Genomic DNA, 55,032 nt, shown 5'->3' on the forward strand with positions numbered 1-55,032 from the left:
GAATTTTGGTCAGCGTCACATCAAGACCGTTCTTCTTAAAAATTCCGGCCTGCTTTGCCAGCGTCAGCGGCGCGAAACCTGTCCATCCGGAAAGGCCGACGGAAACTGCTGTCTCTGCAAGTGCAGCGGTGGGAAAAAGTGCAAAAGCAACAGACGCGATTGCGATGTATTTTTTTAAACTCATCGTGACAGAACCCCTTTGTTTATTTTTTTGGCAAGCAGATATCTGACTATATGATAGGCAGGCCGGGTTTCTTTTGTCTACACATATTCGAAGAATTTATGTGAACCCAACTCACCCGAGCCGCGGCGCATAACTTGCAGGATCAATATTTTCTGGCCTGCCTGCAAGATCAAGCGCGCTCACCTTTGCCGGTGTTTTCGCGATCACTTTGCCGCCCTTTATAACAGCAAGGCGGGTTGCCTTCAGGCGTATGGCTTCTATCGTATCGGCGGCTTGCAGCAGCACCATGTCGGCCTTGCAGCCGACATCAAGCCCGTAGCCTTCAAGATTCAAAATCTTGGCCGGCTCTGTCGTCACCGCAGCAAAGCACTGGCGCATGGCGTCGCGGCTGGTCATCTGCGCCACATGCAGTCCCATGCTGGCAACGTCCAGCATATCGCCCTGCCCCAGCGAATACCAAGGATCCATCACGCAATCATGGCCGAAGGCGACAGTAACGCCATGAGCCAGAAGTTCCGGAACGCGTGTCATTCCGCGGCGCTTGGGATAAGTGTCATGGCGGCCCTGAATGCCAATATTGATCAGCGGATTGGCGATTGCGGCCACACCAGCTTCTGCAATCAGCGGCAAGAGCTTGCTGACATAATAATTATCCATCGAATGCATGGATGTCAGGTGCGAGCCTGTCGAGCGACCGCCAAGTCCGAGCCTTTGCGTTTCATAGGACAGAGTTTCGATATGGCGTGACAGCGGGTCGTCAGTCTCGTCGCAATGCAGATCGATCATCAGCCCGCGCTCGGCAGCGATTTCGCACAAGGCCCGAACGCTTGCTGCACCATCTGCCATGGTGCGCTCGAAATGAGGAATGCCGCCGACAACGTCGACACCCAAATCCAGTGCGCGCTTAAGCAGATCGACCGCACCGGGATAACGATAGTAACCGTCTTGCGGGAAAGCCACGAGTTGCAGATCAATATAGGGCGCAACGCGCTTTTTGACCTCAAGCAAGGCTTCGACGCCAAGCAGTCGCTCATCGCAAATATCGACATGGGTGCGGATAGCAAGCAGCCCTTGCGTGACCGCCAGATCGCAATAGCGCATTGCGCGCTCAATCACGGCTTCATGCGTCAGGAGCGGCTTCAACTCACCCCATATCTGAATTCCGTCCAGCAGCCTGCCGCTCTCGTTCAAACGCGGCTGACCCAGCGACAGCGTTGCATCCATGTGAAAATGGCAGTCGATGAAAGGCGGCGATACCAGGAGACCCGCCGCATCGATCACCTCACCCGCTTCGCCGGTCACATTGGCTTCAACCGCTGCAATACGCCCGGATATTACGCCGATATCCATGCCTGAGCGACCATCAGGCAGGGTTGCATTGGTTACTTTCAGATCGAACATGATGAAACCTTTATCTTTGACCCTTGAACCAGGGCACGAGCAATGAACGCGGATAGTCAGCCTTGCGGGCAACCAGAACCAGCGCCAGAATGGAAAGGAGATAGGGCATCATCAGGAAAACCTGTCCTGGAACGAATGCTCCCACTTCGGTTTGCAGCCTGATTTGAAACGCATCAAATGCGCCAAACAGCAAGGCTCCGAGCAGCGCTTTTCCCGGTTGCCATGACGCGAATACGACGAGCGCAATGCATATCCAGCCACGTCCGTTGACCATGCCGAAGAAGAAAGCATCAAAGGCTGACATTGTAAGGAATGCACCGCCAAGAGCCATAAGCGAAGATCCGGCAATTACCGCACCTATACGCAGGCCGCGCACCGAAAGGCCCTGCGCTTCCACTGAGGATGGATTGTCGCCAACAGCCCTCAATGCAAGGCCAAGCGGCGTGCGGTAAAGCAGCCACGCGACCACGCCGACCAGGACGAAAGCCAATAGGGTCAATGCTGTCTGTTGAAACAGTACCGGACCAATAAACGGGATATTGGAAAGAACCGGGATATCAAGCGGCTGAAACGGGACAATGCGCGGTGGCGTCGACACATTGGGCAGGGCCGTGCGATAGGTGAAATATCCCATGCTTGTTGCCAGCAGCGTTATGCCAATGCCGGAAACATGCTGCGACAGGCCCAGCACCACCGTCAGAATTGCATGCAGCAATCCGAAGATTGCTCCTGCCAGCGCCGCGACCAGCACGCCGGTCCATAGGCCGCAGCCCATCCAGACCGCCATCCACCCTGCCATCGCGCCTGCAGTAAAAATGCCTTCAATGCCGAGATTGAGCACGCCGGCACGCTCACAGAGCAATGCGCCGAGCACGCCAAAAATCAATGGCGTTGCGATGCGGATGGCTGCCGCCCAGAAATTTACTGTCAACAGGATTTCGAGAATTTCCATTCTACTCTCCTGCCTGCAGGGGCGAAATGCCACGTTCGAATTTCAAACGGTAGCGCAGGAAAAATCCACCCACGAGAACGCAAAGCAGCGACAGCGCGACCACGAGATCAGCGAGATAGTTGGACACACCCGTCGCGCGGCTCATGGAATCCGCGCCGACAAAGACTGCCGCCACAAACAGTGCCGCAAGGACGACGCCAAGGGGATGCAGACCAGCAAGCATCGCAACGACAATTCCGGAGTAACCGAAACCGGGAGACAGATCGGCTGAAAGATAACCTTTGACCCCAGCCACCTCGCTCACCCCTGCCAGACCCGCAAGCCCACCGGAGATCAAGGCCACTTTCAGCACAGTCGCATTTACAGGCACTCCGGCAAATCGCGCCGCTGGCTTGTTTTCACCCACAGCCCTGATTTCAAAACCGAGAACAGTTTTGGAAACGGTAATCCACAAAATGAGCGCTGCGACCAAGCCGATAATCAGCCCGCCATGGACACGCATGCGCGCAAAGAGCTTGGGAAAGGCGGCTGCATCGGCCAATGGAACCGATTGTGGCCAGCCCAACGCAAGCGGGTCCTTGATCGGCCCCTCTATCAGCATCTGAACGAAGAGTATGACGATGAAATTGAGCAGCAATGTCACCACGACTTCATCGGCACCAAAGCGTAGTTTCAGCAGCGCAGGAACGATCATCAGCAGACCACCGGCAATGATACCGGCAAGGATGATGGCGGGTATCAGCAAAGGTCCCGGCAAGGATAAAAGCCCGCTGCCCACACCAACTGCCGCGAGAGCTCCGGCATAAAGCTGGCCCTCCGCACCAATGTTCCAGAGCTTGGCACGGAATGCGATGGCAGCGGCGAGGCCGGTCAAAACGAGCGGTGTTGCCCGGGTAAGCGTCTCGGAAAAGGCAAATATGGAGCCGAACGAGCCCTTGAACATGAGCCAATAGGCCGTCAGCGGCGATACGCCCGCAAAACTCACCGGCACAGCCACCAAGGCAAAAGCGGCAAGCGCAGCTATAACGGAAATGATGATGCGCGCATTGAGCGAAACATCATTACGAGGCTGCAACGATATCCGCATCACGATGCCACCTGTAGGGTATGTCCCGCCATCATCATTCCCACTGATCCCCGGTCCAGTCCTTCTGCTGGTCCTGCATCCATCACTTCGCCCGTATGCACCACGAGCAGCCGGTCGGAAAGTGCAAACAACTCATCCAGATCTTCCGAGATCAGAAGCACGCCTGCACCACGATCCCGGGCAGCGAGAATACGCTGATGGACCTCCGATTGGGCGCCAATATCGAGGCCGCGCGTTGGTTGATTGGCGAGGATAAGTTTGGGAGAACGCTCCAATACACGCGCCAGAATGAGCTTTTGGATATTGCCGCCCGAAAGAAGCCGCGCCTGTGCATCTGGTCCCTGGCAACGTATGTCATAGGCCTTGATGGCATCACTCGCCCTTTTGCGCATGGCCTTGCGGTTGATGAATCCGGCGGTCTGAAACTCTTTGCCGTGCAGATCTTCTATTGCAATATTTTCGGCCACCGACATGGACCCGACCACACCATCATGCTGGCGATCTTCCGGCATGCGTGCAACGCCCGCCGCAACCAAAGCGCGCGGATCGCCAGTTTTCATGGGCTTGCCATAGAGCCGCACCGAACCTTTATCGACTGTCTCAAGGCCTGAAACCAAAGCCGCAATTGCCGATTGGCCATTGCCTGACACACCCGCCACGCCGACAATCTCCCCTGCCTTGATGACAAAGGAAACCTCGTTGAGCGATTGACGCACCGATCCGCGTTTCAACGACACTTGATCAAATTCCAGCACTGCCGCGCCAATCTGCGATGGCTTGCGCTGCAATGGCGGCACAGCGCGCCCGACCATCATATCAGCGATCGAACGTTTATCCGCAGAAGCCGTAGTCAATTCTCCGGCCTTCTTGCCGCCCCGCAACACCGCGATGCGGTGTGAAACCGCCAATACTTCACCCAGCTTGTGTGAGATGAAAATAACGCCCAATCCGCTTGCAGCAAGCCGGCGTAGAATAATAAAAAGCCCGTCCGCTTCCTGCGGCGTCAATACTGCGGTCGGTTCATCCAGAATCAACACCCGCACATCGCGGTAAAGCGCCTTGAGAATCTCGATACGTTGTTTTTCACCGACACTCAGTTGCGCGGTTTTCACGTCAAGATCGACCGTCAGCCCGCTTTCACGCATGATTGCGTCGATCCGTTTGCGCAAAGCGCGACGGCTGCGCCAGACCTGCCATAGCGATTCCGTGCCAAGCACAATATTATCGAAACCCGTCAGATTTTCGGCCAATGTAAAATGCTGATGCACCATGCCGACACCAGCATCCAGAGCTGCACTCGGCGAGCCTTTGGGCAATTCATGCAGAACACCTGAATCATCCGCGACACGTATCGCCCCCTCTTCCGGCACATAATGCCCGAAAAGAACGTTCATCAATGTCGTCTTCCCGGCGCCATTTTCGCCGAGAAGCGCGAGTATCTCACCCCGTTTGAGGGAAAGGCTCAAATCATCATTGGCAACGAGAGAACCGAAGCGCTTGGTGATGTTGTCGAGAGCCAGGACGACAGAGCCATTCTCCGCCTGTCCTTTTGTCTGTGTCATGTCTCTGCCTCACCAAAAGCGATCTTGTCCATTTCCCATATTATCCTTGGCATACACATCATGCGTGGTTCGACAAGCTCACCATGAGGAAGGTGGCGTTTGGCAAGAAGCGATGATTTGCACAGTCGCGATTATCCACGCAATCAACCCACCTCCCTCATGGCGAGCTTCCTGAGCTTGTCGAAGGGCGAACCACGCAGCGCAAACTGTGCAATTAATCCACCCTCTTCAATGCGTTATAGTCTGCCTTGATTGCCCTATTTCGTCGATTTGGGTTCCGCGTCATTGATCTCGATCTTCAGCGTCCCCGCCTTGATCTCGGCTTCCTTGGCTTTTGCGATCGTGATTGATTCCGGGGTTGCAAGCTTTTCATCGACGACGATGCTGCCGCCGCCGGCACCGAGGAATGAATAGATCCCGAAATCAGCCGCTTTGAAGCTGCCCGCCTTCACCTCCGCGATCGCCTTGTCGGCCGTCGGCTCAAAATGCCAAAGCGCGCTGGCAAGAACTGTTCCGGGATAATCCTTGGATGTATCGATCACATTGCCAATGGCCAGAACGCCGCGCTCCTTGGCAGCATCGGACACGCCGAAGCGTTCGGCATACATAATGTCCGCACCGGCATCGATCATCGCGAATGCCGCTTCCTTGGCCTTGGGCGGATCATACCAGGAATTGATAAAGGTCACGAGGAACTTGACGTCAGGATTGGTTTCCTTGGCGCCTTGAATAAAGGCATTCATCAGCCGGTTAACTTCCGGAATTGCATAGCCACCGACAAGCCCGATTATATTGCTTTTGGTCTTGGCGCCAGCAATGAGCCCGGTCAGATAGGCAGGCTCCTGAATGAAATTATCAAAGGTGGCAAAGTTCGGCTCTACCGGCGGTAGCGAAGAACCCATGAGGAATTTGATATCCGGATATTCGGCGGCAACAGCGCGCGAGGGCTTTTCAACGCCAAATGCCTCGCCAACAATCAGATTTGCTCCCTGTTCGGCATATTCGCGCATAACGCGCTCATAATCCGTATTGGAGACATTTTCCGAGTAGGAATAGTCAATATCGCCACGCTCCTTGGCGGCATTTAGCGCCAGATGAATCCGGCTAACCCATTGTTGCTCAATCGGAACCGTGTAGATGCCAACCACTTTGATTTTTTCCTGAGCTGCCGCCGGTCCAAAAGCGGCCATTGTCAAGGCAGCGCCAGCGACGAGCCCGATGAAAGCCCTGCGGCCTAATTGGAAAACAGTTTTCATATCATTCCCCTTATTGTTTATTTTTTGATCACAACCCCATCACCGCTACTTAATAGGCAATGGCAGTTTTTCGCAATGTGAAAGGGAAAATGACAAGAGGATTATCGAAATTCTGCACAGCTCAACTGCGCAAGAGCACCAAAAGAAATTGGCGCCGTGTCGGGCAGGACAGGCGCCATCTCATGCCGGAAGGTCCGGTATATCATGCGGCTCTATTTCGGGCAGCACATTGAACGCTCTGCCGCACCCGGACGATAAAGCCAATTGGGTGGCATTTTCAGAACGTGAAATGCGCGTTCCTGTCTTTGCGGTGCCTGGCTCAGCCTGCCGACGCGCGCCATTAATGTGCGAACCTCATCCGACTTCACGCCATCACTCGCCATCATTTGACGGATGATCGGTTCAGCCAGCAATTCGTTCAGTGTTGGTTCAATCGCTTCCAGCATGATTCTCTCCTCAAATGATGACAGTGCTGGCAATCTGACCGCGCTCAATGTCGCTTGCATGTCGTCATTATGGCGGTTGTAAGAATTGCTTCGGGCGATCTGGAAAATCTCGCCATAAAGTGGAAAACCCAAAAGCAATCAATGGACGCATGCGCATGCATCATTTGAATTTTGCTGCCAAGCGGCTTAGGGTCAGGGCTTGTCGCTATAACCAAAAGACGCCCGAAACGGCATATTTTCCCGCAGTTCGAATAATTCAAAGACCGTTCCATGCTCCGTAAGTTTACATTGCGTCGTCTCGGCGTCTTCTCCATTTTTCTCGCACCGAGCCGCTTGCGTGCCTTTGCACGAAGTCATGAAGCAGGCCTTGTTCTGGTTGCCGTACTCGTCGGCATTTTTTCAGGTTTCGTCGTGACCGCGATGAGCCGCATCGCCCAATATCTGCACTTGGTGATCTTCAACCTGCAACCCGGTGAACGTCTGTCATCATCAATGTCCGCAAGTCATACGGCGCTCTTTTTCGCTCCAATTGTGGGGGGTGCTATTCTTGGTGTCCTGCTCTTCCTTCTGGCGCTCTACCGTAAAAAGCCGATTGTCGATCCGATTGAGGCGAATGCCCTGCATGGTGGCCGTCTCTCACTCAATGACAGCATCATCGTCACCGTCCAGAATCTGATTTCCAATGGCTTTGGCGCTTCCGTGGGACTGGAGGCAGGTTATACCCAGCTCGCCTCCGGTTTGGCGTCGAAGTTTGGTCTGTCCTTGCGCTTGAGACGTTCGGATATGCGCATCCTCGTTGGTTGCGGCGCTGCCGGCGCTATCGCCGCCGCGTTCAACGCTCCGTTGACTGGCGCATTCTATGCCTTCGAGCTGATCATTGGTTCCTATACTATTTTAAGCCTGACACCCGTTGTTGCCGCCGCACTTGTATCCAATCTTGTCGCGCGGGCACTTGCCGGTGATAATTTCGTTATCGACATTGGCGAGTTCGGCACCGTTGTTCCCGCCGACTATGTCCCGGCGCTTCTCCTCGGCTTGCTTTGTGCCGGTGCTGGTATCGCGCTGATGAAGGGCGTCGCTTTCGTTGAAGAACTCGCCCGCAAAAGCTTCATCCCATTCTGGATGCGACCCGTCCTTGGCGGTGCGGTTGTCGGCGGACTGGCCTTGATTTCACCGCAGGTGCTGTCGGGAGGTCATGGCGCGCTGCATCTCAATCTGGATTACACAGGGCCTATTGCCGGCATTATCGGTATTATCCTGCTGAAAGCGCTTGCGTCCGCCATTTCCATCGGTTCGGGTTTTCGCGGGGGCCTGTTCTTCGGCTCACTTTTCCTAGGTGCACTCCTTGGCAAACTCTTTGCTTTTTCCGCACCCTATGTCTTTGCCCACGCAACCCTGACGCCCGTGACCTATGCGGTTGTCGGCATGAGCGCTCTGGCAGTCTCGGTGATCGGTGGCCCTTTGACGATGACCTTCCTCGCATTGGAAATCACAGGGGACTTTCCGATAACGGTTCTCGTGCTTGCCGCTGTCATTGCGGCATCCATTACAGTCCGGAATACATTCGGCTACTCCTTTGCCACATGGCGCTTTCACTTGCGGGGTGAAAGCATCCGTAGCGCCCACGATGTGGGTTGGATTCGCAATCTGACAGTGGCCAAGCTGATGCGTACAGATGTGCGCACGGCTTCCGACAAGATGAGGATCAGCGAATTCCGTCAGGAGTTTCCGCTCGGCTCAACGCAACGTGTCATCATTGTCAGCGATGAGAATAAGTATGTCGGCATCATAATCGTTGCGGAAGCGCATTCAGGCATCACGGAGACAACCGATGAAGCGCAACCTATTGGCCCATTGATCAAATATCAGGGTGAGTATCTACAACCGCAAATGAATGCGCGACAGGCCGTACGCCTGTTCGACAATGCCGAAGCCGAAGCTTTGGCCGTCGTTAACGACATTGTGGAACTGAAGGTCGTCGGACTTTTGAGCGAAAGCCACACGCTGCGGCGATACAGTGAAGAGCTTGACCGGCAGCGCCGACACGTGTCCGGCGAAATCTGATCACTCATCATATTCGCAAATTTTAACCCCATTTTAACCACGGTTTGTTGCAATGCGTAACATTGTGTTACTGTAATTGGAATCAAACCGGGGCAATCTCTTGCAATCAGGCACCAAGTCAGTTGGGAAATCATCTCCCGTCAACGGAAACTCCGCATTGGCATCAATGTGCAGCTTCTGGGGACTGCTTAGGGCGTACTGGACCTCCGAGCGCTGGGTTGAAGCCTGGACGCTGACAATCGCCATTGCGCTTTTGACCGCCGCAGCCAGCAAGGCCAGCGTCTGGATGGCGATGGCGTCGGGCGAGTTGATCAACTCGCTGGTCGACATACACGACCCTTTTGTCGTTAATCCGCTCAATGTGATCCTCGCAAATGCCGGTATTCTCGTTGCAATTGTTGCAGTCAAGGAAATTGGCTTCATCGGTGTCCGTCACCTCCTTTCGACAACCTTGCATCGTAAATGGCGCGGCTGGCTCAATGGCCACTTCGGTGAGGCGCTGCTTGATGAACAGCACACACATTATCATTTGCAGCAGGGAAGTTCGGCGGAGCAGACTCCCGACAATATCGACCAGCGCATTCAGGAATCCATCAAGGGAATGACCGGCGGCGCCATTGGGCTGGCCATGGGCGTGCTGGGCGTCACAATGTCCATTCTTTTCGTGGGCCAGAAACTCATTGAACTTTCAACGCCAATACCCGGCCTTGATTTTCTTGGAGATTATGGCAGTGCCACGCTGGCCTTTACGGCCATTGCGCTCTACGTGCCCGTCAGCACATGGATTGCCATGCGTATTGGCCGCGCTCTTGAAAAACTCACCCTCGCCATGCAGCAATCCGAAGGCAGTTACAGAAGTGAGCTGACCACATTGTTGCGCCGCAGCTTTCAGGTTGCCGCTGCCAATGGCGAGACTGTTCAAAAGTCGTTAAATGACAAGCTTTACAGAAGCGTCGACAATAATTGGGGGCGTTTCAATGTGTTCGATGCCTGCTATATGTCGTTCACCTCGATCTACAATTTCTTTTCCGCCCGTATTGTCGCCTATATACCCGGTCTTCTGCCCTATATGGGTAATACGATCAGCTTCAAGAACTATATTACCGGTTCCGAGCTTGTTGGTTCGATGATCAATGAATGCTCCTGGTTTATCCATGTCATGCCCGCAATTGCCAATTTGAAGGCAAATGCACGGCGCGTTACCGAATTGGCCCAAGCGGTCGAGCGTGTCAGCCAGCCCTCGGAATATTATCGGTCCACCGGTGTCAGTGAGTTCAAATTTGCAACACAGCATGAAGCCTTTGGCGTCTCGGTGCGGGGACTTGAATTGATGCATCGCGACAGCGAGGCCAAAGCTTTTCTCACACTTGGAAATATGCGGTTGCGCAAGGGCCAATGGGCTTACATCAAGGGCGATTCCGGTAGTGGAAAAACCTGTTTGCTCAAAGCAATGAACGGGCTTTGGGGCTATGGCCGTGGTGAAATCTTTTACCCGAAAGATGCGGCAACAATGTATGCGGCGCAGGAGGTCAAACTTCCCGGCGTGTCGCTGAAACAGCTCGTATGCCTTCCAATGGATGAAAGCCGTTTTGGCGATTCCTCCGTTGCGGCCGCCCTGCACCGCGCCGGCATGGGCGACTTTATTGAAAACCTTGGTGAAGAATGCCGCGATGGCACGTCTTGGGACCAGCTCCTGTCGGGTGGCCAGAAGCAGAAACTGGTGCTTGCGCGCATATTGCTGCACAAGCCTGCGGTTTTGTTTCTTGATGAAGCAACCGGCGCGCTGGACCCGGACTCCAAGATCGCCTTCCATCAGGCCATCAAGGATCATTGTGCCGGAACCACCGTTATCAGCGTGATGCATGAGATCGAAGCGCCACGCTCGGTTTCCGGCGAAAACTTCTATACGCATATTTTGGAGATCAATGGCGGCACAGCTATCCAACGGCCACTTCTGGAGACATTGGTCGAGCCAGATCCGCTACCAGCAACAAACTTCCCGCTGATTGCCGCCGAATAGCCCTTTTCGGACACCGCGCTTTTTGTCCGGTAGAAGCAGTTCTGTTTAAATGAGACTACCGGTCATTTGCGCAAGCCATCTCTAGCGCAAATTGGCTCATATAACGCCAATTCTGTTTCCCGGCCGAGACAGAAATTCGATAAAGAAAAACGCGCTTTAATCCTATCCGAAGGAATAGCCTGCACCGCGCACGGTCCGGATCGGATCAAGCGATCTGCCAATATTGATTGCCTTGCGCAAACGGCCAACATGCACGTCAACCGTGCGGTCATCGACGTAAATATCCGCGCCCCATACATTATCCAGGAGTTGTCCGCGCGAGAACACCCGGCCTGGAGACTGCATCAGGAATTCCAGCAGGCGGAATTCTGTCGGTCCGAGCTTGAGTTCACGCTCTTTGCGGAAAACCCTGTGCTGTTCGCGGTCAAGTTTCAGATCTCCAAAGCTCAACACATGCGACAAGAGACTTGGATTGACCCGGCGTAGCATGGACTTGATGCGTGCCAGCAATTCCGGTGTCGAGAACGGCTTGACCATGTAATCATCCGCACCGGTTGAAAGACCGCGAACACGCTCGCTTTCTTCACCGCGCGCGGTCAACATGATGATCGGCAGGATTTCTGTCTCGCGCCGAGCACGCAGGCGGCGGCAAAGTTCAATACCGGAAAGGCCTGGAAGCATCCAATCGAGGATCAGCAGATCCGGCACCTTTTCGCGCAAGGCGATTTCGGCTTCGTCACCACGGCTGATGGTTTCGACAATATAGCCTTCTGCCTCCAGATTATAACGCAGGAGAACACTGAGGGCATCTTCGTCTTCAACGACTGTGATTCTGGGAGCTATAGGCATGGTCTGCTTCCGGCAATTATGGCGTTACTGGCTCGTCAAGAATAACGGTATGCGACTGATCTTCCTTCGGGCGTTCCGCCGGAAGCTGTGTTCCCGTTACAATGTAATAGACCGTCTCGGCGATATTGGTGGCATGGTCACCGATGCGCTCAATATTCTTGGCGCAGAACAAAAGATGCGTGCAAGCAGATATATTGCGCGGATCTTCCATCATATAGGTCAGGAGTTCGCGGAACAGCGACGTGTAAAGCGCATCAATCTCATCATCGCGTTCACGGACGATATTGACCTGTGCCACCGAGCGTGTCGCATAAGCGTCGAGAACATCCTTAAGTTGTGTCAATGCCAGTTCTGCGATGGTCTGCAGGCCGCGATAGACAGAGAGCGTCTGGCGCGTATCGTTAACGGCTACGACACGCTTGGCAATGTTCTTGCCAAGATCGCCGATACGCTCAAGATCGGATGAAATGCGGATCGTGCCGATTACTTCACGCAAGTCGATCGCCATTGGCTGGCGCTTGCCGATGATGGTGATCGCCTTTTCGTCAATCTCGCGCTGACCGGCGTCGAGGATAAGGTCGTCAGAGATCACGCGCTGGGCAAGCGCATTGTCCGAATTGACCATGGCCGACACAGCCTGTTCGACCATGCGCTCCGCATGTCCGCCCATCTCTGCAATCTTGTGCGTCAGAAACTTCAGTTCATCGTCATAAGAGCGGACGGTGTGTTGTGCTGTGTCAGTCATTGTCTAACCCTCTTCCCGTGAGATCAACCGAAACGTCCGGTAATGTAGTCCTGCGTGCGCTTTTCGGTAGGGCTGGTAAACATCATTTCAGTGTCACCGACTTCAACAATATTTCCAAGATGGAACATTGCCGTGCGTTGCGACACGCGTGCCGCCTGCTGCATTGAGTGCGTGACGATGACGATCGTGTAGTTCTGGCGCAATTCGTCGATCAGTTCTTCAACCTTTGCCGTCGCGATAGGATCAAGCGCCGAGCAAGGCTCGTCCATCAAAATCACTTCCGGGCTGACCGCAATGGCGCGCGCGATGCAAAGACGCTGCTGCTGTCCGCCGGAAAGACCGGTGCCAGATTCATGCAGACGGTCTTTCACTTCCGCAAACAGGCCTGCGCGCTGCAGGCTTTTTTCCACGATTTCGTCGAGATGACTCTTGCTTTTGACAAGACCATGAATGCGCGGGCCATAGGCAACATTTTCGAAGATCGACTTCGGAAATGGATTTGGCTTCTGGAACACCATGCCGATACGGGCGCGCAACTGAACCACGTCGATCTTGGGATCATAGATATCGCGCTCATCAAGCGTGATATTGCCCGTGACCCTGCAGATCGAAATCGTATCATTCATGCGGTTCAGGCAACGCAGGAAAGTCGACTTGCCGCAACCCGATGGTCCGATAAGCGCGGTGACTTCCTTTTCCCTGATATCGAGACTGACTTCAAAGAGCGCCTGTTTGGCTCCATAAAATACGGAGACGTTTTCGCCCTTCATCTTTATCGCAGGCTGGTTCGAGGAGTTATGCAATTTCTTTTCCACATCAACTTCGGATAACATGTTCATGTCCTTGTACCTCATTACCAGCGACGTTCAAAACGTCGGCGCAGCATGATCGCCGCAGCATTCATCACGAATAGGAACACCAGCAACACCAGAATGGCTGCGGCAGTCTTTGCCTGGAAGGCGACTTCAGGAAGGTCGGACCACAGATAAATCTGCACCGGCAGCACCGTCGAAGCGTCGGTTATCCCACCAGGAATATCGACGATGAACGCGACCATGCCGATCATCAGCAGCGGAGCCGTTTCGCCCAGAGCATGCGCCATGCCGATAATCGTGCCGGTCATGATGCCGGGCATGGCCAGAGGCAGCACATGGTGGAAAATGGCCTGCTGATGCGATGCACCGACGCCCAGCGCCGCTTCCTTGATTGAAGGAGGTACGGAGCGAAGTGCAGCGCGCGATGCAATGATGATTGTCGGCATTACCAACAGTGCCAGCACCAGCCCGCCAACCAAAGGGGCGGAACGTGGAAGGTCAAAGAAATTCAGGAACATCGCCAGTCCGAGCAAGCCGAAGACAATTGATGGAACGGCTGCAAGATTGTTGATATTGATTTCAATGATCTCGGTCACGCGGTTTTTCGGCGCAAACTCTTCAAGATATATGGCAGCGCCGACCCCTAGTGGCAGGCAGAGCAGCAATGTTACGGCGAGCGTCCAGAGCGTTCCGGTCAATGCACCGCGAATACCTGCAAGTTCAGGCTCACGCGAGTCACCCGAGGTGAAGAAGCGGGTCGCAAAAGCACGTTCCACCAGGCCCTCGGACTTCATCTTTGTGAGCCAGATCGCAGCCTGATCCTGCACGCGGCGGTTTGATTCCGGCGTGACAAGCGTCAGCATGGACCAGCTGCCGGGAGCAGCAGCTTCGGCGCTTGCAGGTGTTATCAGCTTGACGCCATCAATACCCGAGGGGCTGATCTGGCTCGCCTTGATCGTCCCGCCATTGACGTTGACAAGCAGGCTTGGCAGCTTCTCATCCAACTCAATAGCGACATTAGCGTCGGTGATGCGGGCATTCAGCGTCTGCGCCTCTGCTTTGATCGCATCGATCTGGCTTTGCAACGAGCTTGCTGCATTTGCATCAAGGCCAGGGATCAGCTTTTCAAGGCGTGCGGATTCTGTCGTCAACTTTTCCAGACGCTCAAACAGAAAACCCTGCATTTCCTGAAAAGCCTTGGCGAAATCATCACCCGATGAACGCAGCGAATAGGTCTCGCCGTTAAGGGTCTGGGAAAGCGTTCCCGTGCCTTCCAGCACGATTTCCGATGTCTGATAACCCTTCAGGAACTGATCTGCATCATCTGAAAGCAGAACAGGGACGGTCACTTCCTGACCGATCAGCGAAGGATTACCCGAAATCATGCGGCGGAAATCGTCGGATGCACCTGAACTGAGCAGGCCATTCAACGCGCGACGTTCCGCACGGGTTGAAACATCAGGAAACTGAGCAGCCAATGCGTCACGAATGATCTTGTCGTAATTACCAGCAAGAAGCGTCACAGGATCGCGGGTATTTTGCGGGTCCAGTGCCGCCTGATCTGCGGTAACCTTCAGATCCACCCGATATTCTGAAAACGCGGGCAAGCCCTTGAACAGAACATCGAGCAGAACAACCGACAGAAACAGTGCCGTCAGAATAATTGCCGCGATCCCGTAGAACTTGAAGCGCCGCTCTGCGCGGTAGCGCTTCTTGACCAATGCATCGCGTGGGTAGTCGGTAACGGGAATGCCGTTGGATATGGTGATGTCAGTCATATTGTTCCCGATATCTCTTGACGATCTGGAGCGCGATGAAGTTGAGGACAAGCGTGAAGAAGAAAAGCACGAAGCCGAGAGCGAAAGCCGAGAGCGTTTTGGCACTGTCGAATTCCTGGTCTCCAACCAGAATGGTCTTGATCTGCACGGTAAAGGTCGTAACCGCTTCGAGCGGATTGAATGTGAGGTTGGCAGCAAGTCCGGCTGCCATGACCACGATCATCGTTTCGCCGACTGCACGGGAAATTGCCAGCATGAATGCCGACACGATGCCCGGCAAAGCCGCAGGAAGGATAACCTTCTTGATGGTTTCGGACTTTGTTGCGCCCATCGCATAGGAACCATCGCGCAGGCTTTGAGGCACGGCATTGATCACATCATCCGAAAGCGAGGACACGAAGGGGATAATCATCATGCCCATGACAAGCCCGGCAGCGAGTGCCGATTCCGACGAGACCGAGAGACCAAAGGTTTCGCCCCATCCGCGGATGAATGGCGCGACTGTCAAGGCAGCGAAGAAGCCGAGCACAACAGTAGGCACACCGGCCAGAATTTCGAGAATAGGCTTCACAATTGCACGCGTGCGCGGGCTGGCATATTCAGCCATGTAGATCGCTGCAAACAGGCCGAGCGGACCAGCAACTGCAATAGCGATCACAGTGATCAGCAATGTGCCGACCACCAGCGGCACGATGCCAAATGCGCCGGATGAACCGACCTGATCAGCCCGGATCGCCGTTTGCGGCGACCATTGCAGACCAAACAAAAAGTCGATCGGCGATACTTTGGTGAAGAACTGGATGGTTTCGAAAACCACGGAAAAAACAATGCCGATTGTCGTCAGGACAGCAATGGCCGAACAGGCCAGCAAGACATATTTGATCAGTCGCTCGACGCTGTTTCGCGCGCGAAACTGCGGCCCGATCAGACGAAAACCCATCATTGCGGCGGCCAATGCAAGGGCAACGCCGCCAATCAGCAATAACCAGCCAGTAAGGCTGACAGCGCTTGAATAGGCCGATGCGGCATTGGCCAGTTCGGGCGAGGCAGTGCCTGCATAAGTACCGGCAAGAATTGAATGAATGTCGCGAAACACCGCGCTGCGGCCAAGACCATCAGCAATCGTGGCCGGGTCAATACCCGCAAGTGCCTGCGCCTCGACATATCGATTGGCAAGCGGCGCTCCCAGAACATAGACCAGAAGCATGGACAGCGCGATCAAAGCCGCAAGAAACATGCCGTGATAGGACGGAAGCGAATGGAGAGACGAAGGCTCCGCGCCGGCAATGGATGACGCCCTTTGGCGACCCACCAGAAACAGCGAGACTGTCAATAGCGCGAGTATCAGGAAATATGTTGCGGTCATAGGCCTACCGATCCAGGTCCAAGGCATGGCTTCAATGTATTTGAATGGCAGCCGGTCAGATCACCGGCTGCCATTCTTGATATAAAGCTTATTTCAGCTTGTCGCCGTTGATGGTCTCCATGGCCAGAACAGCCTTGGCAGCTTCAGCATGGCGCTCAGCTGGCAGTGGCACGAGGCCCTTTTCGGAAAGGTAGCCTTCTTCGCCGCTTGCAGTGTCCGACACGTATTCAGCAGCAAACTTGTCCAGACCCGGGATAACGCCGACATGGGCCTTTTTGATATAGACGTAAAGTTCACGAGAAGGCTTGTAAGTACCGTCGGAAATTGTTTCGAAGGTCGGAACAACACCGTCGATTGGCACACCGGCCAGCTTCGATGCATTTTCCTCAAGGAAGGAATAGCCGAATACGCCAAATGCCTTTGGATTTGCTTCAAGCTTCTGAACGATCACATTGTCGTTCTCGCCTGCTTCCACATAGGCGCCATCTTCGCGAAGTGACTTCCAGACAGCTTCAAATGCCTTGGCGTCCTTACCCTTCAATTCCTTCAGAGCAGGAATTTCAAGCGCACCGGCTTCCATGAAAAGCTCATGCATGGAATCGCGTGTGCCGGATGTTGGAGGCGGGCCAAGTACTTCGATCTTCTCGTTAGGCAATGAAGGATCGATTTCAGACCAATTCTTGTATGGGTTGGCAACGAGCTTGCCATCAGCACCCGGAACTTCCTTGGCAAGAGCGAGGAAGAAGTTCTTGCGCGAAAGCTTCAGAGGAATACCGGCCTTTGCCTGGGCAACGGTCAGACCATCAAAGCCAACAAGAATTTCAACGATGTCCTTGACGCCGTTCTTGTTGCAATCGGCAAATTCGCTCTTCTTGATTGCGCGCGATGCATTGGTTGCATCCGGGAACTTTTCACCAACGCCTTCACAGAAAAGCTTCATGCCGCCACCTGTGCCGGTGGATTCGACAACTGGCGTCTTCATGCCGGATGTCTTGCCGAAATTTTCTGCAACAGCAGTGGTGAAAGGATAAACCGTCGAAGACCCGACGATGCGGATTTGATCGCGTGCAGATGCAGTGCCGAGCGAGGCTGCAATGCCGATGGCCGCAATTGCCACCGTTGAAAAAAGCTTGTTCATGGGTTTTACTCCTGTTTGAAAACTTTTGAAGTCACCGCTATCTACAGAAGGTTTATAACAGTCATGTGACACTAATATTACGGTTTGATCACAATGAGCGAGCCGCAAAAGCGTTACGATTAAATATTTGTATTTATTATATATTTTAGCCACGTTTATTCCCGTGGCAGCAAATGAAACTTCGGCGGCGAATTACATCCCTGTTGAATTATATCACGATATCCGGAGCCCGTCGAAAGGGGATGCAGCTCTCCATTTGATGGATGCCGTCCTTCTCCTGCGCAATGCTGGCAAAAATTTCAGGCCCGTTTTCGCCCTGCCGTTGATATGATTTACAAATTTCCGATTTAAGGATATTGATTATCCTTAAATCGAGCATTTGAGCCCTAAAACTGTCACGGGCAGGATTGAGCAATGATACTGAAAAGTCAGGTCGAATGGGTACTCCATTGCTGCGCCCTTCTGGCCGGGCTGCCGGAAAACCATTATCTTTCAACCAAGACATTGGCTGAGTTTCATGGTGTTCCCAAGGAATATCTATCGAAGGCGCTGCAAAATCTTTCGCAGGCCGCGATTGTCGAGACGACACTTGGGCCAAGCGGTGGCTACCGGCTTGCAAGACCGACCTCAGAAATTACATTTCTGGATATTGTCGAGGCTGTTGAGGGGAAAAGCCCGACCTTTGTCTGCAATAATATCAGAGAGAACAATCCTTGCCGCTCCGCAGACCATTGCGATACGAAGCCATGCTCCGTGGCTCGCATCATGTGGGATGCTGATGAGGCGTGGCGCAGCAAGTTGCGCAGTGTAACGCTGGCCAGCCTGGTCGAAACACTCGCTAAGGACGTTCCAGCTGATCTTTGGAAGAAGAGTTCCGAATGGGTTATGGCCCGCACGTAGATAACATGCGGGCCAACCCGGTTCGGCGTGACCGGCTATTATATCGACAAGAATGTTACTTGATCGGGGTGGTCAAAGGGGTTTTCTCGTTGGTATCGACGACAAATACGGCAAGCAGCCGTGCCGGGTCGGTTTTACTGTCATTCGCGCTCACACCATGGCGATCACCCGGCATTTCAGAAAAGTTTTCCCCGGCTCGATAGACCTTCACGGGGCCGTCATTGACCTGGCTGCGAATGGCCCCTTCCAGAACAGTCGCATAGATAAAGGCGGAATTCGGGTGGGTATGTCCCGGCGAAGACCCGCCCGGCCCATATTCCACAAGAATGCCCTTGATGCTTTTACCCGGCACATTCGGCAGCTCATGCTCGTAAACAATAGTGACCTTGGCATCTGTCCCGTCGGCATGTGTGGCAGCGCTGTTCATGAGCAGCAAGCCAAGCGCCAATGCGGTGATTGAGGTTTTGATCATTTCAGTCTCCTTCGATTTTCGCTGTCTGGCGGCTCACTTGCGGCGGGGCGCCGTTGCGAACCATTCTTCAAAACCGATGGATCCAAGCCGCGGATCAAGGCCGGGCACGAGCGATTCATCGTTGAGTTCCGCGCCGAAATATCTGGCGTGAGCATCGACCACGACCGACCTTGGATCATTGGTTGCTTTCAGGTAACGGCCAACCAGATCGCTCAGCCGGACCTTTTCCGGGCCTGCGATTTCCACCGTCCCCATGACCGGCGGTGCAAGCGCTACTTCAGCCATGGCGTCCGCCACATCATCAGAAGCAATAGGCTGCACATAGGCAGGTGATAAATGCACCTTGTCGCCGACCGTCCCAGATTCTGCGATGCCGCTGAGAAACTCGAAGAATTGCGTTGAGTGAACAATCGTATAGGGAATCGGCGACTTTCTGATCAGTTCTTCCTGCGCAAGCTTGCCGCGAAAATAGCCGCTTTCCTGCAAACGTTCGGTGCCGACCACGGAAAGCGCGATATGGTGCTTCACGCTTGCCGCTGCTTCGGCTGCAAGCAGGTTCTTACCGGAGGTCTGGAAGAATTCGAGAACATCCCTGTCCGCGAAGGATGGCGAATTGGCCAGATCAAGGACGATATCCGCACCGGCAAGCGCCTCGGTCAGGCCTTCTCCGGTAATCGTGTTGACCCCGGTATTCGGCGAGGCGGCGACCACCTCATGACCCTTCTTGCGCAGGCGTTCAACGGTCTTCGATCCGATCAGACCAGTTCCCCCAATAATAACGATTTTCATGGCAATTGTCCTTCGATGCCCGTTAATCCGGGTGTTAAGAGATCAATGTTCAAACGTTTAGTTCAGGCCAGCCTTATCGAGACCAAAGGCCTTGTCCGATGATCCGGGCACAGTCCTGAAGGCCACATTGGCGCGGTTCCAGGCATTTATAGCCATGACCGTATAGGTTAGATCAGACAGCTCCTTCTCGGAGAGCTGGCCGCGAACGCGTTCGTAAACATCATCCGGAACGCCCTGCTCCGGCAGCTTTGTCAAAATCTCGGCCCAGGCCAAAGCTGCGCGCTCGCGCGGGGAGAACAGTGTCGATTCCCGCCAAATAGCAATGTGGTAAAGACGAAGCTCGGTCTCCCCATGCATCTTGGCTTGCTTGACATGCATATCGAGACAGAAGGCGCAGCCGTTCATTTGGGAGGCGCGGATATGTACGAGATCCTCGATCTTCTCTTCAATGGCACTGTCCTTGAGCGCCAGGCTGAAATCCATGAACTTTTTGAAAAACTCGGGCGACTGCTGAATGTAGTTAAGGCGCTGGCTCATATGTCTCTCCATTCGTCTATTACGGATATTTGTTATCCTTAAGGATATTTAATATCCTTAATAGAAAAAATGTAAAGTGGGGCGCCTGCAATAAATTGCGCCTGCGCTCGCTCAGCTGCCCACATTTCACGTAAGTATTTGATTTAACGAACTATCGGCGATCCAAAAAATTGCCATCAAGCCGGTTGTTTTAGACCTGTGCCTCCGTCAGTCGCCCTCACGCCTTCGGGATGCTCTATTTTTCACCAGCCGGCCCTGTGATGCATGGCGCCTACAGCAATCAAAGGCAGGCGACATTGAGAGGCCGCCGAAGCGCTGGACAAAGGTTGTGGCTTTGTATTGCTTGAAAGCTTTTAATGGTTGGAACCAAAATTCACCGACACCGGTTACTTTTCGAAAGGAGGTAACCGTAATATCTTTGGCTTTTTGTTGTGCTCGGCGGACCCATTATTCTCGGGATAATAAGGGCCTATGGCATGCTCAGATGCCGGCGGTTGACCCCGTCCGAAAAAGAAACTCGCAACCGGAAAACCAGACAGCTTTACCAGTCGAAAAATTAGACGGATACGGCGATGCCAATTGATCCAATTCCAAGATCCAGCTTTTTGTGCCTGATGAAATCACCACTTCGAATGTCATGACATTTACGACCGCTGCGGAAGCATTCGCGGATATTCATTCGGTGTGGAAAGTTCACATCAATGATCATGGTCCCATGACACCAGACGAATACAAAACCGAGTGTCTGCGATGGAACTGATCGCTATTACGCTCGTTTCGGGACTGCCATATAGCTGCCACTGGCAGGCAAGCATGAACGGGTTCAGGGCATTGATGTAATGGGTAAAGTCTACAATGAATTTATCGAAAGACTCCGTCTGGCCGTTCAGGAGCATGAAGAGCGCATTGTCCGGTTGGAGGAAGGTGTCGAAAAAGCCTTTCGTAAATCGCGGTCAGGCGAGAAGGAAGACATTTCCCTGCAAACTGCGGACCATTACCGCCGCCTCGCTCACCATCTGCGGGAAGTCATTTCACGACACGACCTGAAGCTTGCGCAAAAATCTGAACCCGAAGCCCAAAAGAACGCCGCTCTACCGCGAAGGACAGAGCGGCGTTGATCGATTTTTGAAGCGGAACAACTCGTCCGCTCATCTCCACGCCCCTTGAGGGAAAAAACGGAACTTTTGGTGAATTTCAGTGGTGGTAAATTGTTACCGAAGGCCTTGTTATATCCGGCGACAGGGTTGAGCAGCAAAAACACTATTAAATTGGATCGTCCTGAAGCTCTCTGAATCGGAGGACATCGTTGGAACCATCGATGCTGGCGAGCAATGCCAGTTTATTCGTGTAGGCCGAGGCGGAGCGGGCGATCAAATCCGCGACACCTATCTGAAGGCTCTGCGCGACATTACCCATTTCGAACTGCTGATCGAAACATTGGACGTTTCTCAACCTTTTCAGGAGGCAACTATCCTTTCAACTGCAAGTGCTGACACCGTCCAAGTGAGTCAAGGAGACCGCTATGGGCCAGATTGAAAATCCAAAACTTCCTGAATTGCATGACCGGATGGCTTCCGGTGGATATACGATCCTATGGGAAGAACTTTCGGGCTGTTTTGTTGTTTGGGGCGACAATGGTCAGATCAGGGATGGTTTCACTACCAAAGAGGACGCCACTTCATCCCCAGCGCCGCGCCCAAACGAAAGGACCGTGCATCGCACGATCCCGCATCGTTCACTAAAACCCAACCCGCAGGCTGGCTATCATTCCATACCCAAGGCATTCATATAAAGTTCAAGGATCGCTTCTTCTTCCTTGCGCTCATTGGCGTCCTTCTTGCGTAGGCGAACAATGGTGCGGATGATCTTCGTGTCGTAGCCGCGGCCTTTGGCTTCAGCCATTACTTCCTTGATATCGTCGGAAAGCGTGGTCTTTTCTTCTTCGAGGCGCTCAATGCGCTCGATGAATTGACGCAATTCTGCTGCCGCTACACCTTCGACACCGCCCTGTGCGCCCAAATCATCCATGCTCATATTTCACTCCGTAAAACGTAACTGGCGACTCGGGGTTAAGCCGCGCGGAGCGTTCCGATGCCCGACGAAGGGCTAGGGAGTCAAGGAAATAGAGTCTGCGACCGCAGCCATCCGGACCTTTCAATGCCCGGGCTTGTTTGTCTCGAAGGCTGCCTTGGCTGCGTCACTTGCTTCGCGTTGATATTTTGCCTGCCAATCGGCATAGGGCTCGCCATAGATGATCTCGCGCGATTCATCCTTGCTGATCGCGATGCCGGAAGCTTCAGCCGCTTCGCGATACCAGTTGGAAAGGCAGTTGCGGCAAAACCCTGCCAGGTTCATCAAATCAATATTCTGCACATCGCTGCGGGCGCGCAGATGCTCCACCAAACGCCGGAAAGCCGCCGCCTCCAATTCGGTTTGCTGTTCCCGGCTTAAATCAGTCATGGATGATCTCCTCAATTATTCCCGTTCTTGAACCATAATGCCGAACCTCATGCATATCGGGTACTGCATTCATGCCTTCAAGGATTGGCCCCAGACGCTCAGCCCATAAGGTCGTGCCCGCATCATCGCCAATCAGGTCCTGGCGTACCTCGATCAACGCATGGGCATAACCCGGCAGGATGCAATGCGTATACATTGTGTCGCCCTTGAGTGCCCCGTCATAGGGCTCATTATCGCCAACGACCAGCAGGGGATCTGCCCGTAAACCCGCCAATAAAGGCAGCACAGCGCGTGGATCCTTGTCCCAAAGTATGCCGGCGTGCCAGGGCCTCGGCGTCGCTTTCCAGAATGCGGTAAACGAGTGAATGGAAATAACCAGGGGCGCCTTGCCGCTCTGTTCCACCGTTTCCGCGATCGCCGCGGCAACCGCATCATGATAGGGCCTGTAATATTGGTTTATGCGCTTCTTCCGCTCGTCTTCAGGCATTGGATTGTTGCGCGGTATCACGGCACCATCAGACAGACGCATGATCAGGGTTGGATCATCATCGCCGCGATTTGGATCAATCAACAGCCGCGAAAACCCGCCAAGTACCGCTGGCACACCAAGCATGGCGGCAAGTTTGCGGGTCAACTGCTCGACGCCAATATCATATGCAATATGCCGCTCGAATTGCGCGGCATCCAACCCCAGCGAGCCATATTCTTCCGGCAGCGCGCGGCTCGCATGATCGGCAAGCAGGACAAGGCCCTTGGCATAATCGCCATCAACCAGATGATAGGGAGAAAAGGACATGAAGACAGGCTCTTGCAACGGTGAATCTGACCGCTTTTGTCTTTCATGCCCTAGGCAGCAATGCAAGGCAGATTGTTCGCCGGCCTATTGGAACCACAAGAGCAATAAAGATTGGAGCACGATATGTTACTTCCATTGCGGCGGCTAAGAAGATAATAGCACTGCATGTCCAGTCGAATAGCATCGTTAGAAAACGCCACTAAATATCTCACGTCTGCGGACAGAGATCACTTCTTCAAAATCAAACGTGAGATGGAAAAATCCGGAGCCTCGAAGAAGGATATCGAGGAGCGCTTGCACGCCTTCATGTGGAACATAATTGAGTCTGACGATGAAGACGAAGAGGATGAAGCGACCAGGGACAAGGCGCCATAACAAATCGATTAGATCGTAGCCTGAGCCGGATCGTCCCAAAAACACCACAGCCGATCACAATCTTGTCGTGGCACCCCTCTACGACTTATTCACGCGTTGACAATGCGCGCGAAACTACGGAAAAGGAACCTCGTCTACCTGCCCTGAAGCCATTGGCTTAATTTTGGTGCTGGCAGGACCCTAAAAGACCGGACGGAGGCAATATTGAGTATGAGCATAAAGCTAAGATGGGGAAGCTTCCTCGCGGCATTTCTGTTCATATTCATTTCGGGAAGCGTTTTTGCGCCGACCCAGGCCCATGCCGATTTCCGCGTGTGCAATTCCACCCAAAATCTGGTCGGCGTTGCTCTGGGCTACCGCGCCAAGACTGGCTGGATCACGGAAGGCTGGTGGCATGTCAACGCCTCTTCCTGCACCACCTTGGTTGTCGGACCGCTGACATCGCGCTATTATTACCTTTACGCCGAAGATGCTCAAAGCGGCGGGCGCTGGGACGGCAAGATCAACATGTGCGTTGCCGAAAACCAGTTCAAGATAACCGGTATCAATGACTGCTTCGCACGCGGTTTCCAGCGTTCCGGATTTCAGGAATATGATACGGGCGAGCAGACGAGCTGGATGGTCCAGCTGACAGAAGAAAATCCTCCCTCATCTCCAATTGTAACGGATACCCCTCCTCAATGAGACGTCGCCGCAAGGTCAAAATTCTCGCCACGCTCGGTCCTGCTTCCTCCGACGAAGGCATGATTCGCAAACTGTTCGAAGCCGGTGCCGATGTCTTCCGCATCAATATGAGCCATGCCAGCCACGACCTGATGCGTGAACTTGTGCGCCGCTTGCGCAATGTGGAAAAAGAAGTCGGACGGCCAATCGGCATTCTCGCCGATTTGCAGGGACCCAAGCTGCGTGTGGGCAAATTTGCCGAAGGCAAGGTGGAACTCGTTGCAGGCCAGACCTTCACCCTCGACAACAATGAAGCGCTTGGCGATAACACCCGCGTTTACCTGCCGCATCCGGAAATTCTCAAAGCCGTTGAGCCGGGTCATCGCCTGTTGATCGACGATGGCAAGCTGGCGCTTGTCGCTGAAGCATCCGATGGCAAGCATATTCGCTGCCGGGTTGTTTCAGGAACGAGTATTTCCGACAAGAAAGGCGTCAGCCTGCCTGACACCACACTTGATGTCGGCGCTCTGACCGAGAAAGACCGCCGCGACCTTGATGCCGTGCTGCAGGAAGAAATCGACTGGGTTGCCCTGTCCTTTATCCAGCGGCCGGAGGATCTTGCCGAAGTCCGCAAGATCTCGCGCGGCCGCGTTGCTCTTCTCTCAAAGATTGAGAAGCCACAGGCCGTTACCCGCCTTGATGAGATCATCGAGCTTTCCGATGCGCTTATGGTTGCGCGCGGCGATCTCGGCGTTGAGATGCCGCTGGAATCAGTGCCTGGCATCCAGAAGCAGATCATTCGTGCTTGTCGCCGGGCAGGTAAGCCCGTTGTCGTCGCCACGCAGATGCTGGAATCGATGATCACTGCCGCCGTGCCAACCCGCGCCGAAGTGTCCGACGTTGCCACAGCCGTGTTCGAAGGTGCCGATGCGGTTATGCTTTCGGCAGAATCTGCAGCTGGCGATTATCCTGTAGAAGCCGTCGCAACAATGGCGCGCATTGCCGAACAGGTGGAGCGCGATCCAAACTTCCCCGGCATCATCCATGCCCAGCGCCCCGAGCCCAATGCGACCGGCGCCGATGCAATTTCGCTCGCCGCCCGCCAGATCGCCGAAACGCTCAATCTTTCGGCTATCGTCACTTATACCGCCTCGGGAACCACTGCCTTGCGTGCCGCGCGCGAACGGCCACTTTTACCCATCATCGCGCTGTCGCCTGTCGTTGAAACCGCCCGCAAGCTAGCGCTCGTCTGGGGGTTGCATTGCGTTGTAACCGACGAGGCCTATGATCTTGATGAGATGGTCGATCGTGCTTGCCACATTGCCTATCAGGAAGAGTTCGGTAATCCAGGTGATCGCATCATCATCTCGGCTGGCGTGCCCCTGCGTACCCCAGGTTCAACGAATATGCTGCGCATCGCCTATATCGGCTCCGACGGTCTGACCAGCGTCTGACGTCTAGCGCTGCAAGCGGTTGATTATAAAAATTCCGGCATGCGTAAGCATTGCCGGAATTTGCAATTTTAAGCTGAGCGTATTGCTGGTTGCTACTATAACGAAAGCTACGGCAGTTTAGAAAAGAGTGCGGACGGCATTGCAACGAGCCGCCAGCGCAACAGCTATGGAGCTTCCCGCTCATTTTCAGCATCTTTAAGCAAAATACCCGCAAAGCTAAATGATTTTCCCGAAAAAACGGGCAAATTTGCCGAAGAATTACAATCGATAGTGGTGATTTAGTTGTGATTAGTTGCAATCACCGAAATTACGTGCGTTGGCCGGTTAATTCATCTGCCAGTTCACCGACTTCTTTCTGAGCCTGACGCATCATCGGATAGACATTCAAAACTTGCTCGAATGCGCCCAGCGCTGCCTCTTTGCGGCCCGTTTCCTTGAGGATGGAAGCCATACCGGCCATGGCTCCAAAGTGCCGTGGTTCCAATGTCAGCGTCTTGTGAATATCAGCCATGGCACGGCCGTAATCATTCATCACATAGTTCAATGTGGCGCGGCGGTTCCAGCCTTCCGCATAGTCCGGCTTCATGACGATGACTTGATCGAGAAAATCCAGCGCAACGGAATACTTCTTATCTTCCATGGCCTTAGAGGCCCAGCCCATCATCAGATCGATGCTTGCGCTGCCGGAATTCTGCCACTGGGCTTGGATTTGCGAGGCAATCCGCGATGCTTTCATCGCGTTGGTTTCCCGTTTCAATTGACCGAAAAGCTCATCCAGCCGGGCGGCACGCTTTTCCGCCAATGTTTTGCCGGGCAATACGGCCTGTTGCGGAGTGAGGGCCTGGCCTTCAGCAGGTTTCCCCTGCGTATCAGCCCTATCTTCCGTTCCGGTTCTTTCTTGCGCCCCAGCGCTCTCCGCCATTGAAATCATTGGCGAAAGTACCGTTGAGAGCCCGAGTAAAATAGCAAAGACGTTCCGCATGACACGAATGTTAGTCCGTATCAGCAAAACGTCAAATGCAAATAACCGTGAAACGGTAAGATCAGCCCTGGCGTGCTTTGAAGCGCGGAGCGGTCTTGTTGATGATGTACATGCGGCCCTTGCGACGGACCAGCTGATTGTCACGATGACGGGCTTTGAGGGCCTTAAGGGAGTTCTTGATCTTCATTTCAGCACCGGTATCTTTCGCCCGAAACCGGGCACCAATAAAAAGCGCGCCTTTTAAGCGCGCCGGAAACACGTTGCGGGGAAATAGCCAAGGAATGCCTGCATTGTCAACTCCCATCCCGCGATTCATCGCATGATTCAGCGAGAAAACTTATCTTTTCCAGCATTCAGAGGCGTTTGGTTATGCGAGTCACATGCCCCATCTTGCGCCCCGGACGCGCTTCGGCCTTGCCGTAAAGATGCACCACGGCTCCACTTTCTTTCAATATCTCTGGCACGCGGGCAATATCATCGCCAATGAGATTTTCCATCACACAATCGGAATGCCGCCTCGTATCGCCCAGAGGCAATCCTGTAATGGCGCGTATATGCTGCTCGAACTGTGAAACGGCGCAGGCTGCTTCTGTCCAGTGGCCGGAATTATGCACGCGCGGTGCAAATTCATTGGCAAGCAAAGTTCCATTGGCAAGCGCAAAGAACTCCATGCCGAGCACGCCGACATAGTTCAATCCTTCCAGCAGCTTGCGGGCCGCATCCGCTGCCAGGCCCGCCATTGTCGAAGACACGGAAACAGGAACTGTCGAGCTTACGAGAATTCCATCCTTGTGAACGTTCTCGGCAATGTCATAAACCCGGATATTGCCGGCTTCGTCACGCGCCGCAATGACCGATATCTCGTGAGTAAAGTCCACCAGCGCCTCAAGAATGGAAGGAGCATTGCCAACGGCGGCAAATCCGGCCTTGGCCGTTTCGCCCGGCACGCCGGAAAACTTCGCCTGGCCTTTTCCATCATAACCGAAGCGCCGGGTCTTAAGGATGCCCTTGCCGCCAAAAGCAAGCAGGGCAGCCTCCAGCTCCACCTCATTTTCGACGACGCGCCATTGCGCGGTCTGAATGCCGAGCTTGTTGAGAAACCGTTTCTCGGTGACGCGATCCTGTGAGACTTTCAATGCCTCTGCTGGCGGAAATACTGACTTCGTTTCACTCAAAAGTTCCGCTGAGTCGACGGGCACATTCTCAAATTCGTAGGTAATGACGTCGCTTAGCTCAGCCAATCGCTCCAACGCGTCATGATCATCATAGGCTGCGGTAATAACTTCATTGGCAACTTGCGCTGCGGGGCAATCTGCTTGGGGCTCCAGTATCACTGTTCTGTAGCCGAGACGTGCAGCAGCTATAGCCAGCATGCGTCCGAGCTGACCACCACCGATTATACCAATCGTCGAACCTGCAGAAATCATTCTCAAACCTCGTCGGAAGGCCGCATCGCAACCTTCTCGCTTTGTGCCTGCCGGAAAGCATCAAGCCGTTTTGCCAGTTCCTTATCGTGCAGAGCCAAAACCGCTGCTGCCAGCAATGCGGCATTGACCGCGCCTGCCCGGCCAATTGCCAATGTCCCGACGGGTATGCCCGCTGGCATTTGCACTATGGAAAGCAGCGAGTCCTGGCCGGAGAGAGCCTTCGATTCAACAGGTACGCCAAAAACCGGCAAAGGCGTCATGGACGCAGCCATGCCTGGCAGATGTGCAGCACCGCCTGCACCCGCAATAATGACCTTGAAACCAGATTCTCTCGCGCTTTTGGCGAACTCGACCAATCGATCCGGCGTTCTGTGCGCCGAAACGATCCGGTCATCGTGAGAAATTCCAAGGCTGTCCAACGTTTCAGCCGCATGACGCATGGTCGACCAATCGGACTGGCTTCCCATAATGATTGCTACGTCAGCACGTGTATCAGCCATTGAGCATCCTCTAATAATGGAATGGGGGAATTAGTGTAAAAGCAAAGAGCCTGCAAGCATAAGTCACAGCACCGCAGATTGCTCTTTGATATCAGGCGATTATGTCGGGGATGATTTTGTCTTCCAGCTCGATGAGCTTATCTTTGATGATGAGTTTCTTCTTTTTCATGCGCTGGATACGCAGCTGGTCGCAACCAACTTGGATCATTGCCTGGATAGCTGCATCGAAGTCCAGATGCTCTTGCTTCAATCTTGCGACTGCCAATCGAATGTCAGCCTGATCTTGATCGGACATGCAGTGATTCCCGGTATTTTGCTGTAGAATTATCAAAAGCGGTCCGGAGTAACACTGTCACTTGCCGGTATGCCGCAATATCACATTTCATGTGACAATAAAATCCTGCGAAACATATTCGACAATTGCTTCAAGTAGTGGCAGAGTGTCACGGCTCTGTCATAAAGCCGCTACTTGGCTGACAGGGCATTACGAGCAAGGAAATTAACCAAGGGAGAAGCCGCATGGCCATTGAGTCTCATCTTGAAACGCTTGAACGTAAGCATGGAGCACTTGAGAAAGAAATCTCCGATGCAATGCTAAGTCCAGCTACGGACGATCTTAAGATTAGCGACCTCAAGCGTCGCAAGCTTGTGCTGAAAGAGCAAATCGAAAAAATTCGTACGCTCGTTACTCACCACTAAAACGACTCCGGGTCGCAAGGCAAGATAGACCCCGAATTCCGCCTGAGTATATCACGCGGCAGATCCGAAAACCCGGCACGTCTGGTCAGACAGCCGGGTTTTCATGTCTTTGGATGAGTTTTCTGCCGGTGCTATGGCGGATTATTCATTCCAGAACTGATCAAGCCACAAATTCAAATGGAAAAAGCCGCTATCGTCGACTGCGTAGATGCGGCGGGTGCCTTCTGATTTCACCGAAACCAGTTGCGCATCAAGCAGTGCTTTAAGGTGCTGGGAGACCGCGGGGCGCGATATAGGAAGACCGGACGCCAACTCATTCACGGTTTTTGGACCCCGCCTCAATTCCTCAAGAAGGTATCGGCGGTTGGGATCGGAAATTGCAACAAAAGCATCTGTTTCGACCATGTTGCAGTTTCGGTTTAAACCGCCAGCAATGTCAACGGATTTGTCGCTATTCGGGCAGGGTTTCCGCACGTGGATCAAGCTTTACACCTTCGGGTGTTGCACGTTCCGAATGCACCGTCTGAAAATTATCCCGCAGTTCGATTGGCACCGGCGCGCGCATTCGCGAGCGAATGATTGCATGACACATGATTGCCGCATGAGCCAGTGCCGTGATCGCAAACAATCCTTCGGCTCCGATGGTCTCCATCGCCCAGGCGCCCAGTACCGGGCCGATCATCGTGCCAAAACCATAGAGCAATAACAGGCCACTCGTCACTTTGACGAAGTTTTCGGAGTCCGAAAAGTCGTTGGCATGCGCAACAGCCACGGGATAGAGCGTATAGGCCAAGCCACCATATATCGCCGTCATGATGAGAATGATCGTGGCATGCCTTGGAGCGATGAAGAAAATCAACAGCCCGATCAATGCCGCAGCACCGCCAACGAAGGCCAATACATAACGCCGGTCGGTTCGATCAGACATACGCCCGACCGGAATCTGCATCAGCGCGCCGCCGAGCACCGAGGCGCTCATCATCAAGGCGATTTCACCGACCGAAATCCCTGTCGCAGCGCCATATACAGCGCCCAGCGTACCGAATGCGCCATTGGCAACGCCAATGAGTATGCAGCCAAGAAAAGCCACCGGCGAATTACGGTAAAGCGCACGCAAATCAAGCTGCACTTCCGTCAATGGTTTTGGACTGCTGGCTGTTGAAATAGCTGTCGGAATCAATGCGAGACAGAACAATATGCCGGACAGCATAAAGAACGTGCCATTATGCACATCGCCAAAACCGATCATCAGCTGGCCAACCGTTATCGACCCGAAATTGACCACCATATAGAGACCGAATATTTGGCCGCGATTGGCGTTCGTGGCCCGCTCATTAAGCCAACTCTCAATCACCATATAGGAGCCTGCCATGGCAAATCCGGTGAGGGCGCGCAGGATAATCCAAGCCGTTGAATTAACGAGTATTCCGGTCATCAGCGCAACGATTGCCGCAATCGCGGCAAAGGCGCTGAATGCACGAACATGTCCGACTCTTCTCACCAGTCGCGGGGCAAGAAGGCAGGCTGTTATAAAGCCACCTGCCCATGCTGTTCCCAGCAAACCGAGCGATGTCGTTGAAAACCCTTCGGCGCCGCCGCGCAAGGGTAGCAATAATCCATGCAGGCCTGAAGCCATGACGAGAAAAGATGTGCCGCAAAGAAGCGCAAAGACCTGAATGAATGAACGAAACACGAGATATCCTTCGGACGAGCGGGGGAAGACGGCTCTGTATTGATAGGGATGCAGCTTTCTCTCGGTTATCAATGCGGAAACTTGATGGCACCTGCACCAAATTGAAATCAATCAGCGAAAGAGCGCCTCTGCAGCAACCTTGCTATCTCCCTTTCGCGAACGCTCCTCCTCAAGACGTACAATCTCCGCACGCAACAAGCCTATACGCTCATCAAGTTCTGCAACAGATAGCAAAGACAAATCCTGGCCGATATCATGAACAGTCTTGCGCCGGGGCTCTTCATCGAAAAGTGACATTTCTTTCCTCCACTTGTCGCCTCCGCGTAGTAAGATACATTCCAACCACTTGGAATTGCAAATTATTCCAATGAATCAATATCAGGGAAGTTCATAATGGCAGAAGAGATTCCAACAGTGATGACGGCGATTGAGATCAGTTCTCCAGGTGGCCCAAGGGTTCTCAAAGCGGGCGAGAGACCCGTTCCTGCGCCCAAATCCGGGGAGCTTCTTGTGCGAGTGCGGTCCGCCGGTGTTAATCGTCCCGATGTTTTGCAACGGCAAGGCCATTATCCACCGCCACAAGGCGCTTCAGACATTCCGGGGTTGGAAATTTCCGGGGATGTTGTCGCAACAGGGGAAGGTGTAACCCGTTTCCGCCTTGGTGAACGTGTTACGGCACTCGTGGCCGGCGGCGGCTATGCCCAATATTGTACGGTTCATGAATCCAACGCCCTGCCGATCCCGGCAGGCTACGGCTACATAGAGGCCGCCGCAATTCCCGAAACATTCTTCACCGTCTGGCACAATGTTTTTGAAAGGGGCGCCCTGCAAAGCGGCGAGACATTTCTCGTTCATGGCGGCTCGTCCGGTATCGGCACGACAGCGATACAGCTGGCCAAGGCCTTCGGGGCGAGCGTATTTACAACGGCTGGATCAGGCGACAAGTGCGAAGCATGCGTCAAGCTTGGAGCCGATCACGCAATCAATTATCGCGAAGAGGACTTTGTCGAGGCTGTTAAGCGACACACGGACGGCAAAGGTGCCAATCTGATCCTCGACATGGTTGGCGGTGACTACATCGACCGGAACTATGACGCGGCGGCTATTGATGGCCGTATCGTGCAGATTGCTTTTCTCAACGGGGCAAAGGCAACGACCGATATGACCAAGCTGATGGTCAAGCGACTGCAACATACCGGATCAACGTTAAGGGCCCGAACAATCGAGTTCAAAGCCGGAATTGCCCGCGAGCTTGAACTTAATGTTTGGCCGCTATTGGCTGAGCGTAAAGTCGCGCCGGTGATCGATATGGTCTATCCACTGCATGAAGCCTGGCGCGCGCATGAGCGTATGGAAGATGGCCAGCATATTGGCAAAATTGTTTTAGATGTAAGCTGAACCAAGACTGTAAAGGCCGCTATATGCGGCCTTTATCTTATTTCCGGTTTTATCAGTTTGTAGCCTGGACCTTACCGATGCCGAAAAACAGGGTTTCCCCCGATGAGTCATCGACACCATCATTGTCAGTAACGGCATAACCATTGCCATCAACATCAATAGCGAACCCTTCAAGCTTTTCCGAAATGTAGCCATTGGCGCTCTTGAGATCGTCAATGAAATCATGTGCCAGCACCTTTTCAACGACGGGTAGCTTTTCGCCGATCTTGGCAGGTTTCAAACCCTCTAGCGCCACACGATATAACCGTTTGTTGGCAGCCTTATCACCAATCTGGTTATCGCGTTCAACGATATAAAGCTGACCGTCATGAGCGGTAATTTCGGAAAGACCGACCCAACCTGCTCCGATATTATCGAGCGGATAGGAAACAGCAGTCCAGGATTTATCCTTGATGTTGTAGTTCAGCAGTTTGACGAAACCTTTTTCGTCATCCTTCCACTCGCGCTGGATCGCCATCCACAATGTGGCGTCATCACCTTCCCCAACACGCGTAATCCCTTCCAGGCCGAAACGAACCTGGTTTGGCAGAAGTTCTTCGGGAAGTGCTATTTCCTTTTTGATCTCGCCTTTCCCGTTTACGTTGAGAATTGCATGGGGCACGAGCTTGGCCTGGTCGCCTTCATTGGCGAGCCAGAAACCGCCATCGCCATCCGTGGTGATGCCTTCAAGATCAAGTTTCTGTGCCGGTTGCCCACCGCGTTTGACGACCAGTGCTTTGGTGATTTTTGCCGGGCTTTGGTTCGCATCAATCGTGAAGATCGAAGGCGCCGCGGAGTAGAAGGAATCCGATACGGCATAGAGCTTGCCCGCTTCCTTTAGATCAGCAACCAATCCCGATAGAGCGCCCCAGCCAAGCGGCGTTCCATCATCCTTCATCGTCGAAACGATCTGCGGATAATTCGGCTTCTGATCCTTGAGTTCATAAATCATAACATGCGAGCGTACGCCGCCATCTTTAATCAAATCAGCCTCATTGGCTGTTACCAGCAGATTGCGTGATGGGATTGCCAATACACCTTCGGGGGCGATGCCTGATGGCAGCAATTGAACAAATTCCGGCTCAGCGCCCGTGTCCTTGTAGACACCGACAATCGAAGCACGCTCACTGGCAACAAACAGGTAGTTTGTATCGCCGAATTTGCCGACCTCAGCCCCTTCAAGCTCAACGCCCTTCTTATTGCGCTTATCGGGATAGTGACCAGCTTCAGCAATCTTATGCTCAAGCGATGCGCCGGATTCGTAGGCAACTTTCCCGTCTTTGGTGAATATTGTAAAGCTGCGCGATCCGCCTTTGTAATCGCCTTCATTGGCAACAATCACGCGGTTATTGTCGAGCCATTTGATCGTGTCAGGCTCTCTCAGAACACCTTTTGCACTGCCATCAAACTTGAGAGCGCCATCTTTTTCCACGTCGATTTTATCCAGATCGACAGTGCCGGCAGAGAAATGATTTGTAATTTTTCCGCTCGCCGCATCGATAATTGCGATATGGTTGTTTTCCTGCAGTGTTACCGCAATCTGGTTTTCCCGGTTGATGGAGACAAACTCAGGTTCGGCATCTTCCGGTGCGACTTCGGAAAGTCCGGTAAGTTCAACGGTTTTCGCTGTTGCGCAATCCGGAGCACCATCCTTCAGCGAAATTATTTTGAGATTACCGCTTGGAAGCTGCGGTATTTCTCCATCATTCAACTCTTCATCACGTTCATTTTCGATTGCTATGGCAGCAAAAGTCTTGTCGGGAGAGATAGCGACAGAATCGGGCTGTCCACCGAGATCACATGTAGCAATCACCTTGCGGGAGGCTAGCTCGACCACATCGAGGCGGCCTGAAGGATTGGCCTTGTCCTTGGAAGTATTGACCGCGGCAAGGACGTTTGCGCCGACGGCTGCTACCGATGTGGGTTCGCCATCCAGCTTAAGTTGTCCCAGCGGCTGCGGCTTGCCTGCTTCAGTGATATCAATAAAACCGATCGCACCATTTGGGCTGTCAGAATAAACCAATGTCTTGCCATCTTCTGATGCTGTGATGATCTCGGAAGAAGTCACCTGCGAGAGATCGGAATCCTTGGGCAGGTTGGAAATCACGGGAAAGCTTGCAATGCGGTTGAACACTGGTTCTGCCATTGCAGGTATTGCTGTGGATGCAGCCAGAATGGTCCAAAGACCGATGGTGAGAAAACGATGCGACATTGGAACAATCTCCGATTGAATTGAAGAGACTGATCGCGTGCGTCTGTTGCAGTGTCATGACATTTACATGACAGTTTGATGAAACACTTGCCCGAGGGAATGTGCGGTTATTTGGAACATGGCACGAATCCCCAAAGCGATTCTTGCTCATCGATTAAAATACCGCTATATAACGGCTCGAAATCCCGGAAATTGTGGTTGAACCCACGTCCCGCCCCTCCGGAGCGGACGAACAAGAGGACTATATCTATGGCCACCCAGCTTCTAATGCCAAAGGCAACGGCCGTCTGGCTTGTCGATAATACGGCCCTGTCTTTCGATCAGATCGCTGCTTTCTGCACGCTCCATCCGCTTGAAGTTAAGGCTATCGCGGACGGTGAATCGGCCCAAGGCATCAAGGGCCTTGATCCATTGATCACCGGACAGCTATCCCGCGAAGAAATTGCCAAGGGCGAAAAAGACCCGAACCATAAGCTCAAGATTTCGGACCCCAAGGTTCGCGTTCCCGAGACCAAGCGCAAGGGCCCTCGCTATACGCCGTTGTCCAAGCGTCAGGATCGTCCGAATGCTATTCTCTGGCTCGTTCGCAATCATCCAGAGCTCAAAGATGCGCAGATTTCGCGCCTGATCGGTACGACCAAGTCGACAATCGAACAGATCCGCAACCGCACCCATTGGAACTCCAACAATCTGCAACCAATGGACCCGGTTACACTGGGCCTCTCGTCGCAGATTGATCTGGATATTGAGGTCGAACGTTCTTCGCGCGGGCGTCCCGTACAGCCGGGCGAAGGTGGCGATACACTTCTGCCAGCTTCCGCGACTGAAAATCTCGACATTCAGCCAACGGTTCGTGAAGAAGACCAGGAGCTTGACGCAGACAAGGTTTTCGCCAAGCTTTCGTCGTTGAAAGGCCGTCAGGACGACGAAGACGAGGAATAATCGTCTCCGCACCATTCGACTGACTATGTAGCAAAAGCCTCGTCCGTGACGAGGCTTTTTACGTCAAGGAGTGAGCAATGCTTCCAGGTTTTGAAACTGAACGTTTGCTGTTGCGACCTCGGACCATGGATCATTTCGAAGATTGCATTGCCATGGATCGCGATCCCGCTGTGACAAAGTTCATCCCCGGTCCATGGACCGATGACACCAGTCACAGACAGTTTCTGACGGATCGGATATTAACCGATTTCGGTATCGGCCTTGGCTACTGGTCAATCTTCGAGAAAACCCGTTCGGATCAATTTCTTGGCTGGGTGCTGTTGATTCCCCATAATGCTATCGGGCCCGATGTGGAAATCGGCTGGCGTCTCAACCGTCTGGCTTGGGGCAAAGGAATCGCAACGGAAGCAGCCAAGCCTGTTCTTGAACATGGTTTCAAGGCGACCACCGTGGATCGAATTATCGCCGCTATTGATCCTCGCAACAGCGCATCAGTCCGAGTCGCCGAAAAGCTTGGAATGGAGCTGATGGGCGAAACTGAGGAGGACGGCTATCATTTCGTAACCTACGCAATACTGCGCGCAACTTTCCAGACCGCCATTGATCAACTGCCCAGTTAAAAGGCTTTATGAAGCACGGGCTTCGGTATTGGGTGTTTCGCTAAGTTCCACCCTGCGGTAGAAATCGGCAAGCGTCCTGCCGCGCTCCTGACGGAAGATGCGATCAGCCTTCTCAACCTTGGTGATGCGATCGATCCGGAAGGTCCGAAAGTCATTACGCAGCTCGCACCAGCTGATCAATGTCCAGACTTTTCCCCAAAACCACAGACCGAGTGGCCTGATATCCCGCGTACTGTCCTTGCCCTCAAGGTCGGTATAGGTGATCGAAAGCACACGGCATTGTTCGGCAGCATTTTCTGCCAGATCAATCAAAGCGCGTGCGCTATCACTAATATTGGTGCCCGATGCGTGAATATGTGTGTTGGTGATACGCGGGCGATCCTCCTTTGGCAGGACGGCTCCGATCTTTATAATCGCCTCTTCGGCCGCGCGCGCCATGGAAGCACCGCCCCAAGCAGTTATCAGCCGCGCGCCAGCAACAAGCGCTACCACCTCATCCCGGGTGAACATCAAGGGTGGGAGGTCAAAGCCTTCCCGTAAAATATAGCCAACGCCCGCTTCGCCATCAATGGGAACACCCGTAGACTGCAAATCGGCAATGTCGCGATAGATCGTACGTTCTGACACTTCAAGCTTTTCGGCAAGTTGCCTTGCCGTTACAAGTCGCCCGCCACGCAGCTTCTGCACAATCTGGAAAAGTCGGTCTGCTCTACGCATCGCTCAAGCCTTCTCACTTCGGGAAGTAAATTCTCTTGCAATCATTTCACGCATCTCGGCGATTTGGGGTGCTTGTTCGGGAAAGAGCGCTTCGAGGAAGGCAATGGCAAAGGTTCCGGGCGCAGTTCCCGCCGCGCTTACAACATGCCCATCGCGTACTGCATAGGGCACATCCTGATAATGCTCAGACCCGGCATAAGTATCCAGACGCGATTCGATCCAACCGGCTCCATTGCTGGTATGCTTGCGGCCTGAAAACAGGCCCGCACGCGCCAGTGCAAGAGTACCGGCACATATGCCACCGACAATTCCACCGCGCGCCAGAACATCCTTCAATAAGGGTGTTATGTCAGGAGCATCCGCGTCCGACCATGTGTCGAATCCAATGACGGCAACCGCATCAAGATCAAGATTGTCTGATGGATCGACACCGCGATCCGGGAGCATGCGAAAGCCGCCAATTGATTTTAGCGGACCCGGAGAAGGTGAAAGGCAGACGGCTCGGCCACCAAACCACTCATTGACCGAGCCGGAAAGCATGCCAAATTCCCAATCGGCAAAGCCTTCAACGAAAACAAATCCAACTGTTCGTTTCTTTTCCATTGAAGCCCTCCTCCATGGCAGTCAAATTCAACATCCCAGCTCTAAGGGGCTGGATTTGCGAGCTTTTAAGCTCTCATAGTGTTTTGGCCAATCCAACTGCCATGGCGTAAGCTCATCACTGGTTGCAGGCACGGCAGTGTCGTCTTCGCCTAGGGAATTGCGTTTTGCCAATCGTTCAGCATAGGCATCCGGCCAGCCAATGTCTTTCAAGAGATGCTCGGGAAGCGAGTTAAGATGCCGTTCCGTACGCAGCTCCTGCCGGTGAATTGCAAACTCGGAAAACCAATGCTTCACACTCTGTACGATATCAAAATCGAGGTAAGCCATATCCCTGTCTCCTTCTGACTACGGGAACATAATGGCATACCCCTCCTGACAACCTTCTGTCAGTAGGATGTCAACAGCCTAAAAATCATCCATTGACCGGCACTGTATAATTCAATGGTAATCGACCACCATCGGCATAGATCGTTTGCCCCGTTATGTAGCTCGCATCGTCTGAAGCCAGGAACGCCGCCACAGCAGCTATTTCGGAGGGCTCTCCCACCCGGCCCAGCGGTGTACGGGACAATATCCTCTGTTTTGCGGCCATATCCGAATTGACCGTATCCAGCATCTGGGTTTTGATCGAGCCTGGACCGATTGCGTTCACGCGAATCCCATAGGGTGCGAGCGAAAGAGCCATGACTTTGGTCAATTGACTGACGCCACCCTTCGAAACCGAATAGGCAATTTGCTCCGGCAAACCGACGACTGCATTGATTGACGACATATTGACTATGGAGCCTGCATTACCTCCGTCTTTTATCTTTTTGACCATATACCGCGCTACAGCCTGACCACAAAGAAACGATCCTTTTAGATTAACCCGCAGAACCCGATCAAAATCATCCTCGTTCAGGTCGAGAAAATCTGCCGTGTGTACAATACCAGCATTATTGACCAGTATATCCACATCACCGAATGCCTCGATTGTTCCAGCCACGAGATTGTGCACATCCAGCCTGCTGCTGACATCTGTTGAGGAAAAGCGGACTTTACCCAAAGGGGACAGCTCTTTTACCGCCACGGCTCCCTGAGCGTCATTGATGTCAGCAAGCATAACACTGGCCCCATCTTGAAGAAAGCGCCTTGCAATGGCCAGCCCGATACCCTGAGCGCCACCCGTTACAATTGCGATTTTGCCATCCAATGCCATTGCCAGTCTCCAATTTGACAACAGAGCTTAACCTTGGATGGCAGATGGTCAACCAGTAACCAGACCAATTCCTCGTGCATTGAGCACAAACTGGATTTCCTCAAGAATCGCTGGATCGTCAATCGTCGCGGGCATATTCCACGGCTCCTGATCGGCAATCTTCTGCATGGTGCCCCGCAATATTTTACCGGAGCGCGTCTTGGGCAGACGTTTTGCCGTTATGGCCATTTTAAACGCAGCAACCGGGCCAATCTTCTCCCGCATCAAAGCAACGCAATCTTGCTCAATATCGGCTTCGCTCCTTGTAACGCCGGATTTCAGCACAATGAACCCGCAAGGAACCTGACCTTTCACACTGTCGGCAATGCCGATAACAGCGCATTCGGCAACATCCGGATGGCTGGAAAGAACCTCTTCCATCGCCCCGGTCGACAGGCGATGACCGGCAACATTGATGATGTCGTCGGTGCGGCTCATAATATAGATATAGCCGTCCTCGTCCATGATGCCTGCATCTGCTGTCTTGTAGTATCCCGGAAACTCGCTGATGTACGCCTCGCGAAACCTCTGGTCCGCATTCCACAATGTCGGCAGGAATGCCGGCGGCAAGGGCAGTTTGACCACGATATTGCCAAGCTCGCCGCGCTTGACTGGATGACCTGCATCGTCAAGAACCTGCACGTCATAACCGGGCATTGGGACCGTCGGCGAGCCATATTTTACCGGCAACATTCCAAGCCCCGCCGGGTTGGCTGCCATGGGCCAGCCGCTTTCGGTCTGCCACCAATGATCTATGACCGGAACGCCTAGTTTTTGTTCGGCCCATTTGATCGTATCCGTATCGGCGCGCTCTCCCGCCAGGAAAAGATACTTCAACGAAGAAATATCATATCTGCCGATAAGCTCGCCCTTGGGGTCTTCTTTCTTGATCGCCCGAAATGCGGTCGGCGCGGTAAATAGTACCTTGACCTTGTGGTCAGCGATTACGCGCCAGAATGTACCAGCATCGGGCGTTCCAACCGGCTTGCCTTCATAAAGAATGCTCGTCGCCCCAACGAAAAGTGGCGCATAAGCGATATAGGAGTGGCCGACGGCCCAGCCTATGTCCGAAGCCGCCCAGAACACATCTCCCGGGTAGGTGTCATAGATTGCGCCCATCGACCACGCCAAGGCGACCAGATGGCCGCCATTGTCGCGAACAACGCCTTTTGGCTGTCCCGTCGTACCTGATGTATAAAGAATATAAAGCGGATCAGTTGATTTAAGAGGCTCACAGGGAATCTTACGCCCCGCAGAGGCGGCAACTGCTTGGGCATAGTCAATATCCCGCCCCGAAACCAGTTCATGCGGCTGTTGCGGGCGCACAAGGATCAGACAAGTAGCCACTTTGTGCTGGGCCTGTTCGATAGCCTTGTCGAGCATAGGTTTGTAAGCAACCACCCTGCCCGGTTCCAGCCCGCAGGACGTAGCGATAATCATAACCGGCTTGGCGTCGTCTATCCTTGTTGCAAGCTCGTTAGCGGCAAATCCTCCGAAGACAACCGAATGAACTGCACCAATGCGCGCGCATGCGAGCATTGCGACAACGGCCTCGGGCACCATCGCCATATAGATAATGACGCGATCCCCCTTCCCCACCCCCTTATCGACCAGCACCGACGCCAATGCCTCGATTTCAGCCTGTAAATCACTATAACTTATCTTGCGAACCGTTCCTGTTATGGCGCTATCATGGATCAGCGCGTCCTGATCGCCACGCCCTGCGAGAACATGCCTGTCTACGGCGTTGTAACAGGTGTTGCATTCAGCTCCCGCGTACCAGCGGCCATAAGGGCCACTGTCTGGATCAAAAACCGTATCCCACGGCTTGATCCAATCGATGGCTACTCCTGCTTTGGCCCAGAATGCCAAGGGATCGGTCTGCCAATCCTGATAGACCTGCGCATATAGTGATGTCATGAAATTCCTCCCGTAAGAAGCATCCTAAATCCGGAAGGCGGAGTCAAAGGGCGAATTGACAATTCTCCGCGCTTGGCACACTGCTCAATTCAATCAACAGGATATTGCAGACAGATCATCCATGACCAAAATCCTGTCCTTTGTTTTCATAGTCATTATGGCGCTGCATCTATTCAAGCCGCTCGGCTTGCCCGGATTGAAAAAGCGCAAGGATTTCTGGAAAATCGCCGTCGGAGCAGTGCTGGCTATTTTGGTCGTTGGCGTCTCAAGACACGTAGGATAATGCGTTTAGCCGCCAGCGGGGGAAGCGGCATCCTTCTCATCGACCTGGGGGCGATTGAGGATGTAGGGGACGAGATGTTTTGCCCAAGCATCATAGCCCAATGCCGAAGCGTGAAAGCCGTCCGTGGAAAAACCTTCGGCAGATTCCACTGGTAGGCGAAGCGCTGGAATAGCCATTCGCTCGCGGCACAATCTTTCGCCGAGCTTGTTGATTGCGACAGCGCGTCCTTCCAGAATACGCCCGAGCAATGGAGGCATAGCCGGAACATCGCGAAAATCGATAACCTGTGACCATACCACGTGGGCCTCAGGCCATTTCGCTCTCAGTGCATAAAGAAGCCCGCCAAACTCACGCTTGAAGCGTGGCAGCGAGTGAAAATTCTTTGTGTCATTTGTGCCGGTTGATAGCACGATATGCGTCCACATTCCGCGTTCAAGATTTGGCACAACATGATCGCGCAATTGTCCCGATGTTGCTGAATTGAACCCTGCAGCACGCCAGATGACCTTACGGCCTGTTCGGCCCTGCAGATAGACCGCCAACCGTACACAAAGCCCCTGCCATGCATCAGTGACACCCACCCCTGCGGCAGACGAGTCCCCCAGAACAAGCAGCCGGATAGCCGGATCTTTGCCCGCAATTTCCCCCACGGGCAGGCCAACAGGCGGAATCATTCGCTCTGTCTTCAATCGTACATTTATCCCCTGCCATGCATAGACAGGATAAAGAAACCAACTCAGCAAAGGATGGAATGGCGCAGGTTTCATTCGTCTTTGGTTGTCCCATAAAAAAGCCCGGGCTGATTCCCCGGGCTCCATGAGATACGCTTTTGGATAAAAAATGCTTAAGAGACCCTTAAGCAGCCTTTTCCAGGTCTTTCTTCCAGCCGCCAGTGGCAGCAAGACCATTCATTTTTGCACGATGTGCAAAGGCGCGCTGACCTGCTGCAACATTTTCTGACTTCCCGTTCCAGGCGCTCAACGCTGCTGCCTGCAAGGCACGACCATAGGAGAAAGTCAGCTTCCAAGGCATGGTGAAATTGGCATTCATTGCCGATAGATGCGCTGTTGCTTCTTCTTCCGTCTGACCGCCGGACAGGAATGCAATGCCTGGTACAGCGGATGGAACAGTCGACTTCAACAGGCGCACAGTCAGCTCAGCTACCTGCTCGACGGAAGCCTTCTGGGCCTTCTGTCCTGCAACGACCATGTTCGGCTTGAGGATCATGCCTTCCAGAACAACGCGTGCATCATAAAGCTCGTCGAATACGGTCTTCAGAACCCATTCGCTGACTTCATAGCAGCGTTCGATCGAGTGATTGCCCGGTGTGCCGTCCATAAGCACTTCCGGCTCAACGATTGGTACAATTCCAGCTTCCTGACAAAGCGCGGCATAGCGTGCCAGAGCTTGGGCATTCTGCTTCACGGCACCCCATGTTGGCAGACCGTCGGAAATCGAGATAGCGGCCCGCCACTTGGAGAAGCGTGCGCCAAGCTTGTAATATTCCGCTAGGCGCTCGCGAAGACCATCTAGACCTTCTGTGATGGTTTCGCCGGGAAACCCAGCAAGCGGCTTGGCGCCTGCGTCAACCTTGATGCCTGGAATGCAGCCTGCATCCTGCATGATCTTGACGAGAGATGTTCCGTCCTTGGCATTCTGGCGAATGGTTTCATCGTAAAGGATGACACCGGAAATGTAGTTCTTCATCGCCTCATCGGAGCGGAACAGCATTTCACGATAGTCGCGGCGGCTATCGGCGGTGGATTCCAGCCCGATACTATCGAACCGCTTTTTGATTGTTCCTGAACTTTCATCGGCGGCAAGGAGGCCCTTGCCGTTGGCAACCATTGCAACCGCTATATCTTCCAGACGTTCGCTCATAGACTGATGTACTCCTTTTTCCCTTATCCGCCCCATAACAGAAGCCTATGACAAACGAAACGGTGCACCAAGTAACTGAAACGATTGAAATTTTTTCAACCGATTTAACCGGATAACATTTTCTTATAATTGGTAATCAAGCCCGATTTCCGGGCTTGATTAGGGAGCAAAACTTACTTCTTCAGCACATCGACGCCGGGCAATGGCTTGCCTTCCATCCATTCAAGGAAAGCGCCTCCGGCAGTTGAAACATAGCTGAAATCATCGGCGACTCCGGCATGATTGAGCGCCGACACGGTATCTCCGCCGCCAGCAACCGAAACCAGATGTCCGGCCTTGGTACGCTGCGCAACGTGACGGGCTGCGGCCACCGTTGCCTTGTCGAATGGCGTCAGCTCAAAGGCACCAAGCGGGCCGTTCCAGACGAGGGTGGATGCATCATCAATTGCCGCCTTTACGCGCTCAATGGATTGCGGACCCACATCAAGGATCATGCCATCATCGGGGATCGCATCGAGCCCATAGGCGTGGAATGGGGCATTGGCCTCAAAATGCCAAGCCACAATGGCATCCACCGGAAGAATGATTGTGCAGTTAGCTGCTTTCGCTTTTGCCATGATCTCGCGCGCGGTTCCGGCCAAATCGTGTTCGCACAGCGATTTGCCGACCTTGACGCCCTGCGCCGCCAGAAATGTATTTGCCATGCCGCCGCCAATGACCAGTGCATCGACTTTTTCTACCAGATTGCCGAGCAGATCCAGCTTGGACGAAACCTTTGCGCCGCCGACAATGGCCACGACAGGGCGTTTCGGTGCGCCGAGACCCTTTTCCAGCGCTTTAAGCTCTGCTTCCATCGTTCGTCCGGCATAGGCTGGCAGAACGCGGGCAAGGCCTTCGGTTGAAGCATGGGCACGGTGCGCAGCAGAAAACGCATCATTCACATAGAGATCGCCATTTGCAGCAAGCGCTTTGACATATTCCGGGTCGTTCTTTTCTTCGCCTTTATGAAAACGCGTATTTTCCAAAAGCAGCACATCGCCATTCTTCAACTTGCCGACAGCTTCAGCAGCCTTTTCACCGATACTATCGGCAGCAAAATGCACACTGTGGCCAATTATCTTTGCGGCGGCATGGGCGATCGGCTCCAGCGAAAACTGTGGGTCCGGGCCATCCTTCGGGCGACCGAAATGGGCAAGCAAAATGACCTTTGCGCCCTTTTTCGATAGTTCCTGGATTGTTGGAGCTACGCGTTCTATCCGTGTCGCATCTGTCACGACGCCATCGCTCACCGGAACATTCAGGTCAACGCGTACGAGAACACGCTTTCCGGCAACATCAGCATCATCAAGCGTTTTGAAATTTGTCATGAAACTCACCTCATCTGCACGCAGCCGCTTGGGAAAGCCCGTATAGCCGACTGTATAACCATCAAAAACAAAAATGGCGGGTGTGTCGACCCGCCATTTGAAATCAAATCACTTCAAAGCCGGTCAGATCAACTTGCCGAAAGCAACGGCTGTGTCGCTCATACGGCTGGAGAAGCCCCACTCATTATCATACCAGGAAAGGACACGAACAAATGTGCCGTCCATAACCTTGGTCTGGTCAATGTGGAATATCGATGAATGCGAATCGTGATTGAAGTCAATTGACACGTTCGGCGCATCGGTAAAGCCCAGAATGCCCTTCAGCTTGCCATTGGCCGCCGACTTGATCGCATCATTGATTTCCGCAACGCTAGTGGATCTCTTGGCAACGAATTTGAAGTCGACCACAGACACATTCGGCGTTGGAACGCGAATGGAGCTGCCATCGAGCTTGCCATTGAGTTCAGGCAATACCAGACCGACAGCCTTGGCAGCACCGGTCGAAGTAGGGATCATCGACAGGGCAGCTGCGCGTCCACGATAGAGATCCTTGTGCATAGTATCCAGCGTTGGCTGATCGCCCGTATAGCTATGGATCGTGGTCATGAACCCGTGATCAATACCAACGGCTTCATTCAGTACATAAGCAACCGGCGCAAGGCAATTTGTCGTGCAGGAAGCGTTGGAAATGACCATATGGTCTTTGGTCAACTTGTGATCGTTTACGCCAAAAACGACAGTCAGATCGGCGCCATCGGAAGGAGCCGAAACAATAACGCGCTTTGCGCCAGCTTCAAGATGCGCTGCAGCCTTGTCGCGGGCCGTAAAAATGCCTGTGCATTCCAGCGCAATATCGACATTCAACTCTTTCCAAGGCAATTCGGCTGGATTGCGAACAGCGGTGACTTTGATCGGGCCACGGCCCACGTCAATTGTGTCGCCAGCCACTGTTACCGTACCGGGAAAGCGTCCATGAACGCTGTCGTAACGCATAAGGTGAGCATTGGTCTCGACAGGACCCAGGTCGTTGATGGCAACAACCTCGATGTCGGTACGGCCTGATTCTACGATAGCGCGAAGAACGTTGCGGCCAATGCGGCCAAATCCGTTAATTGCAACGCGAACTGTCATGTTTTTTCTCCTGAGGGGTATGGAGCCCTTGAATGGATCATAGAGGAACGAGATGGATTATTTCAACTTTGCTTCAGCAGCAGTGACGATATGTGACGCCGTAATGCCAAAATGCTCGTAGAGTTCTTCAATCGGACCGCTCGCGCCAAAGCCGTTCATTCCGATGAAAATCCCGTCCGTGCCGATAAACCGGTCCCAGCCCATGCGGATCGCAGCTTCAACAGCCACCTTGACCGGCGCATCGCCAATCAATGTGCGCTTGTATTCTTCACTCTGAGCTTCGAAGAGCTCAAAGCAAGGGACCGAAATCACCCGCGTTGGATGTCCGTTTTTCTCAAGCTGTGCTCTTGCACTGAGAGCGATTTCGACTTCCGAACCGGTTGCGAATATGGTCACTTCAGCCTTGCCGCTTGCAGTGGCAAGTTCATAGGCGCCGTAAGCGCATTTATTCTCATCAAAATGCACGTCACGAACGGTCGGCAGATTCTGACGGGTCAATGCGATGGTTGATGGCGTGGTGCGTGACTTGAGCGCAATTTCCCAGCACTCAGCTGTTTCAACAACGTCCGCCGGACGGAAGACATAATTGTTTGGAATTGCACGCAGGGCTGCCAGATGTTCGACCGGCTGATGCGTCGGGCCATCTTCACCAAGACCGATGGAATCGTGGGTCATGACATAGATGACGCGGATACCCATCAGGCTCGACAGACGCATGGCGCCGCGTGCGTAATCGGAGAAAGTCAAAAAGGTACCAGAATATGGAATGAGTCCACCGTGAAGTGCGATACCGTTCATCGCTGCTGCCATGCCATGTTCCCGGATACCGTAGTGAACATAGCGCTGGCCGTAATCCTCAGGAGTGATCCCCTTGGTCTGGCTGGTCTTGGTGTTGTTCGAACCTGTCAGATCGGCGGAGCCACCAATTGTTTCAGGAACCACGCCATTGATAACCTCAAGCGCCATTTCAGAAGCTTTGCGGGTCGCAACCTTTGGCTTTTCTTCAGAAAGCTTCTTCTTGTAAGCTGTAATTGTTGCTTCGAAGTTCCCCGGCAGATCACCGCGCATGCGCCGCTCAAACTCCGAACGGATTTCCGCGTCAGTCGCATTCAGACGCTCAGTCCATGCGGTATGTTCCTTGGCAGAACGCAGACCGGCAAGGCGCCATTCGTCGAGAGTTTCTGTAGGTACGACAAAAGGCTCCGAAGTCCAGCCCAACGCTTTGCGCGCACCGGCGAGTTCTTCGGCACCAAGCGGCGAACCGTGAACCTTGTTCGTCCCAGCCTTGGTCGGAGCACCAAAACCGATTGTGGTTTTGCAGGCGATCAGTGTCGGCTTGTCGGATTTCTTGGCGCGCTCGATAGCGGTGGCAATCGCATCCTGATCATGGCCATCGACGCTGATTGAATTCCACCCGGAAGCCTCGAAACGGGCTGGCTGATCGGTATTGTCGGCCAATGTAACCGGACCATCGATCGAGATGTTGTTGTGGTCCCAGAAAACGATAAGCTTGTTCAGCTTGAGATGACCAGCAAGTGAAATCGCTTCCTGGCTGATGCCTTCCATGAGGCAACCATCACCGGCAATGACATAGGTGTAGTGATCGACCAGAGCATCACCGAAATGCGCATTCATTATGCGTTCGGACAAAGCCATGCCAACAGCATTGGCAAGGCCCTGACCCAATGGACCGGTTGTTGTTTCAATACCGGCAGCATGACCATATTCGGGATGCCCAGCGGTACGGGAGCCAAGCTGGCGGAAATTTTTGATTTGGTCGATGTCAATATCTTCGTAGCCGGTCAGATAAAGCAGCGAATAAAGCAGCATCGAACCGTGACCTGCGGACAGTACGAAACGGTCGCGGTCCGGCCAGTGCGGAGCCTTTGGATCGAATTTCAGGAACTTTGTATAAAGGACGGTCGCAATGTCGGCTGCGCCCATGGGAAGTCCGGGATGGCCGGAATTTGCTTTTTCCACTGCATCCGCAGATAGAAAGCGGATTGCGTTGGCCATTTGATTGGATTTTTCAGAATTGGTCATAGTCACCGTCTTTCGAAGTGGAAAAGAGATGCCGTTTCTGGATGCCGGTTAGACAATATCCAAAAGGCACGCGACAAATAGCAGGTGTCGAGAGGGAGTCAACAAAAGCTGGCCAAATTGGGACGGTATTGCAGGAAGACATTCATTGGAGCACATTATTATCGGTGCATGAGTGCCACGGCGCCGTTCGGATTGATTGACGCAGCATTAATGTAACCACTAGACTCTCTGTCATAAGTCGTTCTTCTTTTTGCGATTCGCTGAAAAGATTGAGACACAGGGGAAACGTCGAAAATGGCATCTGAAGCCACCCTCAAACAAGTACTGGAAAGATTGGCCAAATCCCTCTCCACGCTTGAGAATGCAGTTGAAATGCGTCTTGAGCATGAGGGCGATTTTGCTGAAGCGGAAGAAGAGGTCCAGCGGATGAACATGGACCGGCGTAAGCTGGCTCAGGAGCTTGATGCGTCTGAAGGGCGGGCTGAGCGTCTTGAGGCGGCAAATAAAGAAGTTTCACGCCGCCTTGTCGCTGCGATGGAATCCATCCGCACGGTCCTTGATCGATAGAACAGGAAGAAACAACCATGGCTACCGTTACCGTAACGATCGATGGCAAAGCCTACAGAATGGCCTGTGACGAGGGTCAGGAACAACATCTGACCGGTCTGGCAGAACGTTTTGATCGTTACGTGACACACCTGAAATCCTCGTTCGGCGAGATTGGCGATCTGCGCCTGACAGTTATGGCCGGCATCATGGTTACAGACGAACTCCATGAATTGCAGTTGCGTCTGACCGGTCTGGAAAACGAAGCGGAAGCCTTGAGAAAGAGCCGGGACGAGGCGTTAGCCAAGGCCGACAAGAATGATTCGGCTATCACTGGCGTTCTGTCCGAGGTGGCTGGACGCATCGAAACGCTTGCAGCGCGTCTCGCTCCGAAGGCCAATTGACGGATTTCCTGCCCTCCTCAAAGACAGCTCCATGACAGATTCTTCCCGCAGCCTCTGAAGGCTTTGTACAAAAGTGCAAAGCAAGGGAGCTTTCAGGGAGGAAATACATGAAACTTCGCACGCTTGCTTTTGCGCTGGCCTTTGGCATGGCCTCATCGGCTCAGGCCGACGCGGTAAAGAATATCGAAATCATCGCTCCGGCAGGTCCGGGAGGCGGCTATGATCAATTGGCACGCTCGACACAACAATCGCTTCAGGACCTCAAGCTCGCTGGCGACATCCAGGTTGTTAATCGACCGGGAGCCGGTGGCACTATTGGCCTGGCCGAATTTGTTTCGAAGAAATATCCCGATACGGGCCTCATTGTTACGGGGATCGGCATGGTTGGCTCGATCCTGACCAATAACTCACCCGTGACAATGGACCAGACCAAGCCCATCGCGCGGATGACAGGCGAGTATCTTACGCTGGTCGTTCCGGCAGATTCGCCATTGAAAAGTATGGATGATCTGGTCAAAGCCTTCAAAGCTGATCCGGGATCAGTATCGTTGGGCGGTTTCGCCGCCGGTGGTGTCGACCATTTGCTGTATGGCATGATCGTCAAGGCAATTGGCGGCGATCTTTCCAAGATGAATTACGTCGCCATCGGTGCCGGAGGTGAGATGCTCGGACAGGTGATGGGAGGGCATATTTCCGTTGGTGCAGGCGGCTATTCCGAGTTTGCCGGACAAATTTCAGCCGGAACAGTGCGAGCACTCGGGATTTCGTCTGCAACGCGGCTCGAAGGCATTGATATGCCAACGATGAAGGAACAAGGGGTCGATGTTGAGTTGGTCAATTGGCGCGGCTTCCTCGGACAAGCCAACCTGTCGGAAGAACAGACGAAGGATCTTGATGCAGCCTTTTCTAAAATGGCGCAAAGCCCGGAATGGCAAGCAACATTGAAAAAGCATGGTTGGGTTGATCTTTACCAGCCATCCACCGAATTTGCCGCTTATATCAAAGAACAGCAGGCGACGGTCCTCGCGACATTCCGTGAACTGAAGCTCGTAGAATAAACGCTTATTTACTGCTGTCTTTCAAATCGGAACGAGAACTGGAATCCCGGTTTTTCGTTCCGATCATTGGGTATAATTGCGAGTTTAATCTAGCCTTCAATTTCCTCACGGAGCATTTCAAGCTCGAGCCATTCGTGCTCGAGCGCTTCGTGACTTGCACGCTTCTTGCCGATCTCCTCAACCGTCTTGTTGAACAGGGCCGGATTCTTTGCAAAAAGATCGGGATCGGCCAGCTTCTTTTCCAAATTGATAATTTCGCTATGCAGCGCTTCAATTTTAGCCGGAAGCGTTTCGAGCGCAAATTTCTGTTTGTAGGAGAGTTTGCGCTTTTCATCGCGAGCAGCAGGCATCTTTTCAGAAGCCACACCAGATGAAGCCTGCGGCTTGGCGGCTTTCAATTCCTTCCGGGTCGCAATCGCCGTTTCCTTGCGCTGCGCCAGCATATCGGTATAGCCACCGGCATATTCCAACCATTTCCCACTGCCTTCGGGAGCAATGATTGACGTTACGGTACGGTCAAGGAAATCGCGATCATGGCTGACGAGCAGCACTGTTCCGGCAAAGCCAGCAACCAATTCCTGCAACAAATCCAACGTTTCCATGTCGAGATCATTCGTCGGCTCATCGAGAACCAGCAGATTGGCAGGCCGTGCCAAGACCCGCGCCAGCATCAGACGTGCGCGCTCACCACCCGATAGCTCGCGGATTGGCGTGCGCAACTGCTCCGGTTGAAACAGGAAGTCTTTCATGTAGGAGGCAACGTGGCGCTGCTCGCCATTGACGATAACATTCTCTCCGCGCCCGTCGGTCAAATAGTCTGACAAGGTTTGTTCAAGATTTAGACTGTCCCGCCGCTGATCCAGCACCGCAATCTCAAGATTTGTTCCCAGTTTGACAAAGCCGCTATCCGGCTTGAGCAATCCTGTCAGCATGGAGAGGAGCGTCGTCTTACCCGCTCCATTCGGCCCGACAAATCCCACGCAATTTCCGCGTTGTATACGGGTGGAGAAATCATCCACGAGAATACGGTCATCATAGCTCTTGGAAAGATGTTCCGCCTCGATAACAAGCTTGCCAGATTCCTTGGCATCGCTGGCCTTGAGAACCGCCTTGCCCTGCGCGCCACGATGGTTGCGAAACTCGCTGCGCATGGATTGCAGGTCGCCGAGCCGACGCATGTTACGTTTGCGCCGTGCCGTAACGCCGTATCGTAACCAATGTTCCTCGCGTACAATCTGACGTCCAAGTTTGTGCAGGTCGCGCTCTTCTTCTTCCAGAACCTTGTCGCGCCACTCCTCGAACGAGCCAAACCCTTGATCGAGCCGTTTCGTAACGCCTCGATCAAGCCAGATGGTAGAACGGCTGACATTCTCCAGAAACCGCCGGTCATGCGATATTACCACGATGGCCGAGCGTATCTGGCGCAACTCACTTTCCAGCCACTCAATGGTTGTCAGGTCAAGATGGTTGGTCGGCTCGTCAAGCAGAAGGATATCTGGCTGCGGTGCAAGAACCTTTGCCAAAGCAGCACGACGTGTTTCTCCTCCCGAAAGATTTTCCGGCTTTTCCTCGCCCGTCAGTCCCAGATGCTCAAGCAGGTAACTGACACGGTAAAGATCATCTGCCGGTCCAAGTCCCGCTTCGACATAGGCCCGCACATTGGCAAATCCATCCATATCGGGTGCCTGAGCCAGATAGCGTACCGTAACGGCCGGATGTTTGAAGACTTCGCCGTCCGTTGGGACGACAAATCCGGCGGCGATTTTAAGCAGTGTCGATTTGCCCGAACCGTTGCGTCCTACAAGCGCAATGCGATCATTCTCGCTGACAGAGATGGCCGCATCGGTCAAAAGGGGCGTGCCACCGAAAGTCAGGGCAATTCTATCAAGGCGTAACAGTGGTGGAGCCATCAAACGTATCAATCCGGGAGTTCGAGCAGGTTTTGTCAGGGCTTGTCGATGAGAATATCTGTTCTGTCAAACGAAACAGGCCGGAAATTCCGGCCTGCTTGCGCTAAATCGATATTCTGTGATCAGTAATTGTCATCGCGGTATGGGTCGGAACTATACCGGCGCCGCTCAGACCGGTATCCATCATCATCCGGATATCGTCCATTTCCATAGGCACCTCCGCCATTGCCTTGGCAGGGAGCATTGTAAATCGATCCGTCAGGCCGCTGATAACGGCATAGATTCTCGTTTCCACCGCGCGGTGTTGTGGCTGTACCAACAGCCGCGCCAAGCAAAGCGCCACCTGCAGCACCGATCACCGTGCTTTTCGTATCACGCCCCAAAGCCTGTCCGGCCAGGGCACCAGCGCCAGCACCAATCAATGCACCCGTCCCGGCACGTTGATTTTGCTGGCTCGTCTCACATCCGGCGATCGTAAATGCCAGAAGTGCTGCGGCTGCTATGGCAGCAAAACGAATTTTCATAATAACCTCTCCATTTAAAAAGTGCGGGAAAATCCTGCTTCCTCAATACGGCAGAAGAAAGATCACCGGAACACGCGTCCGTACCCACAAAAAAACAGGCCGGAAAACCGGCCTGTTTTTTTGAAAACTCTAGCTGCTTAACGGCAAGGTGCGCGATAGCGCTCGCCGTAGCGATTTTCATATGTGCAGTAACGGCGTCCGCCGTCCGATGTGGCTGCGCCAACGACAACGCCTGATGCGCCGCCGATTGCCGCACCGGCCAAAGCACCACGACCACCACCGATAGCGCCACCTGCCAATGCACCAAGTGCTGCACCACCGACGCCATATCCGGCTGTCCGCTGTTCACTCGTTGTACAACCAGCAACCGAGAATGCCAAAACTGCGGCAACTGCAACTGTAGATAAACTTTTCAACATGGAAGACCTCTCCCGTTTCTAAAACCAAACTTACCAGCTTGCGTCCCCAATGCTGTGCTGCACACATTACACTTTCCGCTTATATTGACAAGCGTCAGGCAACGGGCGGCGCTGCAATCAGGATTGCTTTGCCCGAATGGAGCGATACGTGGAGGGTTCCACATACGGCATTCGAGACAGTAAGCGATGAACCGAAAGAAAGTTCCACATTTTCAAGCGGCCAGCGTGCTCCATCGATAAAAAGTCCGTGTAATTGCGAAAATGCAACAATGCTGAACTGCGTCTTATCCACGAAATCGAAAGCATATTCGCCGCCCACAAGTGGGTGGGCTTCTTCGCTTCCGCTGGTGAGGATGATCTTATGTCCCTGCGCCGCATGGGCGGTCGCCATCGTCAAATGCAGAAGCGTGTGATCGGTGCGCACTCCACCAAATGCACCGCAAAGTACAAGCTCGGTCGCCCCCAGTCGATATGCCTCGTTCAAGGCCAGTTCGCCATCGGTCATATCCTTTGCTGCCGGAAAAACCTGGCGCGGCACATGCGCATATTCTTTTTCCAGCTCGGGCGATGTCGAGTCGAAATCGCCTAGCCAAAGCTCAGGCGTGAGGCCCAGTGGTGCGGCATGGGCGATACCACCATCAGCCGCCAGAACCCTGGCTCCGGCTACCTGTTTCAAAAGGCGATCGGTGACATGGACGGAACCGCCCAAAAGAAGAACGAATTTGCTCATGACCCGCCCATAGCATGCGTCAAACGCTTCCACCAGACAGCTCTGCGTCCGATATCAAACGCTTGCAAGCGCGATAGCAATGCCCTGTCCAACGCCAATGCACATTGTCGCCAGAGCGAGTTTTCCCTCGCGCAATTGCAATTCAAGCGCTGCCGTTCCCGCAATGCGTGCTCCTGACATGCCCAGCGGATGCCCCAGGGCGATAGCGCCGCCATTCGGATTTACGTGTTCCGCATCATCGGGAATTCCAAGATCGCGCAATGTTGCAAGTCCCTGCGAGGCAAAAGCTTCATTGAGTTCGATAATGTCAAAATCAGCTGGCGCCAAACCGAGGCGCGCGCAAAGCTTCTTCGTCGCAGGCGCTGGGCCAATTCCCATAATACGGGGTGCCACGCCCGCCGTCGCCCCGCCCAGGATGCGCGCGATGGGATTGAGGCCGTACTTTTTTACAGCCTCTTCGGAGGCAATGATGAGGGCTGCCGCGCCATCATTAACGCCGGAAGCATTTCCTGCCGTCACAGTTCCGCCGGATCGAAATGGCGTCGGCAATTTGGCTAGAGCCTCAATTGTCGTTTGGGGGCGCGGATGCTCGTCTTTATCAACGATAATGGGCTCGCCTTTTCTTTGCGCGATGCGAACCGGGGTAATTTCGCTGGCAAGCCGACCATTCTCCTGAGCCCGACCGGTTCGCTGCTGGGAGCGCACAGCAAAAGCATCCTGATCGGAGCGGGAGACAAGAAACTCTTCGGCAACATTTTCGGCGGTATCCGGCATGGAATCCACACCATATTGCTGCTGCATAAGTGGATTGATGAACCGCCAGCCGATTGTCGTATCGTAAATTTCTGCATTGCGGGAAAAGGCGCTGTCTGCCTTGGGCAGCACAAAGGGCGCGCGCGACATGGACTCGACACCGCCAGCAATGGCAATGTCCATTTCACCGGCGCGAATGGCGCGTGCGGCTGTGATGATGGCATCCATGCCGGAACCGCATAGGCGGTTCATCGTGGTGCCGGGCACCTCCACGGGCAATCCCGCAAGCAGTGCCGACATGCGGGCGACATTGCGATTGTCTTCGCCAGACTGATTGGCGCATCCATAAATCACTTCATCGATTGCTGCCCAATCGACCGATTTATTACGTTCCATCAATGCCTTGATTGGAATAGCCCCAAGATCATCCGCCCTAACTCCAGCCAATGATCCACCAAAACGGCCAATGGGCGTCCGGATATAGTCGCAGATAAATACGTCACCCATCATACTGCCTCATATGCTTTCTTCTTGCCTGTTGATTTGAGCCGGTCTGTTGCCGCTTCATCAATAGATAATTATTCGGCGGTTGATCGTCCCTGATCATTCATTCTACAGAACCGTACGCACATATCATTCTGGATAAAAGGGAGAGCAAGGTGCAATTTGCCGATATAAATGGTGTGACGCTGCATTATCAGCTGATTGGCGGACCAGCGTCAAAACCTGTGATCGTTTTTGCCAATTCTCTGGGCACTGACTTCCGCATCTGGCGCGATGTCATTATTCGCCTGGCGGGTGATTTTGCTATCGTCACCTATGATAAGCGCGGCCACGGGCTTTCGAGTGTCGGCACGTCTCCCTATTCTCTCGACGATCATGTCG

General features: G+C 53.5%; 60 protein-coding genes and 1 pseudogene (2 of these 61 cut by a window edge). 17 read left to right on the forward strand and 44 right to left on the reverse strand.

What is annotated here, in order from left to right; genetic code table 11:
• From ACTJI9_RS20135 to ACTJI9_RS20165, 7 genes are all read right to left on the reverse strand, one after another.
• Positions 1-184, reverse strand: partial view of an ABC transporter substrate-binding protein gene (locus ACTJI9_RS20135; RefSeq protein WP_115054163.1) — the start only. It extends 764 nt beyond the left edge of the window; the window shows 184 of its 948 coding nt (coding positions 1-184); the start codon lies at positions 182-184; the stop codon falls past the left edge of the window.
• A gap of 111 nt (positions 185-295) precedes the next feature.
• Positions 296-1,588, reverse strand: coding sequence for an amidohydrolase family protein (locus tag ACTJI9_RS20140; RefSeq protein WP_440810573.1), 1,293 nt, complete (start codon positions 1,586-1,588; stop codon positions 296-298).
• Positions 1,589-1,595: 7 nt separating this feature from the next.
• Positions 1,596-2,537 carry an ABC transporter permease gene (locus ACTJI9_RS20145; protein ID WP_440810532.1) on the reverse strand — a complete coding sequence of 314 codons (942 nt, stop codon included), beginning with the start codon at positions 2,535-2,537 and terminating at the stop codon, positions 1,596-1,598.
• Position 2,538: 1 nt separating this feature from the next.
• Positions 2,539-3,624: an ABC transporter permease gene (locus tag ACTJI9_RS20150; protein WP_336442114.1), complete on the reverse strand. Its 1,086-nt coding sequence runs from the start codon at positions 3,622-3,624 to the stop codon at positions 2,539-2,541.
• On the reverse strand, positions 3,624-5,186 hold the full coding sequence (locus tag ACTJI9_RS20155; RefSeq protein ID WP_336442048.1) for an ABC transporter ATP-binding protein: 1,563 nt from the start codon (positions 5,184-5,186) through the stop codon (positions 3,624-3,626). The genes ACTJI9_RS20150 and ACTJI9_RS20155 overlap by 1 nt, the downstream gene beginning before the upstream one ends.
• Positions 5,187-5,443: 257 nt before the next feature.
• The gene (locus ACTJI9_RS20160) at positions 5,444-6,442 is read right to left on the reverse strand and encodes a BMP family protein (RefSeq protein ID WP_115054159.1); all 999 of its coding nucleotides are present in this window, start codon (positions 6,440-6,442) and stop codon (positions 5,444-5,446) included.
• A gap of 212 nt (positions 6,443-6,654) precedes the next feature.
• Positions 6,655-6,888: a hypothetical protein gene (locus ACTJI9_RS20165; RefSeq protein ID WP_115054158.1), complete on the reverse strand. Its 234-nt coding sequence runs from the start codon at positions 6,886-6,888 to the stop codon at positions 6,655-6,657.
• Between the two features lie 270 nt (positions 6,889-7,158).
• Here ACTJI9_RS20165 and ACTJI9_RS20170 point away from each other — a divergent pair, with 270 nt between their 5' ends.
• Positions 7,159-8,952, forward strand: coding sequence for a chloride channel protein (locus ACTJI9_RS20170; protein WP_440810535.1), 1,794 nt, complete (start codon positions 7,159-7,161; stop codon positions 8,950-8,952).
• Between the two features lie 166 nt (positions 8,953-9,118).
• Positions 9,119-10,972 (forward strand): ABC transporter ATP-binding protein/permease, encoded by a 1,854-nt coding sequence (locus ACTJI9_RS20175; protein ID WP_440810575.1) that lies wholly within the window; start codon positions 9,119-9,121, stop codon positions 10,970-10,972.
• 162 nt (positions 10,973-11,134) lie between these two features.
• Here the strand turns inward: ACTJI9_RS20175 and phoB are convergent, their stop codons facing one another.
• The 6 genes from phoB to ACTJI9_RS20205 all read right to left on the reverse strand — a co-directional run bounded on the left by phoB (position 11,135) and on the right by ACTJI9_RS20205 (position 17,663).
• Positions 11,135-11,821, reverse strand: coding sequence for a phosphate regulon transcriptional regulator PhoB (gene phoB, locus ACTJI9_RS20180; protein WP_008128223.1), 687 nt, complete (start codon positions 11,819-11,821; stop codon positions 11,135-11,137).
• Positions 11,822-11,837: 16 nt separating this feature from the next.
• Positions 11,838-12,566, reverse strand: a complete 729-nt coding sequence (gene phoU, locus ACTJI9_RS20185) for a phosphate signaling complex protein PhoU (protein ID WP_115054154.1) — start codon at positions 12,564-12,566, stop codon at positions 11,838-11,840.
• A 23-nt stretch (positions 12,567-12,589) separates the two neighbouring features.
• The gene (gene pstB / locus ACTJI9_RS20190; protein ID WP_307280822.1) at positions 12,590-13,405 is read right to left on the reverse strand and encodes a phosphate ABC transporter ATP-binding protein PstB; all 816 of its coding nucleotides are present in this window, start codon (positions 13,403-13,405) and stop codon (positions 12,590-12,592) included.
• A gap of 14 nt (positions 13,406-13,419) precedes the next feature.
• Positions 13,420-15,159 (reverse strand): phosphate ABC transporter permease PstA, encoded by a 1,740-nt coding sequence (pstA, locus tag ACTJI9_RS20195; protein ID WP_307280825.1) that lies wholly within the window; start codon positions 15,157-15,159, stop codon positions 13,420-13,422.
• Positions 15,152-16,525, reverse strand: coding sequence for a phosphate ABC transporter permease subunit PstC (gene pstC / locus ACTJI9_RS20200; protein ID WP_440810539.1), 1,374 nt, complete (start codon positions 16,523-16,525; stop codon positions 15,152-15,154). The genes pstA and pstC overlap by 8 nt, the downstream gene beginning before the upstream one ends.
• 88 nt (positions 16,526-16,613) lie before the next feature.
• Positions 16,614-17,663: a PstS family phosphate ABC transporter substrate-binding protein gene (locus ACTJI9_RS20205; protein ID WP_115054150.1), complete on the reverse strand. Its 1,050-nt coding sequence runs from the start codon at positions 17,661-17,663 to the stop codon at positions 16,614-16,616.
• Between the two features lie 414 nt (positions 17,664-18,077).
• On the opposite strand from ACTJI9_RS20205, the gene ACTJI9_RS20210 reads away from it, so the two are divergent.
• Positions 18,078-18,563, forward strand: a complete 486-nt coding sequence (locus tag ACTJI9_RS20210) for an RrF2 family transcriptional regulator (RefSeq protein ID WP_307280830.1) — start codon at positions 18,078-18,080, stop codon at positions 18,561-18,563.
• Between the two features lie 55 nt (positions 18,564-18,618).
• Here the strand turns inward: ACTJI9_RS20210 and ACTJI9_RS20215 are convergent, their stop codons facing one another.
• Genes ACTJI9_RS20215 through ACTJI9_RS20225 form a run of 3 tightly spaced genes read right to left on the reverse strand, consistent with a single transcriptional unit; the run spans position 18,619 to position 20,361 of the window.
• The gene (locus tag ACTJI9_RS20215) at positions 18,619-19,035 is read right to left on the reverse strand and encodes a cupin domain-containing protein (RefSeq protein ID WP_115054148.1); all 417 of its coding nucleotides are present in this window, start codon (positions 19,033-19,035) and stop codon (positions 18,619-18,621) included.
• A 33-nt stretch (positions 19,036-19,068) separates the two neighbouring features.
• Positions 19,069-19,824, reverse strand: a complete 756-nt coding sequence (locus ACTJI9_RS20220; protein ID WP_115054147.1) for an NAD(P)H-binding protein — start codon at positions 19,822-19,824, stop codon at positions 19,069-19,071.
• 57 nt (positions 19,825-19,881) lie between these two features.
• Positions 19,882-20,361 (reverse strand): carboxymuconolactone decarboxylase family protein, encoded by a 480-nt coding sequence (locus ACTJI9_RS20225; protein WP_115054146.1) that lies wholly within the window; start codon positions 20,359-20,361, stop codon positions 19,882-19,884.
• Positions 20,362-21,200: 839 nt separating this feature from the next.
• Between ACTJI9_RS20225 and ACTJI9_RS20230 the strand changes: the two genes are divergently transcribed.
• Positions 21,201-21,479, forward strand: a complete 279-nt coding sequence (locus ACTJI9_RS20230; protein ID WP_115054145.1) for a hypothetical protein — start codon at positions 21,201-21,203, stop codon at positions 21,477-21,479.
• 145 nt (positions 21,480-21,624) lie between these two features.
• Here ACTJI9_RS20230 and ACTJI9_RS20235 read toward each other — a convergent pair whose 3' ends face one another.
• A complete protein-coding gene (locus tag ACTJI9_RS20235) occupies positions 21,625-21,777 on the reverse strand; it encodes a hypothetical protein (protein ID WP_440810542.1) in 153 nt (50 codons plus the stop codon).
• A gap of 106 nt (positions 21,778-21,883) precedes the next feature.
• Here ACTJI9_RS20235 and ACTJI9_RS20240 point away from each other — a divergent pair, with 106 nt between their 5' ends.
• Positions 21,884-22,153, forward strand: coding sequence for a hypothetical protein (locus tag ACTJI9_RS20240; protein ID WP_440810544.1), 270 nt, complete (start codon positions 21,884-21,886; stop codon positions 22,151-22,153).
• Here ACTJI9_RS20240 and ACTJI9_RS20245 read toward each other — a convergent pair.
• From ACTJI9_RS20245 to ACTJI9_RS20255, 3 genes are all read right to left on the reverse strand, one after another.
• Positions 22,126-22,395, reverse strand: coding sequence for a DUF2312 domain-containing protein (locus ACTJI9_RS20245; RefSeq protein ID WP_008128240.1), 270 nt, complete (start codon positions 22,393-22,395; stop codon positions 22,126-22,128). The two genes, ACTJI9_RS20240 and ACTJI9_RS20245, sit on opposite strands and share 28 nt — an antisense overlap.
• A 120-nt stretch (positions 22,396-22,515) precedes the next feature.
• Positions 22,516-22,821: a DUF1244 domain-containing protein gene (locus tag ACTJI9_RS20250; protein WP_115054144.1), complete on the reverse strand. Its 306-nt coding sequence runs from the start codon at positions 22,819-22,821 to the stop codon at positions 22,516-22,518.
• Complete coding sequence (locus ACTJI9_RS20255; protein ID WP_440810546.1) at positions 22,814-23,617, reverse strand: N-formylglutamate amidohydrolase; 804 nt, start codon at positions 23,615-23,617, stop codon at positions 22,814-22,816. Before ACTJI9_RS20255 ends, ACTJI9_RS20250 begins: the two co-directional genes overlap by 8 nt.
• 165 nt (positions 23,618-23,782) lie before the next feature.
• Between ACTJI9_RS20255 and ACTJI9_RS20260 the strand changes: the two genes are divergently transcribed.
• The 3 genes from ACTJI9_RS20260 to pyk all read left to right on the forward strand — a co-directional run bounded on the left by ACTJI9_RS20260 (position 23,783) and on the right by pyk (position 26,109).
• Positions 23,783-23,992, forward strand: a complete 210-nt coding sequence (locus tag ACTJI9_RS20260) for a hypothetical protein (RefSeq protein ID WP_440810548.1) — start codon at positions 23,783-23,785, stop codon at positions 23,990-23,992.
• Positions 23,993-24,202: 210 nt separating this feature from the next.
• Complete coding sequence (locus ACTJI9_RS20265; RefSeq protein ID WP_307286259.1) at positions 24,203-24,676, forward strand: DUF1036 domain-containing protein; 474 nt, start codon at positions 24,203-24,205, stop codon at positions 24,674-24,676.
• Positions 24,673-26,109, forward strand: a complete 1,437-nt coding sequence (gene pyk / locus ACTJI9_RS20270) for a pyruvate kinase (RefSeq protein WP_115054140.1) — start codon at positions 24,673-24,675, stop codon at positions 26,107-26,109. Before ACTJI9_RS20265 ends, pyk begins: the two co-directional genes overlap by 4 nt.
• Before the next feature lie 307 nt (positions 26,110-26,416).
• Here pyk and ACTJI9_RS20275 read toward each other — a convergent pair whose 3' ends face one another.
• The 5 genes from ACTJI9_RS20275 to ACTJI9_RS20295 form a co-directional block, all read right to left on the reverse strand.
• Positions 26,417-27,091 carry a tetratricopeptide repeat protein gene (locus ACTJI9_RS20275; RefSeq protein WP_354343351.1) on the reverse strand — a complete coding sequence of 225 codons (675 nt, stop codon included), beginning with the start codon at positions 27,089-27,091 and terminating at the stop codon, positions 26,417-26,419.
• 61 nt (positions 27,092-27,152) lie between these two features.
• Positions 27,153-27,278, reverse strand: a complete 126-nt coding sequence (gene ykgO / locus ACTJI9_RS20280) for a type B 50S ribosomal protein L36 (RefSeq protein WP_040856283.1) — start codon at positions 27,276-27,278, stop codon at positions 27,153-27,155.
• A gap of 166 nt (positions 27,279-27,444) precedes the next feature.
• The gene (locus ACTJI9_RS20285; protein ID WP_440810551.1) at positions 27,445-28,518 is read right to left on the reverse strand and encodes a 5-(carboxyamino)imidazole ribonucleotide synthase; all 1,074 of its coding nucleotides are present in this window, start codon (positions 28,516-28,518) and stop codon (positions 27,445-27,447) included.
• Positions 28,519-28,520: 2 nt separating this feature from the next.
• Positions 28,521-29,018 carry a 5-(carboxyamino)imidazole ribonucleotide mutase gene (purE, locus tag ACTJI9_RS20290; protein WP_115054137.1) on the reverse strand — a complete coding sequence of 166 codons (498 nt, stop codon included), beginning with the start codon at positions 29,016-29,018 and terminating at the stop codon, positions 28,521-28,523.
• 91 nt (positions 29,019-29,109) lie between these two features.
• Positions 29,110-29,313, reverse strand: coding sequence for a YdcH family protein (locus ACTJI9_RS20295; RefSeq protein WP_008128260.1), 204 nt, complete (start codon positions 29,311-29,313; stop codon positions 29,110-29,112).
• 224 nt (positions 29,314-29,537) lie between these two features.
• Between ACTJI9_RS20295 and ACTJI9_RS20300 the strand changes: the two genes are divergently transcribed.
• Entirely contained in the window at positions 29,538-29,717 is a 180-nt protein-coding gene (locus ACTJI9_RS20300; RefSeq protein ID WP_115054136.1) for a YdcH family protein, read from the forward strand.
• Between the two features lie 141 nt (positions 29,718-29,858).
• On the opposite strand, the gene ACTJI9_RS20305 is transcribed toward ACTJI9_RS20300, so the two are convergent.
• The 3 genes from ACTJI9_RS20305 to ACTJI9_RS20315 all read right to left on the reverse strand — a co-directional run bounded on the left by ACTJI9_RS20305 (position 29,859) and on the right by ACTJI9_RS20315 (position 31,707).
• Positions 29,859-30,122, reverse strand: a complete 264-nt coding sequence (locus ACTJI9_RS20305) for an ArsR/SmtB family transcription factor (protein ID WP_008128262.1) — start codon at positions 30,120-30,122, stop codon at positions 29,859-29,861.
• Between the two features lie 46 nt (positions 30,123-30,168).
• Positions 30,169-31,410 (reverse strand): MFS transporter, encoded by a 1,242-nt coding sequence (locus ACTJI9_RS20310; RefSeq protein WP_354343348.1) that lies wholly within the window; start codon positions 31,408-31,410, stop codon positions 30,169-30,171.
• Positions 31,411-31,521: 111 nt separating this feature from the next.
• Positions 31,522-31,707 (reverse strand): DUF1192 domain-containing protein, encoded by a 186-nt coding sequence (locus ACTJI9_RS20315; RefSeq protein ID WP_115054133.1) that lies wholly within the window; start codon positions 31,705-31,707, stop codon positions 31,522-31,524.
• A 96-nt stretch (positions 31,708-31,803) separates the two neighbouring features.
• On the opposite strand from ACTJI9_RS20315, the gene ACTJI9_RS20320 reads away from it, so the two are divergent.
• Positions 31,804-32,808, forward strand: a complete 1,005-nt coding sequence (locus ACTJI9_RS20320; protein WP_440810555.1) for an NAD(P)H-quinone oxidoreductase — start codon at positions 31,804-31,806, stop codon at positions 32,806-32,808.
• Between the two features lie 52 nt (positions 32,809-32,860).
• Here ACTJI9_RS20320 and ACTJI9_RS20325 read toward each other — a convergent pair whose 3' ends face one another.
• On the reverse strand, positions 32,861-35,059 hold the full coding sequence (locus ACTJI9_RS20325; RefSeq protein ID WP_440810556.1) for an esterase-like activity of phytase family protein: 2,199 nt from the start codon (positions 35,057-35,059) through the stop codon (positions 32,861-32,863).
• Positions 35,060-35,308: 249 nt separating this feature from the next.
• Between ACTJI9_RS20325 and ACTJI9_RS20330 the strand changes: the two genes are divergently transcribed.
• The gene (locus tag ACTJI9_RS20330) at positions 35,309-36,001 is read left to right on the forward strand and encodes a DUF1013 domain-containing protein (RefSeq protein WP_115054130.1); all 693 of its coding nucleotides are present in this window, start codon (positions 35,309-35,311) and stop codon (positions 35,999-36,001) included.
• 77 nt (positions 36,002-36,078) lie between these two features.
• A complete protein-coding gene (locus ACTJI9_RS20335; RefSeq protein ID WP_337354257.1) occupies positions 36,079-36,621 on the forward strand; it encodes a GNAT family N-acetyltransferase in 543 nt (180 codons plus the stop codon).
• Between the two features lie 6 nt (positions 36,622-36,627).
• Here the strand turns inward: ACTJI9_RS20335 and ACTJI9_RS20340 are convergent, their stop codons facing one another.
• The 5 genes from ACTJI9_RS20340 to ACTJI9_RS20360 form a co-directional block, all read right to left on the reverse strand.
• The gene (locus ACTJI9_RS20340) at positions 36,628-37,338 is read right to left on the reverse strand and encodes a helix-turn-helix transcriptional regulator (RefSeq protein WP_115054128.1); all 711 of its coding nucleotides are present in this window, start codon (positions 37,336-37,338) and stop codon (positions 36,628-36,630) included.
• A gap of 3 nt (positions 37,339-37,341) precedes the next feature.
• Positions 37,342-37,941, reverse strand: a complete 600-nt coding sequence (locus ACTJI9_RS20345; RefSeq protein WP_440810559.1) for a DJ-1/PfpI family protein — start codon at positions 37,939-37,941, stop codon at positions 37,342-37,344.
• A 27-nt stretch (positions 37,942-37,968) separates the two neighbouring features.
• A complete protein-coding gene (locus ACTJI9_RS20350; protein WP_162802576.1) occupies positions 37,969-38,268 on the reverse strand; it encodes a DUF1127 domain-containing protein in 300 nt (99 codons plus the stop codon).
• Positions 38,269-38,353: 85 nt separating this feature from the next.
• Positions 38,354-39,139, reverse strand: coding sequence for an SDR family NAD(P)-dependent oxidoreductase (locus ACTJI9_RS20355; RefSeq protein ID WP_354343341.1), 786 nt, complete (start codon positions 39,137-39,139; stop codon positions 38,354-38,356).
• A gap of 48 nt (positions 39,140-39,187) precedes the next feature.
• Entirely contained in the window at positions 39,188-41,098 is a 1,911-nt protein-coding gene (locus tag ACTJI9_RS20360; protein WP_440810562.1) for a propionyl-CoA synthetase, read from the reverse strand.
• 121 nt (positions 41,099-41,219) lie between these two features.
• On the opposite strand from ACTJI9_RS20360, the gene ACTJI9_RS20365 reads away from it, so the two are divergent.
• Entirely contained in the window at positions 41,220-41,381 is a 162-nt protein-coding gene (locus ACTJI9_RS20365; protein WP_307280899.1) for a hypothetical protein, read from the forward strand.
• Between the two features lie 5 nt (positions 41,382-41,386).
• Here ACTJI9_RS20365 and ACTJI9_RS20370 read toward each other — a convergent pair whose 3' ends face one another.
• The 5 genes from ACTJI9_RS20370 to tkt form a co-directional block, all read right to left on the reverse strand.
• Entirely contained in the window at positions 41,387-42,148 is a 762-nt protein-coding gene (locus ACTJI9_RS20370; RefSeq protein ID WP_307280902.1) for an SGNH/GDSL hydrolase family protein, read from the reverse strand.
• Between the two features lie 88 nt (positions 42,149-42,236).
• Complete coding sequence (locus tag ACTJI9_RS20375) at positions 42,237-43,262, reverse strand: class I fructose-bisphosphate aldolase (RefSeq protein ID WP_307280904.1); 1,026 nt, start codon at positions 43,260-43,262, stop codon at positions 42,237-42,239.
• A gap of 173 nt (positions 43,263-43,435) precedes the next feature.
• Positions 43,436-44,629 carry a phosphoglycerate kinase gene (locus ACTJI9_RS20380; RefSeq protein WP_337354255.1) on the reverse strand — a complete coding sequence of 398 codons (1,194 nt, stop codon included), beginning with the start codon at positions 44,627-44,629 and terminating at the stop codon, positions 43,436-43,438.
• Positions 44,630-44,752: 123 nt separating this feature from the next.
• Positions 44,753-45,760, reverse strand: coding sequence for a type I glyceraldehyde-3-phosphate dehydrogenase (gene gap, locus ACTJI9_RS20385; protein WP_115054120.1), 1,008 nt, complete (start codon positions 45,758-45,760; stop codon positions 44,753-44,755).
• A gap of 57 nt (positions 45,761-45,817) precedes the next feature.
• Positions 45,818-47,803 carry a transketolase gene (gene tkt / locus ACTJI9_RS20390; protein ID WP_440810565.1) on the reverse strand — a complete coding sequence of 662 codons (1,986 nt, stop codon included), beginning with the start codon at positions 47,801-47,803 and terminating at the stop codon, positions 45,818-45,820.
• A gap of 294 nt (positions 47,804-48,097) precedes the next feature.
• Between tkt and ACTJI9_RS20395 the strand changes: the two genes are divergently transcribed.
• The 3 genes from ACTJI9_RS20395 to ACTJI9_RS20405 all read left to right on the forward strand — a co-directional run bounded on the left by ACTJI9_RS20395 (position 48,098) and on the right by ACTJI9_RS20405 (position 49,811).
• Positions 48,098-48,370 carry a DUF4164 domain-containing protein gene (locus tag ACTJI9_RS20395; protein ID WP_115054118.1) on the forward strand — a complete coding sequence of 91 codons (273 nt, stop codon included), beginning with the start codon at positions 48,098-48,100 and terminating at the stop codon, positions 48,368-48,370.
• A 17-nt stretch (positions 48,371-48,387) separates the two neighbouring features.
• On the forward strand, positions 48,388-48,753 hold the full coding sequence (locus ACTJI9_RS20400) for a cell division protein ZapA (RefSeq protein WP_115054117.1): 366 nt from the start codon (positions 48,388-48,390) through the stop codon (positions 48,751-48,753).
• A gap of 107 nt (positions 48,754-48,860) precedes the next feature.
• Positions 48,861-49,811 (forward strand): Bug family tripartite tricarboxylate transporter substrate binding protein, encoded by a 951-nt coding sequence (locus ACTJI9_RS20405; protein WP_440810566.1) that lies wholly within the window; start codon positions 48,861-48,863, stop codon positions 49,809-49,811.
• An 89-nt stretch (positions 49,812-49,900) separates the two neighbouring features.
• Here ACTJI9_RS20405 and ACTJI9_RS20410 read toward each other — a convergent pair whose 3' ends face one another.
• The 5 genes and pseudogenes from ACTJI9_RS20410 to pcaF all read right to left on the reverse strand — a co-directional run bounded on the left by ACTJI9_RS20410 (position 49,901) and on the right by pcaF (position 54,654).
• Complete coding sequence (locus ACTJI9_RS20410) at positions 49,901-51,721, reverse strand: ABC-F family ATP-binding cassette domain-containing protein (protein WP_440810568.1); 1,821 nt, start codon at positions 51,719-51,721, stop codon at positions 49,901-49,903.
• 194 nt (positions 51,722-51,915) lie between these two features.
• Positions 51,916-52,245 (reverse strand): annotated as a pseudogene (locus ACTJI9_RS20415) (YMGG-like glycine zipper-containing protein); the annotation flags it as partial.
• Positions 52,246-52,382: 137 nt separating this feature from the next.
• The gene (locus tag ACTJI9_RS20420; protein ID WP_008128299.1) at positions 52,383-52,664 is read right to left on the reverse strand and encodes a hypothetical protein; all 282 of its coding nucleotides are present in this window, start codon (positions 52,662-52,664) and stop codon (positions 52,383-52,385) included.
• Positions 52,665-52,758: 94 nt separating this feature from the next.
• Positions 52,759-53,394, reverse strand: coding sequence for a thiamine diphosphokinase (locus ACTJI9_RS20425; RefSeq protein ID WP_115054113.1), 636 nt, complete (start codon positions 53,392-53,394; stop codon positions 52,759-52,761).
• Between the two features lie 54 nt (positions 53,395-53,448).
• Positions 53,449-54,654: a 3-oxoadipyl-CoA thiolase gene (gene pcaF / locus ACTJI9_RS20430; RefSeq protein WP_440810577.1), complete on the reverse strand. Its 1,206-nt coding sequence runs from the start codon at positions 54,652-54,654 to the stop codon at positions 53,449-53,451.
• 152 nt (positions 54,655-54,806) lie between these two features.
• Between pcaF and pcaD the strand changes: the two genes are divergently transcribed.
• Positions 54,807-55,032: the 5' portion of a 3-oxoadipate enol-lactonase gene (gene pcaD / locus ACTJI9_RS20435; protein WP_115054111.1), read on the forward strand. 605 nt of this gene lie beyond the right edge of the window; the window shows 226 of its 831 coding nt (coding positions 1-226); it begins with the start codon at positions 54,807-54,809; its stop codon lies beyond the right edge, outside the window.

This window comes from Phyllobacterium sp. 22552 (genome assembly GCF_052044585.1).
GTDB lineage: Bacteria > Pseudomonadota > Alphaproteobacteria > Rhizobiales > Rhizobiaceae > Phyllobacterium > Phyllobacterium ifriqiyense.

What these genes read in the sequence shown, in the direction of transcription:
- ACTJI9_RS20350 (WP_162802576.1), bottom strand. Translation starts at nt 38,268, where the DNA reads ATGGCTTACCTCGATTTTGATATCGTACAGAGTGTGAAGCATTGGTTT.
- ACTJI9_RS20160 (WP_115054159.1), bottom strand. Translation starts at nt 6,442, where the DNA reads ATGAAAACTGTTTTCCAATTAGGCCGCAGGGCTTTCATCGGGCTCGTC.
- ACTJI9_RS20255 (WP_440810546.1), bottom strand. Translation starts at nt 23,617, where the DNA reads ATGTCCTTTTCTCCCTATCATCTGGTTGATGGCGATTATGCCAAGGGC.
- ACTJI9_RS20150 (WP_336442114.1), bottom strand. Translation starts at nt 3,624, where the DNA reads ATGCGGATATCGTTGCAGCCTCGTAATGATGTTTCGCTCAATGCGCGC.
- ACTJI9_RS20325 (WP_440810556.1), bottom strand. Translation starts at nt 35,059, where the DNA reads ATGTCGCATCGTTTTCTCACCATCGGTCTTTGGACCATTCTGGCTGCA.
- ACTJI9_RS20245 (WP_008128240.1), bottom strand. Translation starts at nt 22,395, where the DNA reads ATGAGCATGGATGATTTGGGCGCACAGGGCGGTGTCGAAGGTGTAGCG.
- ACTJI9_RS20305 (WP_008128262.1), bottom strand. Translation starts at nt 30,122, where the DNA reads ATGGTCGAAACAGATGCTTTTGTTGCAATTTCCGATCCCAACCGCCGA.
- ACTJI9_RS20175 (WP_440810575.1), top strand. Translation starts at nt 9,119, where the DNA reads ATGTGCAGCTTCTGGGGACTGCTTAGGGCGTACTGGACCTCCGAGCGC.
- pcaF (WP_440810577.1), bottom strand. Translation starts at nt 54,654, where the DNA reads ATGGGTGACGTATTTATCTGCGACTATATCCGGACGCCCATTGGCCGT.
- ACTJI9_RS20315 (WP_115054133.1), bottom strand. Translation starts at nt 31,707, where the DNA reads ATGTCACTTTTCGATGAAGAGCCCCGGCGCAAGACTGTTCATGATATC.
- ACTJI9_RS20235 (WP_440810542.1), bottom strand. Translation starts at nt 21,777, where the DNA reads ATGGGTAATGTCGCGCAGAGCCTTCAGATAGGTGTCGCGGATTTGATC.
- ACTJI9_RS20380 (WP_337354255.1), bottom strand. Translation starts at nt 44,629, where the DNA reads ATGACAAATTTCAAAACGCTTGATGATGCTGATGTTGCCGGAAAGCGT.
- ACTJI9_RS20425 (WP_115054113.1), bottom strand. Translation starts at nt 53,394, where the DNA reads ATGAGCAAATTCGTTCTTCTTTTGGGCGGTTCCGTCCATGTCACCGAT.
- ACTJI9_RS20295 (WP_008128260.1), bottom strand. Translation starts at nt 29,313, where the DNA reads ATGTCCGATCAAGATCAGGCTGACATTCGATTGGCAGTCGCAAGATTG.
- ACTJI9_RS20240 (WP_440810544.1), top strand. Translation starts at nt 21,884, where the DNA reads ATGGGCCAGATTGAAAATCCAAAACTTCCTGAATTGCATGACCGGATG.
- ACTJI9_RS20335 (WP_337354257.1), top strand. Translation starts at nt 36,079, where the DNA reads ATGCTTCCAGGTTTTGAAACTGAACGTTTGCTGTTGCGACCTCGGACC.
- gap (WP_115054120.1), bottom strand. Translation starts at nt 45,760, where the DNA reads ATGACAGTTCGCGTTGCAATTAACGGATTTGGCCGCATTGGCCGCAAC.
- ACTJI9_RS20145 (WP_440810532.1), bottom strand. Translation starts at nt 2,537, where the DNA reads ATGGAAATTCTCGAAATCCTGTTGACAGTAAATTTCTGGGCGGCAGCC.
- ACTJI9_RS20250 (WP_115054144.1), bottom strand. Translation starts at nt 22,821, where the DNA reads ATGACTGATTTAAGCCGGGAACAGCAAACCGAATTGGAGGCGGCGGCT.
- ACTJI9_RS20155 (WP_336442048.1), bottom strand. Translation starts at nt 5,186, where the DNA reads ATGACACAGACAAAAGGACAGGCGGAGAATGGCTCTGTCGTCCTGGCT.
- ACTJI9_RS20225 (WP_115054146.1), bottom strand. Translation starts at nt 20,361, where the DNA reads ATGAGCCAGCGCCTTAACTACATTCAGCAGTCGCCCGAGTTTTTCAAA.
- pstB (WP_307280822.1), bottom strand. Translation starts at nt 13,405, where the DNA reads ATGAACATGTTATCCGAAGTTGATGTGGAAAAGAAATTGCATAACTCC.
- ACTJI9_RS20165 (WP_115054158.1), bottom strand. Translation starts at nt 6,888, where the DNA reads ATGCTGGAAGCGATTGAACCAACACTGAACGAATTGCTGGCTGAACCG.
- ACTJI9_RS20320 (WP_440810555.1), top strand. Translation starts at nt 31,804, where the DNA reads ATGGCAGAAGAGATTCCAACAGTGATGACGGCGATTGAGATCAGTTCT.
- ACTJI9_RS20365 (WP_307280899.1), top strand. Translation starts at nt 41,220, where the DNA reads ATGACCAAAATCCTGTCCTTTGTTTTCATAGTCATTATGGCGCTGCAT.
- ACTJI9_RS20375 (WP_307280904.1), bottom strand. Translation starts at nt 43,262, where the DNA reads ATGAGCGAACGTCTGGAAGATATAGCGGTTGCAATGGTTGCCAACGGC.
- ACTJI9_RS20210 (WP_307280830.1), top strand. Translation starts at nt 18,078, where the DNA reads ATGATACTGAAAAGTCAGGTCGAATGGGTACTCCATTGCTGCGCCCTT.
- ACTJI9_RS20405 (WP_440810566.1), top strand. Translation starts at nt 48,861, where the DNA reads ATGAAACTTCGCACGCTTGCTTTTGCGCTGGCCTTTGGCATGGCCTCA.
- ACTJI9_RS20220 (WP_115054147.1), bottom strand. Translation starts at nt 19,824, where the DNA reads ATGAAAATCGTTATTATTGGGGGAACTGGTCTGATCGGATCGAAGACC.
- ACTJI9_RS20330 (WP_115054130.1), top strand. Translation starts at nt 35,309, where the DNA reads ATGGCCACCCAGCTTCTAATGCCAAAGGCAACGGCCGTCTGGCTTGTC.
- ACTJI9_RS20360 (WP_440810562.1), bottom strand. Translation starts at nt 41,098, where the DNA reads ATGACATCACTATATGCGCAGGTCTATCAGGATTGGCAGACCGATCCC.
- ACTJI9_RS20170 (WP_440810535.1), top strand. Translation starts at nt 7,159, where the DNA reads ATGCTCCGTAAGTTTACATTGCGTCGTCTCGGCGTCTTCTCCATTTTT.
- pstA (WP_307280825.1), bottom strand. Translation starts at nt 15,159, where the DNA reads ATGACTGACATCACCATATCCAACGGCATTCCCGTTACCGACTACCCA.
- pyk (WP_115054140.1), top strand. Translation starts at nt 24,673, where the DNA reads ATGAGACGTCGCCGCAAGGTCAAAATTCTCGCCACGCTCGGTCCTGCT.
- ACTJI9_RS20370 (WP_307280902.1), bottom strand. Translation starts at nt 42,148, where the DNA reads ATGAAACCTGCGCCATTCCATCCTTTGCTGAGTTGGTTTCTTTATCCT.
- ACTJI9_RS20215 (WP_115054148.1), bottom strand. Translation starts at nt 19,035, where the DNA reads ATGATCAAAACCTCAATCACCGCATTGGCGCTTGGCTTGCTGCTCATG.
- ACTJI9_RS20300 (WP_115054136.1), top strand. Translation starts at nt 29,538, where the DNA reads ATGGCCATTGAGTCTCATCTTGAAACGCTTGAACGTAAGCATGGAGCA.
- ACTJI9_RS20400 (WP_115054117.1), top strand. Translation starts at nt 48,388, where the DNA reads ATGGCTACCGTTACCGTAACGATCGATGGCAAAGCCTACAGAATGGCC.
- phoU (WP_115054154.1), bottom strand. Translation starts at nt 12,566, where the DNA reads ATGACTGACACAGCACAACACACCGTCCGCTCTTATGACGATGAACTG.
- ACTJI9_RS20285 (WP_440810551.1), bottom strand. Translation starts at nt 28,518, where the DNA reads ATGATTTCTGCAGGTTCGACGATTGGTATAATCGGTGGTGGTCAGCTC.
- phoB (WP_008128223.1), bottom strand. Translation starts at nt 11,821, where the DNA reads ATGCCTATAGCTCCCAGAATCACAGTCGTTGAAGACGAAGATGCCCTC.
- ACTJI9_RS20205 (WP_115054150.1), bottom strand. Translation starts at nt 17,663, where the DNA reads ATGAACAAGCTTTTTTCAACGGTGGCAATTGCGGCCATCGGCATTGCA.
- ACTJI9_RS20420 (WP_008128299.1), bottom strand. Translation starts at nt 52,664, where the DNA reads ATGTTGAAAAGTTTATCTACAGTTGCAGTTGCCGCAGTTTTGGCATTC.
- ykgO (WP_040856283.1), bottom strand. Translation starts at nt 27,278, where the DNA reads ATGAAGATCAAGAACTCCCTTAAGGCCCTCAAAGCCCGTCATCGTGAC.
- tkt (WP_440810565.1), bottom strand. Translation starts at nt 47,803, where the DNA reads ATGACCAATTCTGAAAAATCCAATCAAATGGCCAACGCAATCCGCTTT.
- ACTJI9_RS20395 (WP_115054118.1), top strand. Translation starts at nt 48,098, where the DNA reads ATGGCATCTGAAGCCACCCTCAAACAAGTACTGGAAAGATTGGCCAAA.
- pstC (WP_440810539.1), bottom strand. Translation starts at nt 16,525, where the DNA reads ATGACCGCAACATATTTCCTGATACTCGCGCTATTGACAGTCTCGCTG.
- purE (WP_115054137.1), bottom strand. Translation starts at nt 29,018, where the DNA reads ATGGCTGATACACGTGCTGACGTAGCAATCATTATGGGAAGCCAGTCC.
- ACTJI9_RS20230 (WP_115054145.1), top strand. Translation starts at nt 21,201, where the DNA reads ATGGGTAAAGTCTACAATGAATTTATCGAAAGACTCCGTCTGGCCGTT.
- ACTJI9_RS20265 (WP_307286259.1), top strand. Translation starts at nt 24,203, where the DNA reads ATGAGCATAAAGCTAAGATGGGGAAGCTTCCTCGCGGCATTTCTGTTC.
- ACTJI9_RS20410 (WP_440810568.1), bottom strand. Translation starts at nt 51,721, where the DNA reads ATGGCTCCACCACTGTTACGCCTTGATAGAATTGCCCTGACTTTCGGT.
- ACTJI9_RS20260 (WP_440810548.1), top strand. Translation starts at nt 23,783, where the DNA reads ATGTCCAGTCGAATAGCATCGTTAGAAAACGCCACTAAATATCTCACG.
- ACTJI9_RS20340 (WP_115054128.1), bottom strand. Translation starts at nt 37,338, where the DNA reads ATGCGTAGAGCAGACCGACTTTTCCAGATTGTGCAGAAGCTGCGTGGC.
- ACTJI9_RS20345 (WP_440810559.1), bottom strand. Translation starts at nt 37,941, where the DNA reads ATGGAAAAGAAACGAACAGTTGGATTTGTTTTCGTTGAAGGCTTTGCC.
- ACTJI9_RS20275 (WP_354343351.1), bottom strand. Translation starts at nt 27,091, where the DNA reads ATGCGGAACGTCTTTGCTATTTTACTCGGGCTCTCAACGGTACTTTCG.
- ACTJI9_RS20355 (WP_354343341.1), bottom strand. Translation starts at nt 39,139, where the DNA reads ATGGCATTGGATGGCAAAATCGCAATTGTAACGGGTGGCGCTCAGGGT.